Source organism: Tistrella sp., from assembly GCF_002684955.1.
GTDB lineage: Bacteria > Pseudomonadota > Alphaproteobacteria > Tistrellales > Tistrellaceae > Tistrella > Tistrella mobilis.
Window position 1 is genome coordinate 226,365 of record NZ_NYWI01000086.1, and the last position, 55,441, is coordinate 281,805.

52 protein-coding genes, 1 tRNA gene and 1 pseudogene (2 of these 54 only partly in view) are annotated in these 55,441 nt (G+C 69.7%); 24 read left to right on the plus strand and 30 right to left on the minus strand.

From position 1 onward, the window contains the following. From CMO28_RS29175 to petA, 4 genes are all read right to left on the minus strand, one after another. Window positions 1-449, minus strand: partial view of an S-methyl-5'-thioadenosine phosphorylase gene (locus CMO28_RS29175; protein WP_014747750.1) — the start only. Its footprint begins 472 nt before the window's first position; the window shows 449 of its 921 coding nt (coding positions 1-449); it begins with the start codon at window positions 447-449; its stop codon lies beyond the left edge, outside the window. A gap of 339 nt (window positions 450-788) precedes the next feature. After that, entirely contained in the window at window positions 789-1,553 is a 765-nt protein-coding gene (locus tag CMO28_RS29180) for a cytochrome c1 (protein WP_296720925.1), read from the minus strand. Beyond that, complete coding sequence (locus CMO28_RS29185) at window positions 1,553-2,782, minus strand: cytochrome b (RefSeq protein WP_062764543.1); 1,230 nt, start codon at window positions 2,780-2,782, stop codon at window positions 1,553-1,555. The genes CMO28_RS29180 and CMO28_RS29185 overlap by 1 nt, the downstream gene beginning before the upstream one ends. A 27-nt stretch (window positions 2,783-2,809) precedes the next feature. After that, window positions 2,810-3,355, minus strand: a complete 546-nt coding sequence (petA, locus tag CMO28_RS29190; RefSeq protein WP_062764546.1) for a ubiquinol-cytochrome c reductase iron-sulfur subunit — start codon at window positions 3,353-3,355, stop codon at window positions 2,810-2,812. Between the two features lie 471 nt (window positions 3,356-3,826). Here petA and CMO28_RS29195 point away from each other — a divergent pair, with 471 nt between their 5' ends. Beyond that, window positions 3,827-4,342 carry a tRNA (cytidine(34)-2'-O)-methyltransferase gene (locus CMO28_RS29195; RefSeq protein WP_296720932.1) on the plus strand — a complete coding sequence of 172 codons (516 nt, stop codon included), beginning with the start codon at window positions 3,827-3,829 and terminating at the stop codon, window positions 4,340-4,342. After that, on the plus strand, window positions 4,339-5,280 hold the full coding sequence (hemF, locus tag CMO28_RS29200) for an oxygen-dependent coproporphyrinogen oxidase (RefSeq protein WP_014747755.1): 942 nt from the start codon (window positions 4,339-4,341) through the stop codon (window positions 5,278-5,280). Before CMO28_RS29195 ends, hemF begins: the two co-directional genes overlap by 4 nt. Window positions 5,281-5,297: 17 nt before the next feature. Here the strand turns inward: hemF and CMO28_RS29205 are convergent, their stop codons facing one another. Beyond that, window positions 5,298-6,521, minus strand: coding sequence for an MFS transporter (locus CMO28_RS29205; RefSeq protein ID WP_296720935.1), 1,224 nt, complete (start codon window positions 6,519-6,521; stop codon window positions 5,298-5,300). 160 nt (window positions 6,522-6,681) lie between these two features. Here CMO28_RS29205 and CMO28_RS29210 point away from each other — a divergent pair, with 160 nt between their 5' ends. After that, window positions 6,682-7,629 carry a hypothetical protein gene (locus CMO28_RS29210; protein WP_296720937.1) on the plus strand — a complete coding sequence of 316 codons (948 nt, stop codon included), beginning with the start codon at window positions 6,682-6,684 and terminating at the stop codon, window positions 7,627-7,629. Between the two features lie 22 nt (window positions 7,630-7,651). Here CMO28_RS29210 and CMO28_RS29215 read toward each other — a convergent pair whose 3' ends face one another. The 7 genes from CMO28_RS29215 to CMO28_RS29245 all read right to left on the minus strand — a co-directional run bounded on the left by CMO28_RS29215 (window position 7,652) and on the right by CMO28_RS29245 (window position 13,902). Beyond that, window positions 7,652-9,019, minus strand: a complete 1,368-nt coding sequence (locus tag CMO28_RS29215; RefSeq protein ID WP_296720941.1) for a CCA tRNA nucleotidyltransferase — start codon at window positions 9,017-9,019, stop codon at window positions 7,652-7,654. A gap of 55 nt (window positions 9,020-9,074) precedes the next feature. After that, on the minus strand, window positions 9,075-9,344 hold the full coding sequence (locus CMO28_RS29220; protein WP_014747760.1) for a DUF6111 family protein: 270 nt from the start codon (window positions 9,342-9,344) through the stop codon (window positions 9,075-9,077). A gap of 8 nt (window positions 9,345-9,352) precedes the next feature. Then, window positions 9,353-10,063 carry a CoA pyrophosphatase gene (locus tag CMO28_RS29225; protein ID WP_062764558.1) on the minus strand — a complete coding sequence of 237 codons (711 nt, stop codon included), beginning with the start codon at window positions 10,061-10,063 and terminating at the stop codon, window positions 9,353-9,355. Continuing rightward, a complete protein-coding gene (locus CMO28_RS29230; RefSeq protein WP_296720946.1) occupies window positions 10,060-10,695 on the minus strand; it encodes a DUF1285 domain-containing protein in 636 nt (211 codons plus the stop codon). Before CMO28_RS29230 ends, CMO28_RS29225 begins: the two co-directional genes overlap by 4 nt. After that, entirely contained in the window at window positions 10,692-11,387 is a 696-nt protein-coding gene (locus CMO28_RS29235) for an NUDIX domain-containing protein (protein ID WP_082828561.1), read from the minus strand. Before CMO28_RS29235 ends, CMO28_RS29230 begins: the two co-directional genes overlap by 4 nt. Before the next feature lie 92 nt (window positions 11,388-11,479). Beyond that, window positions 11,480-13,162, minus strand: coding sequence for an isovaleryl-CoA dehydrogenase (locus CMO28_RS29240; protein ID WP_296720952.1), 1,683 nt, complete (start codon window positions 13,160-13,162; stop codon window positions 11,480-11,482). Between the two features lie 47 nt (window positions 13,163-13,209). Continuing rightward, window positions 13,210-13,902 (minus strand): TetR/AcrR family transcriptional regulator, encoded by a 693-nt coding sequence (locus CMO28_RS29245; protein WP_296720956.1) that lies wholly within the window; start codon window positions 13,900-13,902, stop codon window positions 13,210-13,212. A gap of 338 nt (window positions 13,903-14,240) precedes the next feature. Here CMO28_RS29245 and CMO28_RS29250 point away from each other — a divergent pair, with 338 nt between their 5' ends. From CMO28_RS29250 to CMO28_RS29275, 6 genes are all read left to right on the plus strand, one after another. Next, the gene (locus tag CMO28_RS29250) at window positions 14,241-14,558 is read left to right on the plus strand and encodes a hypothetical protein (RefSeq protein ID WP_062764570.1); all 318 of its coding nucleotides are present in this window, start codon (window positions 14,241-14,243) and stop codon (window positions 14,556-14,558) included. 75 nt (window positions 14,559-14,633) lie between these two features. After that, on the plus strand, window positions 14,634-15,722 hold the full coding sequence (locus tag CMO28_RS29255) for a TOMM precursor leader peptide-binding protein (protein WP_296720960.1): 1,089 nt from the start codon (window positions 14,634-14,636) through the stop codon (window positions 15,720-15,722). Between the two features lie 88 nt (window positions 15,723-15,810). Further along, window positions 15,811-17,157 (plus strand): YcaO-like family protein, encoded by a 1,347-nt coding sequence (locus CMO28_RS29260; RefSeq protein WP_296720962.1) that lies wholly within the window; start codon window positions 15,811-15,813, stop codon window positions 17,155-17,157. Between the two features lie 33 nt (window positions 17,158-17,190). Next, window positions 17,191-18,000: a SagB family peptide dehydrogenase gene (locus CMO28_RS29265; protein WP_296720964.1), complete on the plus strand. Its 810-nt coding sequence runs from the start codon at window positions 17,191-17,193 to the stop codon at window positions 17,998-18,000. Between the two features lies 1 nt (window position 18,001). Then, window positions 18,002-20,245 carry a tetratricopeptide repeat protein gene (locus CMO28_RS29270; RefSeq protein ID WP_296720967.1) on the plus strand — a complete coding sequence of 748 codons (2,244 nt, stop codon included), beginning with the start codon at window positions 18,002-18,004 and terminating at the stop codon, window positions 20,243-20,245. Further along, the gene (locus CMO28_RS29275) at window positions 20,245-20,712 is read left to right on the plus strand and encodes a papain-like cysteine protease family protein (RefSeq protein WP_296720970.1); all 468 of its coding nucleotides are present in this window, start codon (window positions 20,245-20,247) and stop codon (window positions 20,710-20,712) included. Before CMO28_RS29270 ends, CMO28_RS29275 begins: the two co-directional genes overlap by 1 nt. Window positions 20,713-20,800: 88 nt before the next feature. Here CMO28_RS29275 and CMO28_RS29280 read toward each other — a convergent pair whose 3' ends face one another. Together CMO28_RS29280 and CMO28_RS29285 are read right to left on the minus strand one after the other, a co-directional pair. Then, complete coding sequence (locus CMO28_RS29280) at window positions 20,801-22,180, minus strand: VWA domain-containing protein (RefSeq protein ID WP_322111431.1); 1,380 nt, start codon at window positions 22,178-22,180, stop codon at window positions 20,801-20,803. Window positions 22,181-22,344: 164 nt separating this feature from the next. Next, window positions 22,345-23,976, minus strand: a complete 1,632-nt coding sequence (locus tag CMO28_RS29285) for an alpha/beta fold hydrolase (protein WP_296720978.1) — start codon at window positions 23,974-23,976, stop codon at window positions 22,345-22,347. 162 nt (window positions 23,977-24,138) lie between these two features. On the opposite strand from CMO28_RS29285, the gene CMO28_RS29290 reads away from it, so the two are divergent. Continuing rightward, entirely contained in the window at window positions 24,139-24,288 is a 150-nt protein-coding gene (locus CMO28_RS29290) for an AbrB family transcriptional regulator (RefSeq protein ID WP_296720985.1), read from the plus strand. Between the two features lie 150 nt (window positions 24,289-24,438). On the opposite strand, the gene CMO28_RS29295 is transcribed toward CMO28_RS29290, so the two are convergent. From CMO28_RS29295 to CMO28_RS29305, 3 genes are all read right to left on the minus strand, one after another. Continuing rightward, a tRNA-Gln gene (locus tag CMO28_RS29295) sits at window positions 24,439-24,512 on the minus strand. Between the two features lie 38 nt (window positions 24,513-24,550). Continuing rightward, entirely contained in the window at window positions 24,551-25,507 is a 957-nt protein-coding gene (locus tag CMO28_RS29300) for a 4-(cytidine 5'-diphospho)-2-C-methyl-D-erythritol kinase (protein ID WP_296720988.1), read from the minus strand. After that, window positions 25,504-27,243 carry a tetratricopeptide repeat protein gene (locus CMO28_RS29305; protein ID WP_296720992.1) on the minus strand — a complete coding sequence of 580 codons (1,740 nt, stop codon included), beginning with the start codon at window positions 27,241-27,243 and terminating at the stop codon, window positions 25,504-25,506. Before CMO28_RS29305 ends, CMO28_RS29300 begins: the two co-directional genes overlap by 4 nt. Window positions 27,244-27,781: 538 nt before the next feature. On the opposite strand from CMO28_RS29305, the gene CMO28_RS29310 reads away from it, so the two are divergent. Beyond that, complete coding sequence (locus CMO28_RS29310) at window positions 27,782-27,973, plus strand: hypothetical protein (RefSeq protein ID WP_014747779.1); 192 nt, start codon at window positions 27,782-27,784, stop codon at window positions 27,971-27,973. Window positions 27,974-28,135: 162 nt separating this feature from the next. Here CMO28_RS29310 and CMO28_RS29315 read toward each other — a convergent pair whose 3' ends face one another. After that, the gene (locus CMO28_RS29315) at window positions 28,136-29,887 is read right to left on the minus strand and encodes a hypothetical protein (RefSeq protein ID WP_296720997.1); all 1,752 of its coding nucleotides are present in this window, start codon (window positions 29,885-29,887) and stop codon (window positions 28,136-28,138) included. 257 nt (window positions 29,888-30,144) lie between these two features. Here CMO28_RS29315 and CMO28_RS29320 point away from each other — a divergent pair, with 257 nt between their 5' ends. Beyond that, window positions 30,145-30,348 (plus strand): DUF4169 family protein, encoded by a 204-nt coding sequence (locus CMO28_RS29320; protein WP_296720998.1) that lies wholly within the window; start codon window positions 30,145-30,147, stop codon window positions 30,346-30,348. Between the two features lie 94 nt (window positions 30,349-30,442). Here CMO28_RS29320 and CMO28_RS29325 read toward each other — a convergent pair whose 3' ends face one another. The 4 genes from CMO28_RS29325 to CMO28_RS29340 form a co-directional block, all read right to left on the minus strand. Beyond that, window positions 30,443-32,506 (minus strand): aminopeptidase P family protein, encoded by a 2,064-nt coding sequence (locus tag CMO28_RS29325; protein WP_296721000.1) that lies wholly within the window; start codon window positions 32,504-32,506, stop codon window positions 30,443-30,445. A 32-nt stretch (window positions 32,507-32,538) separates the two neighbouring features. Further along, window positions 32,539-33,480: a 50S ribosomal protein L11 methyltransferase gene (locus tag CMO28_RS29330; protein ID WP_296721002.1), complete on the minus strand. Its 942-nt coding sequence runs from the start codon at window positions 33,478-33,480 to the stop codon at window positions 32,539-32,541. Next, window positions 33,464-35,857 carry an ATP-dependent helicase gene (locus CMO28_RS29335; RefSeq protein WP_296721005.1) on the minus strand — a complete coding sequence of 798 codons (2,394 nt, stop codon included), beginning with the start codon at window positions 35,855-35,857 and terminating at the stop codon, window positions 33,464-33,466. The genes CMO28_RS29330 and CMO28_RS29335 overlap by 17 nt, the downstream gene beginning before the upstream one ends. Window positions 35,858-35,953: 96 nt before the next feature. After that, a complete protein-coding gene (locus tag CMO28_RS29340; RefSeq protein ID WP_296721009.1) occupies window positions 35,954-36,799 on the minus strand; it encodes an AraC family transcriptional regulator in 846 nt (281 codons plus the stop codon). Window positions 36,800-36,892: 93 nt separating this feature from the next. Here CMO28_RS29340 and CMO28_RS29345 point away from each other — a divergent pair, with 93 nt between their 5' ends. Both CMO28_RS29345 and CMO28_RS29350 read left to right on the plus strand, forming a co-directional pair. Beyond that, a complete protein-coding gene (locus CMO28_RS29345; protein ID WP_062767589.1) occupies window positions 36,893-37,504 on the plus strand; it encodes an MSMEG_1061 family FMN-dependent PPOX-type flavoprotein in 612 nt (203 codons plus the stop codon). A gap of 78 nt (window positions 37,505-37,582) precedes the next feature. Then, window positions 37,583-37,732 (plus strand): hypothetical protein, encoded by a 150-nt coding sequence (locus tag CMO28_RS29350; RefSeq protein WP_296721013.1) that lies wholly within the window; start codon window positions 37,583-37,585, stop codon window positions 37,730-37,732. Window positions 37,733-37,797: 65 nt separating this feature from the next. Here CMO28_RS29350 and CMO28_RS29355 read toward each other — a convergent pair whose 3' ends face one another. Together CMO28_RS29355 and CMO28_RS29360 are read right to left on the minus strand one after the other, a co-directional pair. After that, entirely contained in the window at window positions 37,798-39,330 is a 1,533-nt protein-coding gene (locus tag CMO28_RS29355; protein WP_296721016.1) for a bifunctional metallophosphatase/5'-nucleotidase, read from the minus strand. Then, window positions 39,321-39,857: a pentapeptide repeat-containing protein gene (locus tag CMO28_RS29360; RefSeq protein ID WP_296721019.1), complete on the minus strand. Its 537-nt coding sequence runs from the start codon at window positions 39,855-39,857 to the stop codon at window positions 39,321-39,323. Before CMO28_RS29360 ends, CMO28_RS29355 begins: the two co-directional genes overlap by 10 nt. Window positions 39,858-40,083: 226 nt before the next feature. On the opposite strand from CMO28_RS29360, the gene CMO28_RS29365 reads away from it, so the two are divergent. The 5 genes from CMO28_RS29365 (at window position 40,084) to CMO28_RS29385 (ending at window position 45,452) form a co-directional block, all read left to right on the plus strand. Then, complete coding sequence (locus tag CMO28_RS29365; RefSeq protein WP_062767613.1) at window positions 40,084-41,505, plus strand: FAD-binding oxidoreductase; 1,422 nt, start codon at window positions 40,084-40,086, stop codon at window positions 41,503-41,505. Window positions 41,506-41,709: 204 nt separating this feature from the next. Then, window positions 41,710-42,792, plus strand: a complete 1,083-nt coding sequence (locus tag CMO28_RS29370; protein ID WP_296721023.1) for an ABC transporter substrate-binding protein — start codon at window positions 41,710-41,712, stop codon at window positions 42,790-42,792. 10 nt (window positions 42,793-42,802) lie between these two features. After that, window positions 42,803-43,570, plus strand: a complete 768-nt coding sequence (locus CMO28_RS29375; RefSeq protein WP_296721026.1) for an ABC transporter ATP-binding protein — start codon at window positions 42,803-42,805, stop codon at window positions 43,568-43,570. Then, window positions 43,563-44,384 (plus strand): ABC transporter permease, encoded by an 822-nt coding sequence (locus tag CMO28_RS29380; protein ID WP_296721028.1) that lies wholly within the window; start codon window positions 43,563-43,565, stop codon window positions 44,382-44,384. The genes CMO28_RS29375 and CMO28_RS29380 overlap by 8 nt, the downstream gene beginning before the upstream one ends. Before the next feature lie 27 nt (window positions 44,385-44,411). Then, entirely contained in the window at window positions 44,412-45,452 is a 1,041-nt protein-coding gene (locus CMO28_RS29385; RefSeq protein WP_296721031.1) for a zinc transporter ZntB, read from the plus strand. 12 nt (window positions 45,453-45,464) lie between these two features. On the opposite strand, the gene CMO28_RS29390 is transcribed toward CMO28_RS29385, so the two are convergent. The 3 genes from CMO28_RS29390 to CMO28_RS29400 all read right to left on the minus strand — a co-directional run bounded on the left by CMO28_RS29390 (window position 45,465) and on the right by CMO28_RS29400 (window position 47,598). Then, window positions 45,465-45,782, minus strand: coding sequence for an Atu4866 domain-containing protein (locus CMO28_RS29390; protein WP_062767573.1), 318 nt, complete (start codon window positions 45,780-45,782; stop codon window positions 45,465-45,467). 32 nt (window positions 45,783-45,814) lie between these two features. Further along, on the minus strand, window positions 45,815-46,573 hold the full coding sequence (locus CMO28_RS29395; RefSeq protein ID WP_296721034.1) for an SDR family oxidoreductase: 759 nt from the start codon (window positions 46,571-46,573) through the stop codon (window positions 45,815-45,817). A 110-nt stretch (window positions 46,574-46,683) separates the two neighbouring features. Next, the gene (locus CMO28_RS29400; RefSeq protein WP_296721037.1) at window positions 46,684-47,598 is read right to left on the minus strand and encodes a LysR family transcriptional regulator; all 915 of its coding nucleotides are present in this window, start codon (window positions 47,596-47,598) and stop codon (window positions 46,684-46,686) included. A 95-nt stretch (window positions 47,599-47,693) separates the two neighbouring features. Between CMO28_RS29400 and CMO28_RS29405 the strand changes: the two genes are divergently transcribed. After that, window positions 47,694-48,440: an enoyl-CoA hydratase-related protein gene (locus tag CMO28_RS29405; protein WP_296721040.1), complete on the plus strand. Its 747-nt coding sequence runs from the start codon at window positions 47,694-47,696 to the stop codon at window positions 48,438-48,440. Here the strand turns inward: CMO28_RS29405 and CMO28_RS29685 are convergent. The 3 genes and pseudogenes from CMO28_RS29685 to CMO28_RS29425 all read right to left on the minus strand — a co-directional run bounded on the left by CMO28_RS29685 (window position 48,437) and on the right by CMO28_RS29425 (window position 51,031). Continuing rightward, window positions 48,437-49,333: pseudogene (locus CMO28_RS29685) on the minus strand (DUF6920 family protein). The gene CMO28_RS29405 and the pseudogene CMO28_RS29685 overlap by 4 nt on opposite strands. Before the next feature lie 20 nt (window positions 49,334-49,353). Then, on the minus strand, window positions 49,354-49,977 hold the full coding sequence (locus CMO28_RS29420) for a TetR/AcrR family transcriptional regulator (RefSeq protein WP_296721050.1): 624 nt from the start codon (window positions 49,975-49,977) through the stop codon (window positions 49,354-49,356). 76 nt (window positions 49,978-50,053) lie between these two features. After that, entirely contained in the window at window positions 50,054-51,031 is a 978-nt protein-coding gene (locus CMO28_RS29425; RefSeq protein ID WP_296721053.1) for a LysR family transcriptional regulator, read from the minus strand. Window positions 51,032-51,255: 224 nt separating this feature from the next. Here CMO28_RS29425 and chvE point away from each other — a divergent pair, with 224 nt between their 5' ends. From chvE to araD1, 4 genes are all read left to right on the plus strand, one after another. Further along, window positions 51,256-52,326 (plus strand): multiple monosaccharide ABC transporter substrate-binding protein, encoded by a 1,071-nt coding sequence (chvE, locus tag CMO28_RS29430; protein WP_296721058.1) that lies wholly within the window; start codon window positions 51,256-51,258, stop codon window positions 52,324-52,326. A 62-nt stretch (window positions 52,327-52,388) separates the two neighbouring features. Beyond that, a complete protein-coding gene (mmsA, locus tag CMO28_RS29435) occupies window positions 52,389-53,951 on the plus strand; it encodes a multiple monosaccharide ABC transporter ATP-binding protein (protein WP_296721063.1) in 1,563 nt (520 codons plus the stop codon). Then, window positions 53,923-55,128: a multiple monosaccharide ABC transporter permease gene (gene mmsB, locus CMO28_RS29440; RefSeq protein ID WP_296721066.1), complete on the plus strand. Its 1,206-nt coding sequence runs from the start codon at window positions 53,923-53,925 to the stop codon at window positions 55,126-55,128. The genes mmsA and mmsB overlap by 29 nt, the downstream gene beginning before the upstream one ends. A gap of 4 nt (window positions 55,129-55,132) precedes the next feature. Further along, window positions 55,133-55,441, plus strand: the 5' end (the start) of a protein-coding gene (gene araD1 / locus CMO28_RS29445; protein ID WP_296721069.1) for an AraD1 family protein. The gene runs 693 nt beyond the window's last position; only the first 309 of its 1,002 coding nucleotides appear in the window; its start codon is at window positions 55,133-55,135; its stop codon lies off the right edge, out of view.

The following is a 55,441-nucleotide window of genomic DNA, read 5'->3' on the forward strand; positions in this document are numbered from 1 at the left end:
CGGCAGACCGGATGGGCCATGGAGACATGGGCGACGCAGCCTTTGGTGAAGAAGCTCTTCTCACGCGCAAAGGTGCGGTCGATGAAATCGTCGACGATGACGAAAGTGCCGGGCGGCAGATCCTCTTTCAGCGAGCCGACCGCCGAGACCGACAGGATCTCGGTCACGCCCGCCCGCTTCATCGCATCGACATTCGCACGGTAGTTGAGGTCGGACGGCGCATGGACATGGCCGCGGCCATGGCGCGGCAGGAAGACCAGCTGCACATCGCCCAGGCGGCCGAACATCAACTCGTCCGAGGGGGCCCCGAAGGGCGAGGAGATCCGCCGCCAGCCGATATCGGTCAGGCCCGGAATGTCGTAGACGCCGCTGCCGCCGATGATGCCGATCACCGGGCGGCCGTCGCTGCCCAATCCGATGCCTGCGCCCGCTGCACTGGTCGATGCCATGCCCGTCACCCCTCGTCTGGTTCGTCTCGTCATCCGGCCCCGGATCCATCCGCGGGCCCTGCTCTTCCCGGCTGCTCGCATTCTGCGTGGTTCGGCAGGAATTTTCTACCCTGCGTTAAGCACCCGCCACCAGGTTCCCGCGACACGGCGCCCTTTCCTGCACATCCGGAGCGGCACACCCTGGCCGAGCCGTGGCCTGAATGCAACAATCCGAAAAGCGACAGGGGCCCGAAACGCAACGGGGGCCCGAAACGCAACGGGGGCCTGAAACGCAACGGGGGCCGCCCCTCCGCAAAAGGGCGACCCCCGTTTCGATCCGGTCGGATCAGTCAGGCTGCATCAATGGATGCGGGCCCAGATCCGCCGCTTGGCAACGTAGAACACGATGGTCAGCGCAATCAGGAACAGGATCACCTTGATACCGGTCTGCTTGCGCTCTTCCATCTTCGGCTCGGCAAGCCAGGTCAGGAACACCGTCACGTCGTGGGTCATCTGCTCCACGGTCGCCGGCGTGCCGTCGCCATAGGGCACCATGTCGGCTGCCAGCGGCGGCGGCATGCCGATCTGATGGCCCGGGAAGTAGGCGTTGTAATACATGCCGGGCCGCACTTCCATGCCCGCCGGCGGCTCGGTATAGCCGGTCAGCAGCGCATAGATGTAGTGCTCGCCACCCAGACGGGCCTTCGCCATCAGCGACAGGTCCGGCGGATAGGCACCGCCATTGGAGGCGCGGGCCTGCTTCTCGTTGGCATAGGGGCTGGGCCAGCGATCCGAGGCGACGGCCGGGCGCATGAACATGTCGCCATTGTCGTCCGGGCCGTCCTGGACCTGCTTCTTCGCCGCAATCGCCTTGATCTCGTCCTCGTTGTAGCCGAGGTCGGCAAGGTTGCGGAATGCCAGATACTTGGCCGAGTGGCAGGCCGAGCAGACCTGTTCGAAGACCTGGAAGCCGCGCTGCGCCGCCGCACGGTCATAGGTGCCGAACGGGCCCTCGTGGCTGAACGAGACCTCGGGCAGTTCGACCGCTTCGGCAGCGATCGCGGTGGCCTGGACGCCCATCAGGGCGCCGAGGCCGGCGAGGGTGCTGATCAGGAGCTTACGCATCACGCCTTCTCCATCGCGCGGTCACCGAGCACGGCAGAGGCGATGCTCTCGGGCAGCGGCCGAGGCCGTTCGAACCAGCCGAGCAGCGGCAGCAGCACCAGGAAGTGCAGGAAGTACCAGGCCGTGGCGATCTGGCCGATGACCACCGCCACACCTTCCGCCGGCTGACCACCCGCCCAGCCGAGCGCCAGGATGTCGACCACCAGCAGCAGGTAGAAGACCTTGAACACCGGGCGGAACTTCGCACTGCGAACCCGCGAGGTGTCCAGCCAGGGCAGCAGGAACAGCACGAAGATCGCGGCGAACATCAGCAGCACGCCGCCGAGCTTGCTCGGGACCGAGCGCAGGATCGCGTAGAACGGCAGGAAGTACCATTCGGGCACGATATGCGCCGGCGTGACCAGCGGGTTGGCCGGGATGTAGTTATCCGGCTCGCCGAAGAAGTTCGGTGCGAAGAACAGGAAGACGGCAAAGAAGGTCAGGAACACGCCCAGCCCGAACAGATCCTTGATCGTGTAATACGGGTGGAAGGGAATGACGTCCTTCTTGGTCTTCTTGTCGATGCCCAGCGGGTTGTTGGAGCCGTGCGTGTGCAGCGCCGCCAGATGCAGAACCACCACGCCGACGATCACGAAGGGCAGCAGGTAATGCAGGCTGAAGAAGCGGTTCAGCGTGGGGTTGTCGACCGAGAAGCCGCCCCAGAGCCAGGTCACGATGCTCTCACCCACCAATGGTATGGCCGAGAACAGGTTGGTGATCACGGTGGCGCCCCAGAAGCTCATCTGACCCCAGGGGAGCACATAGCCCATGAAAGCGGTCGCCATCATGAGCAGCAGGATGATCACGCCCAGCCACCACAGGATCTCACGCGGGGCCTTGTACGAGCCGTAATACAGACCGCGGAAGATGTGGATGTAGACGATGATGAAGAACATCGACGCGCCGTTGGCATGCGCATAGCGCAGCAGCCAGCCGAAATTCACGTCGCGCATGATGCGCTCGACGCTGTCGAAGGCGAGTGACGTGTGCGCGGTATAGGCCATGGCCAGCACGATGCCGGTCACGATCTGCAGGACCAGCGCGATGCCCGCCAGCGAACCGAAGTTCCACCAGTAATTCAGATTCCGCGGCGCCGGGTACTCGATCAAGTGTTCCCGCGCGAAGGAGATGATCGGCAAACGGTGGTCGATCCAGTTCGACACACGGCTGCCGGTCGAGGGACTGCTCATCGCCTAACCCCAACCCTGTTCTTGGTTTTACCCGATGCGGATGGTGTTGTCGTCCAGGAACGCATATTCCGGGACGGCGAGGTTCGCGGGTGCCGGACCCTTGCGGATGCGGCCCGACGTGTCGTAATGCGAACCATGGCACGGGCAGAACCAGCCGTCGTAATCGCCCTGGTAGCCCAGCGGGACGCAGCCCAGATGGGTGCAGACGCCGACGACCACCAGCCATTCCGGCTTTTCGACGCGATCCGCATCGGGCTGCGGATCGGGCAGGTCGGCCACATTGACCGCCCGGGCCTCCTCGATCTCCTTCTCGGTCCGGTGACGGATGAACACCGGCTTGCCGCGCCAGGTGATGGTCACCGACTGACCGGCCTCGATCTGGGAGATGTTCACTTCAGTGGACGACAACGCCAGAACGTCCGCCGCCGGATTCATGCTGTCGATCAGCGGCCATGCCAGAGCCGCGGCACCCACCGCAGCGCCGCCGCCCGCCAGCAGCATCAGGAAGTCGCGGCGCGTGGCATCGTCACCATGGTCGTGGTGGCCGTCGCCGGATGGCACCGTGTTCGCCATTTCGCAAACCTTTCGTCGCTCTCACACCTTATCGGGCGTAAAGCCTCGGTCTCGCCTGCGGTCGCACGGGATCCGGCCGAACACCGCTCACTCCGTCCCCGCCGTTTCCCCGTTCCCGGGGATCCGCCGATATACACGGATACTGTCCGCGGCACCCGGACTGGTGGATGCGTCAGGTTGTCGCACCACCATAGGGTGGCCTTGCGAAGCCCCGACGTCGTTCCTTTTCCTCCCGTCGATCACGGCCACTCGTCCAACGCCCGAAGCGAGGCACCACCTCTTGCCCGAACGGGTCGGATTACTGCCGTGTCGCAAAGGGGTATACCGAAAAAACGCCCTCTTTGCAAAGGATGCCCCCCTGGGCATGTTACAGACGCCTACGCGATCCGTCGCCCGTCATCGGTGTCCCGCCCCGATATTTTTCCGCCGACCGCGGCAAGAGAGACACGTCTCCTTCACCCGGAGCCCGCCATGCGCCTCGCCCTGTACGAACCGGACATCCCCGGAAATGCCGGAACCTGCATAAGGCTGTGCGCGTGCCTGGGCATCGGCATCGACATCATCGAGCCCTGCGGTTTCATTCTGTCGGATGCCCGCATGAAGCGGGCGGGCATGGATTATGCCCAGCGTGCGACGATCCGTCGCCATGCCGACTGGGCCGGTTTCGTCGCGGCACGCAGCGCCGAGGCCCCGGAAGGCCGCCTGGTGCTGGCCACCACCCGCGGCGCGGTGCCGCATACCGATTTCGCCTTCCGGCCCGGCGACGTGCTGCTGATGGGCAGCGAAACCGCCGGCGTGCCCGATGCCGTGCACGACGCGGTCGATGCCCGGGTGCGGATCGCGATGGTGCCCGGCATGCGATCGCTGAATGTCGCCGTGGCCGCATCCATGATATTGGGAGAGGCACTGCGCCAGACCGGTGGATTTCCGGCAGAGCCGGTCGCCTGCCCGCCCCAGCCAGTCCTCCCCGAGGAGACCAGCCGATGAGTTTCGACGCCCGCGCCGTGCTCGACGCCCGCGCCCGCACCAGCCCGCCCGAGGATCCGGAGGTCGCGGCCGAACGCCGCCAGGCCGCATCGGGCTGGTTCCGCGAGCTGCGCGACCGGCTCTGCGCGGCGTTCGAGGCGATCGAGGATGATTATGCCGGGCCGATGAACCCGGATCTCGCCCCCGGCCGGTTCGAGCGCACGGCGTGGGAACGGCCGGGCGGCGGCGGCGGCGAGATGTCCGTCATGCGTGGCCGGGTGTTCGAAAAGGTCGGCGTGAACATCTCGGTCGTCCATGGCGGCTTCTCGCCCGAATTCGCGAAGCAGATCCCCGGCGCCGACCGCGACCCGGCCCCCGGCGGTGCCGATGGCGCCGGCGCGCAGTTCTGGGCTGCGGGGGTGTCGCTGGTGGCGCATATGTGGTCGCCGCATGTGCCGGCCGCCCATATGAACACCCGCCATATCCGCACCACGCTCGGCTGGTTCGGCGGCGGCGGCGACCTGACCCCGATCACCCCGCACGCCCCCGATACCGCGCGCTTCCACGGGGCGTTCAAGGCCGCCTGCGACGCCCATGACGCCGATTACTATCCGCGCTTCAAGGCCTGGTGCGACGACTATTTCTTCCTGCCCCATCGCGGCGAGACCCGCGGCGTGGGCGGCATTTTCTACGACTATCTGGACAGCGGCGACTGGGCGCGCGACTTCGCCTTCACCCGCGATGTCGGGCTCGCCTTCCTGGATGCCTATCCTGCGATCATCCGGGCCCATATGAACCGGTCCTGGACCGAGGCCGAGCGCGACTATCAGTTGATCCGCCGCGGCCGCTATGCCGAATTCAACCTGCTCTACGACCGGGGCACCCAGTTCGGCCTGAAGACCGGCGGCAACACCGAGGCGATCCTGATGTCCATGCCACCGCATGCGAAGTGGCCCTGAGCCGCGGGGCCGTCTGCTCAGCTTTCAGCCCCGCGCCTGACCGCCCAGACCGCCAGCACGACCAGTGCGGCGGCGCCCGCCACCATGGGCAGGCCGTGCATCGACAGCATTTCGGTGGCGAGGCCGGCGGCGGCCGGGCCGGCGAAACCGCCCAGCGTGTAGCAGAAGGCGATCGCGGTCATGGCCGCACTCATCCGCATCTCGTCGACCCGGGCGCCCGCCTCGATCACCGCCAGCGTGTTCAGCCCGCCGACCGCGCCCCCCCACAGGAAGGCGATCAGCCAGGGCAGGATCGCGTCGTCGGCCAGCGGCAGCAGGATCGCCCCCAGGATGACGGCGGTCGCCGCCAGCGCCTGGGCCCGGTCGAAGCCCAGCCGGTCGGCGATGGCGCCGAGCGGGATCTGCAGGATCGTGCCGCCGGCGCCGAAGGCGGTGGCGAAGAGCGGGGCCGCCACCGCCCCCATGCCGGCCGCCGCGGCGTAAAGCGGCAGGAAGGCGATGGAGGCGGTCTCGGCCACGCCGCAGGCGAAGGCTGCGGTCAGCGCCACCGGCAGCAGCCGCACCAGCCCCCAGCCCGATCGCCGGCCGGCGCCGTCGCGGACGGGCGCGACGCCCGGCCGGCCGTCGAAGCCCAGCCGTTTCAGCACCACCAGCGGCGGGATCGCCGCCGCCATCACCGCGGCCGCCGCCAGGAAAGGCAGGCTGCCCTGATGGCCCGTCAGCGCCACCAGCCCGGGGCCGAGCGCGATGCCCAGCCCCATCAGGGTTTCGTGGGTGCCGATGGCACGACCGCGGATCGCCTCTGGCGCGATGCGCACGATCCAGGTGTCGCAGGCGATCCAGCGCAGGATCAGCCCGATGCCGGCAAGCGCGTTCAACCCCGCCAGGGCGAACGGATCTTCCACCACCGCCATGCCGCCGAGCGCCGCGATCCCCACGATCAGCGCCAGGGCCACCGTTCCCGCCAGCCCCAGCCGGGCGATGATCGCCGGCACGAAGCGCGAAACCAGCAGGATCATCGCCCAGGGGGCTGCCGCCACCAGGCCGATGGTGCCGGCATCGACGCCGCGCCCGTCGAGCATCAGCGCCAGCAACGGCGCAGTCGCCCCGATCTGGACGATCTGGGCAAGCCCTGACAGCAGGTTGACCGCCACAAGCCCGACCATGACCCGGGGCTGCTTGCGATCGTCGTCGCGGGACACGGCCGCCGGCCGGTCGGAATTGGTCGAGGAGGCGGTCATCGGGGGGAGACCTCGGAGGGCGCGGTTCGGGAGGAAACGATCCTGCAGCTGAAACGATTATCACGGCATCGTCGTCAACTTATAATTATGATTCTCAGGTGCGTTCTATTATAGATAGATGAATTCGCACCCCGGATCCACGACCGAAATGGTTCGTCCCATGATCCCCTTATCCCCCGCCGACGACGCCGCCCCGGAAACATCCGCCGGGACGGATACGCGAGACGACGCCCTCGACACGCTGCGCGACTGGATGGTCAGCGGCCTCGGCTGTGTCGCCGGCCGCCGCGAGTTCCTCCGCAACCGCTATTACATCGCCCCGGTCGCGACCCCCGACGACGTGCGCCGCGCCTTCACGGGTTTCGTGGAAGCCCTGGAGGCGCGCCGCACGGTCGCCGGGCTGTTCGTGGCCACCCGCCCCGATGGCGGCATGCTGCCGCCGGAACCGGTCGCCACCGCCATCCGGCGCATGGCCGATCTGATGTCGGTGCTGACCACCCGCCCGCCCGAGGTCCTGGTCGATGGCGGCCAGCTGAACCGCGCGATCGAGCTGACCTGCCCGGTCACCAACCGGCGGCTGCTCTTCGACGATTTCGATGCCGTCGCCTTCTGCCCGGCGGCAGCCGATCCGGGCGATCCGCTCTACGACCCGATGATGGCGGCGCCCGTGATCTGCGCCAACCTCAATTCCGACGTCTATGCCTTTTCGATGTTCACCCGCGATCTCTGCCTGCAGGCGCATGACTGCGAAGTGTTCGAGATTGCGGATCACCGCACCCGCCGGGCCCTGTTCGCCCGGGCCTCGGAGCTGTGGCAGCGCTTTGCCGAGCGCACGGTGCGGAACTATGTCTCGATCACCGATACCGGCCTCTGCCCCACCTATCTGGATACCGATCGTCACCACTGGTATGCCAGCCATCAGGATCCCGCCTTCGCCGAGATGCGCAAGGAGCTGTACCGCCACGACATGCCGGTGCTGTATACCGGCCGCATCCTGCGGCGCTGGATCGCCTGGTTCGAGGGGGGCGATGCGGCAGAGGAGGCACATTTCGAACCCTCGGCCCTCACCCCCGCCGGCTGCCCGGTGCATGGCGTCGGCCGCAGCTGAACGGCCTGGCTGACGCTTTCGCCTAGCGGCCGCCCCCGCCCGTGCTGCTGCCCCCGCCCGCACTGGTACCGATGGGCACGAAGCGGCGCCGCGCCTCGGCAAGGCAGGCGCCGCGGTCGGGGACGAAGCCCTCGTCCAGCCACCAGGCCTCGATCTCGGACAGCGCCTGCCCCAGACCGGGGCCGGGCTTCAGGCCAAGCGCGATCAGATCGGCGCCGCCCAGCGGCAGATGCGGCTGGCTCCAGCCCGACAGCGCCCCGATCGCCGACCGGAACCCGGCCTCGTCGTCGGCCGCCAGCGTGCCGCGGGCCTGTGCCCGGGCCCAGCCGGCGAACAGCCGGTCGCGGATGGTGGTGATCCCCTCGCGATAGGCGGCCACCCGCACCGTCATCGGGCTCGGCGGTCTGGCCGGCAGGCGGGCCGTCGCCTCGGCCACCGCCCCCACCCGGGCCGCCAGCTGGTTCGACGGTTTCAGCCGCTCGATCCGCCGGCGCCAGTGGTCGACGGCCCCGAAGGCCGGGCCGCAGGTGGCCGTCAGCACCGCCAGCCGGCGTGCGGCATCGGCCATGTCCAGCGCCTCTTCGATCGCGATCAGCGCGTCCAGGGGCCCCGTGTCGACGATCCCGCCCAGCACCTGGTCGAGCACGCCCAGATCGGCCATCAGCAGCAGAATGCCGTCGCCGCCGGCCACGCGCGGTCCGCCCAGAATCCGCAGGAATTCCTCGCGGATCCGCTCGCCAGACAGCGCCTGGATGCGCTCGGCGAATTCCCGGCAGGCATCGACGGCCGCCCGGTCGGGCTCGCCGCGGCCCAGCCGCGCCTGGAAGCGGAAGAAGCGCAGAATGCGCAGGATGTCTTCCAGGATCCGCCGCCGGGCATCGCCGATGAACCGCACCCGCCCCGCCGCCAGATCCGACAGCCCGTCGAAGGGATCGTAGAGCCGGCCGGCAAGGTCCAGCGACATGGCATTCACGGTGAAGTCGCGCCGCCGGGCATCCTCGGCCCAGTCGCGGCTGAAGGCCACCACCGCCCGCCGCCCGTCGGTGGCGACGTCGCGGCGCAGCGTCGTCACCTCCACCGGAAACCGGTCGGCGATCAGCGTAACGGTCCCGTGCTCGATGCCGGTCGGCACCGCCTTGATCCCGGCGGCGGCGGCCGCCGCCATCACCGCCGGCGGCTCCAGGGTCGTGGCGACGTCGATATCGCCGATGGGGTCGCCCGAGATCAGGTCGCGGACGGCACCACCCACGAAGCGCGCCTCGCCGCCCGCGGCCGCCAGCGCCGCGAAGACCCGGCGCACGGGCGCCGCCGCCATCTCGGGCGGCAGCACGACATCGGTTCGGACGGGATCGGTGCGCGCGGGCAGAAGGGGTTCGGGGGCGTCGGCCATGATGCGGGGGTCACGCTGGAGCGGGGGACGGACGGTAAGGCGAAGATGGGCGCGGTCAGTCCTGCCCGTAATGGCCCGGGACGATCCGGCCGTCCTCCACCCTGGGTGGAACATAGACGCCCGGGTCGGGCCGGGGACCGACCGCATGGCCCACCAGGAACAATGCCGCCGCCAGCACCACCACCGCAAGCCCGGTGACCCAGACCGGCGGCGCATCGGGCCGGCTGCCCCGCTGCCGCTCCACCCGTCCGGCCCAGGCCATCCAGGCGGCATAGGCAAGGAAGGGGGCAAGGAAGGGCAGGATATAGGTCAGCAGGATCCGCATCGCCCGGCCTAGCCCGCCCCGGCCGTCATGGTGCCGGCGGCGGCGAAATCGGCGACCCTGGGGCCGGGCATGCGGCCTTCGCCATCGGTGTCCTTCAGCGACAGCCCGGCATCCAGCACCCGGGTCAGATTGACCAGCATGCCCGCGGTCGCCCCCCAGATGTAGTAGCGCCCGAAGGGAAAGGCATACCAGTGGCGCACCACCCCGCCGCGTTCCAGCGAATGGCGCTTGCGGTTGCGCGGGTCCATGAAGAAGGCGAGCGGCACCTCGAAGACGTCGGCGACCTCGAAGGGATCGGGGATCACCTCGAAGGGCGGCGTCACCAGGCCCACGATCGGCACCACATGGAAGCCGGTGATGGTTTCGTAGGTGTCCAGCCGGCCGATGATCCGGATATGGTCGCGGGTGACGCCGATCTCTTCCCGGGTCTCGCGAAGGGCCGTGTCCACCGCATCGATATCGCCCTCGTCCACCCGGCCGCCGGGAAAGGCGACCTGGCCCGCATGGGCATGCAGATGCTGGGTGCGCTGGGTCAGCAGCACGGTCAGCCCCCCGGACCGTTCCACCAGCGGCACCAGCACGGCCGCCGGCCGCTTGGCGCCGCCATGGCGGGAGCCGGGGTTGAGCACATAGTCGCCGTTCACCGCCGGCATCGCCGGGTCGATGCCGGCGGCATTGGGCTCGTTGAACAGGGCGGCGATATCGGCACCGGTGGTCATGCGCGGCCTCCGGCGCGGCGCGGCTGCTCGGCGAGTTCGATATCGGGGGAGCCCAGATAATGGGTCAGACCGGCACTTTTCACCGCCAGCAATTCCTCTCCGGTTTCGGGCGAAATAGCCAGATCGGCTATATTGACCAGTTCATAATAGACGGAACGGCTAAGCAGCGCCTCCAGCCCGCGGCCGACCGCCAGATAGGGGGCGGGGTCACCGCTTTCGGGGCGCGGGCGCAGCACCAGCGGGGGGTCGGCGTCAAGCGGCACCTCGGTATCGACATTGGTGCCGAAGATGATCCGGGCGTCGTCTCCCTCGCCCTCGATGCGCATGGCGGTCACGATATAGGCGGCGTCCTCGACCTGGATGCGGCATTTTTCGACCGGGGTCTCCAGCCAGTAGTCGCCATCCTGGTCGCGGTGGAGCACGGTCGAGAACAGCTTGACCAGCGGCATCCGGCCGATCGGCGTGCCCTGGTAGAACCAGGTGCCGTCGCGGGCGATGCGCATGTCGATATCGCCGCAGAAGAACGGCCCCCGGCGCTGTTCCGCCGGCCGGGCCCCCGGGGCGGAATTGCCCAGCCCCAGCCGTCCGGCCAGGTCGGCCCCATCCTTGTCGGTTCTGTCCGCGCTGGTCATGCCTCCTCCTCCCTGGTCTTGCGATCGCTCAGCCACCGCGCTCTCAGCGCCGCGCCGTGGCGGGCCAGCCAGCCCAGCGCCACGATGGTGGTCGCATTGTCCAGCCGGTCGCCATCCAGCAGGGCCACCGCCGCCTCGCGCGGCAGGGCGAAGATGCGGATGTCCTCGTGCTCTTCCACAAGGCCGCCGGTCGAACCGCGGTGCTCGGCCCGCACCTCGCCGACATAGAGATGCAACCATTCGTCGCAGGCGCCGGGCGAGGGCTGATAAGTCGATATGGCTTCGATCCGGCCAAGCTCAAGCCCGGCCTCTTCCACCGCCTCGCGCCGGGCAACCGCCTCGGGCGTCTCGCCGGGCTCGATGATGCCGGCCACGATCTCCACCATCCAGGGGCTGGCATCGGCAGGGCCGTAGAGCCCGCCGGGGCGGAACTGTTCGATCAGCACCACCTCGTCGCGCACCGGATCGTAAGGCAGCACCGCGGCCGCGGTGCCCCGCTCGAAGATCTCGCGGGTGAAGGGCGCGCTCCAGCCGCCGGCCAGAAGACGGTGGCGGAGCGTCAGCCGCACCATGCGGAAATAGCCCTGATGGACCACCTCGCGCGCCAGGATCTCGACATCCTCGCGGCCGTAAGAGGCGGCGGCGGGATCGGGGTCGGGGACACCGCGGACGGCGGGTCGGTCGGCAGGCATGGCGCTCTCCGGTCGGGACGGCGGGGGTGTATGACGTGTCGATGACGCCATTCTGGCCCCGGCCGCCCCGCCGGTCGAGTGGGCTTCGTGTGTCAGGCCGCCACGGCTGCACGCTCGACGATGCCGGCGGCATCGACGCCCGGCGCCAGCGTGCCGTAGAGCCCGCCATGATCGCCGGCAAGCCGGCTGGCGAACCAGGCCTCGGCCAGGCTCTGGGGCGTGCGCTCCATCAGCTCGGCCCCGGCCAGCGCCACCGCCAGATCGCCGACCAGACGGCGGGCCCGGAACTCCATCTCGTCATTGGAGCCGAGCGCGCGCAGCGTGGCGTCCAGATGGGCATCGTAGCGGCTGTCCTGGCCGCGCGCGCGGGTCAGATGCGCCACCAGCGCCTCGCGCGCCGCCGGCTCCCGCCCGAGGGCACGCAGCACGTCCAGCGCGATGACATTGCCCGAGCCTTCCCAGATCGCGTTGACCGGCACCTCGCGATAAAGCCGGGGCAGGCCGCTGTCTTCGACATAGCCGTTGCCGCCCAGGCATTCCATTGCCTCGTAGACGAAGCCCGGCGCGCGCTTGCACACCCAGTATTTCACGATCGCGGTGGCGATGCGGGCGAAGGCCGCCTCCTGCGGCTCGCTCGACCGCGCCTCGAAGGCCTGGGACAGACGCATCACCATGCGCATGGCGGCTTCCTGCTCCAGCGCCAGATCGGCCAGCACATTCATCATCGCCGGCTGATCGACCAGTCGCTTGCCGAAGGCCTGGCGGTGGCGGGCATGGTGGATGGCCTGGGTCAGCGCCTGACGCATCAGCCCGGCGGAGCCCAGCGCACAGTCCAGCCGGGTGTGGTGAACCATCTCGATGATCGTGCGCACGCCACGGCCCTCGGGCCCGACCCTGACCGCCCAGGCACCCCGGGTCTCGATCTCGGAAGACGCGTTGGAGCGGTTGCCGAGCTTGTCCTTGAGCCGCTGGAGATGGACGGCATTGCGACTGCCGTCGGGGCGCCGGCGCGGCAGCAGGAAACAGGTCAGCCCGGCCTCGGTCTGGGCCAGCGTCAGGAAGGCATCGGACATCGGCGCCGAGCAGAACCATTTATGGCCGGTGATCTCGTAGACCTCCTGGCCGTCCTCGTGGCCGACGCGGACCGCGCGGCTGGTATTGGCACGAACATCCGACCCGCCCTGCTTCTCGGTCATCGCCATGCCCAGCGTCAGGCCACGCTTTTCGGCCGCCGGCAGGGGCCGAGGGTCGTAGTCGCGCGACAGCACCCCCGGCAGCCAGTTACGGGCGACCGCCGGCTCGGCCTCGAGCGCCGGAGCGACGGCGAAGGTCATGGTCAGCGGGCACATGGTGCCGGCCTCGGCCTGGCAGTGCAGATAGACCAGCGCCGAGCGCGCCACCATGGCGCCGGGCCGGCGCTCGTTCCAGGCGAAGGCATGCACCCCCGCCCCGATCCCCTCGGCCATGATCGCATGATAGGAGGGGTGGAAACGCACCTCGTCGATCCGGTTGCCGTAACGGTCGTGGGTGACCAGCTCGGGCGTGTACCGGTTGGCATCGAAGCCCAGCGCCATCAGCGGCCCGCCGGTCTTCGCGCCATAGTCGGACAGATGTTCGAAGGCCCAGCCGCCGCCGAAACCGTCCACCGCCTCGACCAGCGCATGATCGCCGGTGAAGAGGTTGGCCTCCAGCGGCGGGGTCTGGTTGAAGACGGCATGGGTGGCACCGGGAAGCGGCTGGGGCGAACCGGCGGCCTTCAGGCTCTGATCGGTCATGGGGGGATCCTCCGGGGAAGGTGATGACGATGACAGAGGGCGTGGCGTCAGCCGCGGCCCACGGCCTCGGCCGCGCGGCGGGCGATGCGCAGCGTATCGATGGTGACGTCGGGTCGGCCGGTCAGGCCGCGGCGGCAGAAGCCGACGATCTCGGCGATGATCATCACATCGGCCTCGGTCAGCACGCCATGGCCGGGATCGACGATGCGGGCCCGCGCCAGCGGCCCGACCAAGGCCTCGCTGACCACGCCGACCATGGCCGCGGCCGCGAGTTCCGGCGGCTGAGGGGCAAGGTCGCCCTCGGCCAACCCGGTCGCCACCGCCTCGGCATAGAGCGCGGTATAGCGCCGGCGCGCCGCCAGCCGCTCGGTATCGACCAACGGATCGACCGGCTCGGCCAGAAGCGCATAGGCAAGCGCCCGGCCGGCCAGCGCACGGGCGGCGAAGGTCGCCATCGCATTGGCGATCCGCCGGTCGGCCGGCCCCTGGCCGCGGATCGCATCCGCCACCGCCTTCAGTTCATGCGTGGAAGCGCGGCGGAACAGCTCGGCACAGAGTTCGGCCTTGGAGGTGAAATGGCGATAGACCGTGCCCACCGCCACCTCGGCATCCTCGGCGACCGCGCTGACCGACAGGCCGGAAAAGCCGGCACGGCGCAGAATCGCAAAGCCGGCGCTGCACAGCTTTTCCCGCGTTCCGGTGATCGGGACCACGCCGGCCGCCGCCGTCGACCTCGCCATGTCTGCCTCCTGCGGGCCGTGCCGATGCGGCCGCTTACGATGTGAATCCGGATTCACATCGAGCCACAGCCCGGCAGAGGATGCAAGCGGCATCGCCAGGGGGCCGGGCGGTCCGCATCGGGACGCACCGCTTCGTGACATGATACGCACAGCACACCTGTCCAGGACAGGCCGCGGCGACCAACGCCATCTGCCGGCACAACCCTCTCAAGAGATGACAAGCGTCATTGCGGCGTTTTGAGTCGATTTGAATCTTTCTTCGTGGGTATGTTGATGACGAACTGTATCTACGGTTTAATATCCGGTGCGGCCTCGCATGCGACAAAAGGAGAGCACTCATGACGAACTTCGCCAAGGATTATGCCGATTTCGGCACGCCCATCACCTCGCTCGGCGGCGATAACGGCAAGCTGACCAGCGCTGCCTCGCAGCTGCTGGAAGGCGATCTGGTCGCGCTCGCCTGGGGCAACCACACCACCCGCACCGAAGCGCTGGCGGTGCGCGACGTGCAGTCGATCGAAGAGGCCTTCCGCGCCCACCCCTTCCACGGCAGCCATGACACGGCAACCGTGGGTGCCGGCTGCTGCTGCACCTGCACCCCCGCCTGCTGCTGCACCGCCGGCGCGGTGGTCGACACGGTCGCCGACGCCGCCTGACCGACCGGCAACACCACCGGTCCAGCATACCAACACACGACCCCGCCCCCGCACGCCGACCCCGAGGGGACATCGATGAATGACGGCAACCTGCTGATCCGGCTTCTACCGTTCCAACTGGCCGAGACCGCAGCCGGCACGCTTATCCGCAGGGGTGCCCTTCGCCTGATGCTCGACGGCGACGGTATCGCGGAGATCGTGGCCCGGCTGCAGGAGGTCGCGTCGGATGCATTCTGCAGCCGGCACGACCTCCTCGCCCTTTTCCCGCCGATCGACCGGCCGCGGGTCGATGCGCTGCTGCGCGAACTGGCGATCCGCCGCCTGGCGGAGCTGCGCGGCCCGGGCGCCCCCACCGACGCAGCCCCGCGCCACGAGGACAGCGAGGATGTGTTCTTCTGGCAGTTGGGCATGACCCGCGACCAGATCCGCAGCGCGACCGGCGGCCGGATCGCGCTGGTGGGGGTGAATGCCCTCAGCCTGGCGCTGATCGACCATCTCGGCCGCTATGGCACCTGGCAGGCGGTGCTGATCGACGACGTGCCGCTGCGCAACCATGCGCTTTACGAGCGCGGCCTGCCCGCGGGGCTGACCATCGTGGATACCGCAGAGGCAGACGAGGCGGTGCGCGCCGCCAACATCGTGGTCGCCTGCGCCGAATTCGGCGGGCTGGGCCTGCTGAAGCCCTGGAATGCCCTGGCCGCCGCCGAAAACCGCCCCTTCCTGCCGGTGATCGTCGAGGATCTGACCGCGCGCCTCGGCCCCCTGTCGATCCCCGACGAGACCGCCTGCCTGGAATGCCTGGACGCCCGGCAGAATTCCCATCTGAAGGGCCGTCCGTCGGACCGCCGCCTGATGGAAGAGATCCTGGCCCGGGGACAGGACGTGTCCGGCACCCATCCGGCGCTGATCGCCATGGCGGCGCCGCTCGCCGCCTTCGAACTGCTGCGCTTCGCCGCCGACCTGCTGCCCCGCCGGGTGGGCAAGCTGATCGAACTCAACCTGATGGGATCGAGCATGGTGGCGAGCCGGGTGCTGAAGGCCCCGCGCTGCCCGGTCTGCAGCCCGATGAAACACGCCGGCAAGCTGGCGCTTGAAAAGGTGGTGCTGAACCCGGAGCGCTGGGCCGAGGTGGAAGCGATGGGAGGTCCCGATGGCCCGCGTTGAGAACCTGGACCGCGTTGAGGGCCCGGATCGCGTTGAGGGCCCGGATCGCGTCAGGCCCCAGGGCCACGTGGAAACGAGGGTGGAGGCCATGCCCCTGCGCCGCGGCATCCGCACCCGCCGGCCGCTGGGTGCCCTGCCCGATATCGTGCCCCTGCTCTACGACCCCAAGGTCGGCATTCTGGGCGAGATCCGCGAGCATGACCGCGAGGCCGGCTCGCCCGAATATTTCCGCTACGTCACCACGGCCGGCGACACCACCGCCTTTTCCGGCCATCAGAATTTCTCGATCGGCGGCGGCGGCTCCACCTCGCGCGGGATCGCGCTGGCCAAGGCGATCGGCGAGGCCATCGAACGCTATGCCGCCGCGGTCTATGACCGCCGCGACTACCCGATGGTGCCCTATGACGCGGCACCGTTCGACTGCGTCGCGCCCCAGGATTTCGCCCTGTTCGACGCAGCCCAGTTCGACGATCCGGACTTCACCTACCAGCCCTTCAACGGCCGGTCGGATGTGCGCTGGATGCCGGCGAAAAGCCTGGTCTCGGGCCGGATCCGCCATGTGCCGGCCTGTTTCGTGCACCTGCCCTATCTGTTTCCGCGCAACGGCGACGAATGGCCGCTGGCCCAGTCCATCTCGACCGGCCTCGCCTGCCATGGCAGCTTCGCCCAGGCGGCGCTGGGCGGGATCTGCGAGGTGGTGGAGCGGGACTGTTTCTCCATCACCTGGCAGGCCATGGTCTCACGCGAGAGGATCCGCCCGGAAAGCCTGGCCCCGGCCCATCGCGACGCCATCCGGCGCTTCGTGGCGGTGGGCTACGACGTCCATATGATGAATATCAGCCACGACAATCGCATCCCCACGATCATGACCGTGCTCCGCGGCCGGCGTGCGGGCAATGCGCCGCTGGCCGTCGCCGCCGCGACCGACCTGTCGCCCCTGGTCGCCGCCACCAAATCGCTGGAAGAACTGGCCCATACCGAACGCTATGTCCGCCAGCTGATGGGAGAGCTGGGCCGGATCGAGATCGAGCCCGGTCATCGCAACGTCTACAGCCAGGTCAGCCATGTGAATTTCTGGATCAGCCCGGAACGGGCGCGGCATGCGGATTTCCTCCATGCCTCGCCGCGGGAGATCGATCTGGCCGACCTGCCGGACCGCACCACCGGCGATCCGGCCGGCGACCTGGATGCCGTGGTCACGGCCATCGCCGGCACCGGCCATGACGTGCTGATCGCCGATCTGGCCACCCCCGATGTCGCGGCGCTGGGCTTCCACGTGGTGCGCGCGCTCGTGCCCGGCTACCACCCGCTTTACATGGGCTATCGCCTGCGGGCGCTGGGCGGGCGGCGGTTGTGGACCGTGCCCCAGGCGCTGGGCCATCCGGGCATCGACCGGTCGACCGGCGACAACCCCATGCCCCATCCCTTCCCCTGACGGCCACCCGGCCCCCGATCGCGGAGCACCCCCATGAAAGCTGATGGCCCGAGCTGGGACGACCTCGTCTGGGGCGAGGCGGAAACCGACCTGCTGTGGGAGACCTTTCACGAGAACAGCAAATCCTCGGGCTATGACGACGCCCTGCCCAACCAGGTGGTCGTGGACTGGATGACCCGGCTGAAAAACGCGCTGGTCTATGACAGTGCCGATGCCGTGCCCCTGCCCGGGCCGGAGCGGTTTCCGCCCTTCCCCCGCGGCCTGGGCGAGGCGATCGCCCGCCGCCACACCCCGCGCGGCCTGGTGCCGACCCCCATGGCGCTGGAGACGCTGGCCTCGCTGCTGCACCACGCCTATGGCATCAACCGCTGGAACGAGGGCACCCATTTCCCGCGGCCGTTCCGCAATGTGCCGTCGGGCGGCGGGCTGTTCCCGCTGGAGCTGTATGTCCACGACCGCGGCCTGGTCGACGGCCTGCAGCCCGGGCTGCACCATTACGATCCGGAAACGAACTGCCTGCGCCGGATCATGGATGGCGACATGACCGAGGCCTTCGCCCCCTGCCTGTATCAGCCCGAGATCATCCGCGGTGCCACGGTCACCATCTTCCAGACCGCCCTGTTCCGGCGCAGCACCTTCAAATATCGCGACCGCGGCTATCGCTTCACCCTGATCGAGGCGGGTCATGTGGCCCAGAACCTCAATCTGGTCGCGACCGCGCTGGAGCTGGGGGTGTGGAATATCGGCGGCTTCCAGGACCGCAGGATCGATCGCCTGCTGGGCATCGACGGCGTCAACCACGCCACGGTCTATATGCATGCGATCGGGCGGGAGGCCGTCTGAGGTGGACAGCCATCGCATCCCTACCCCCGCATCACATCCGGCCTTCGCGGTGGTCTGCGAGAGCGACATGGACCTCTGCCGCCTGGCCGGCCGGCTGGCGGTGTCGGGCCCGCTGCTGGTGGCGGACCTCACGCTCGGCAGCTGGCGGGGGCATTGGCTGGCCCGCGAGCTGGGGCGACAATTGGGGCTGGATCTTCCGGGCGATCAGGGCCCCGTGCCCGGAGAGGCTGCCGGGGCCCCGCCGGCCGACCGGGTGGTGGCCGCACTGATCGATCGCGAGACCATGGGCGACGCCACCGTGCTCGCCGCCCATCATGCCGCGGTGGCGATCGCCGACGCCGCCCGCCGTCAGGGGGTGGGGGCGATCCTGATCGCCGGGCCGGCGGCGGATCACGGCTGGATGGCCGAAGATCTGTGGCTGCTGCGGCTGCTGAACCGGTTGAGCGAACTGCCCGTGGCGGTGGCGGTGCCGCCGGATGCACCCGCCCCGGCGGAGCTGCCGATCGCGGCGATCGCCGCCGACGGGCCGGCGGGCCCGACCGTGGCCTACCGGGCCGATCCCGACCGCCCCGGTCTCGCCTGGCCCGAAGATGCGGGTGCAGAAGAGGAAGGGCCGCATCAGATCCTGCCTGCGATCGCGGGCCTTGGCGGCGCGGCGCTGATCCTGCCCGGTGCGCGGGCAGCGGCGGCAGCCGGATGCACCGAGGTGCCGGCGAACCCGCCGCTCTGGCAGCGCGCCCGCGCCGAGGCCCTGAAGCCGGTTGCGGACCGGCGGCCCGAGATCCTGTCGGCCGGCGCCGCGGCAGCCTTTGCCGAGGGCGGCTGGCGCCAGTCGCTGCGGCTGATCGAGGCGGCCCTGCCCGCAACGGCGGATGCCGAAACCCGGGGCGCGCTGGAAGCGCAGGCCCAGGCCATGCGGATCGCGGTGATGGATTTCACCGGCGCCGCCGACCGGCCCGATCCCGAGCCGGGCCTGTCGGCGCCGCTTCGCCGCGAGCTTGCCACCGCCAAGGCCTGGGGGCTGGTGATGACCGGCCGGCCGGCCGAGGCCGACCGGTTGTTCGGCGAGGCCCGCGCCCTGGCCACGCCGGCCGACCGCGACCCGATGTGGCTGTATCTGCTGAACATTTCGGCCCTGGCGAAGCTGCGCACCGGCCGGATCGACGATGCCTTCGCCTTCGAGCACCAGATCGAGACCCGGCTGCGCGGCTTCGACCCGCCGGACTGGCATCTCGGCTATATCAACGCCATCAACCTGGCCCGTCTGCACCGTCAGGCCGGCCAGATCCCCGAGGCGCGGGCCTGTTACGAGCGCGCCTTCGCGATCACGCTGGGCCTGCGTTCGGAAAGCGACCAGCTTTATCTGGCGGTCTGTCAGGCCGGGCTGGAACAGGCCGAGGGGCGGATTGCCGAAGCCCTGATCACCACCCTGCGCGCAGCCCTGCACTGGCTGTCCATGACCGTGCCCGAAGCCCTGGCCCCGCGGGTGGCCCGCGCCATGGGGGCGGTTCCGGGCGGCGAGCTGGTCGCCCGGGTCGACGATCATCTGCTGGGCCGGTTGACCGCGCTGCTGGAGAGGATCGGCCCGCCCTTCGACGACCTGGCCCGCGACCCGGCGGAGGACGGCCCGAGATGGCGGCGGGCGGAGGGGAACACCTCCGGGTGCATCGCCTGGGGCGGCCCCGGCTGGGGGGTGCTGATGCGCCCGCGCCCTATGGGCGAGGACCAGCCCGGGCGGGCAGAGGCGGGGCGCGACGGCGGCCGGCTGGGGGCGCTTACCGCGCGGATCCTGGCCCGGCTGAGCCCGGCGCCGATGGCGCCGGCCGATGCCTGCATCCTGGTCGATGGCGGCTTCGGCACCGATATGCCAATGCGGCTGCCCGAGCTGATCGGCCTGGCCCTGCGCCACGGCTGCACCCGGCTGCGCTTCCGCGACCGGGATCTGGTGCTGACGGCGGCGCAGGCGGCGGATCTGCTCGACCGCTGCCGGATCGGGCCGGGGCCGGGGATCGATGCCATCGACCGCGCGGCCGATGGCCGGCTGGCGGTGCGGTTCCGGCGGGTACGGCCGCAGCTGGTGGTGGCGGCGGACGACCCGGCCGCCATGGCCCTGACCGCGGCCGGCGGGCTGGTCTTCGCCGATCTGCAGGCGCGGACCGGGCTGGACCGGTCGGTGCTGCTGGCGGCGGTGCGCCGGCTGGAGGCCTGCGGCGCGCTGGCGGTTGCGGTGCCGGACGGGATCTGATGGCCCCGCCCCGGAGCTGCCATCTGGCCTTCCGGCTGGAACCGCAGATCGCGCCCTGCCTGTGCTGGGCGGCGCTGGGCAGTGCCTTTGCCGCCCATTACGGCCTGGAGGATGCGCCGGGGCAGCGGGATCTGGTGATCCGGATCTTCGGCCGGTTCGATCCGAAACCGGCCCCGGCCGAGGCGGTGCTTCAGGCGCTGGGCCTGCTGACGGCGCGGATCGACCGGCCGCTGACGGCAGAGGAAATCCGGGCCGAGATCACCGCCGGCCGGGTGATCGCGGCCGAGATCGCGCTGGGGTTCGGCGGCGCCCATCTGGTGGCGATTTCCGGCATCGCCGCCGATGACCGGGTGCAGGTGGACGACCCCCGCAGCGGCCGGAGCCTGATGCCGCTGGCCGAGCTGGTGGCCGACCCCGGCGGCTGGTGGTCGTGGCGGCGCAGCTTCCTGACCGGTCCGCCGGGTTGATCGCGGCCCCGGCCGGGCGCGGTTCAGGCCTGAGAGGCGATGCAGATCAGCAGCACCCAGAAGAACACGAACCATTGCAGCAGGCCCATCATCGCGGAGCCTCCCCGCCCGCCGGGGCGGCTGCGTCCTCGCCCATCCCGTCGGTTTCGAGCGTCGGCCCCCGGAATTGCGGCAGATCGAAGACCTGGGCGGTGCCGGCCTCGGTGGCCGCGACATCGATGCGCCCCGTGAAGCGGGCACCGGTCGGGGCCTCCCCCTCTACCTGCCAGGCGCCGGGTTCGGGCGTGGTCTGCCAGTCGCCGATAATCGCCTCGGGCATTGCCCCCGCCTCGGCCGCCTGGCCGTCCAGCGGCACGGCCGACCAGCCGACCGGCAGGCCGGCATGGACCTCACCGATCCGGATCACCACAGGGACCGCTTCGGAGACAGCCTCCTCCGCCGGCTTGTATGGCCGGACCAGCAGCTCGGCATCGGGCTTCATGCCCGAGGCCCAGCCTTCGGAGGGATCATAGTCCCGCATGTCCATCTCGGCATCGTAGGCGAAGCGGAAGCAGCGGGCATGCTGGACGAAATAGCTGCCCTTGGGCTCGTAGCGCCAGGCGGCGCAAAGCCTGTCACCCTCGCAGCTCGCCGCACACCAGGCGATGGTGCCTTCGGGCGGGAACGGCAGATCGGCCGGCGCCTCTGCATCCGGGCCGAAAGTCTGGCCGGTCGGCTCCAGCGCGATATCCGGCATCATCACGGCGCCGGGGAAGTGGGTTTTGGGAGCCGGGGTTTCGGGGGCAGGTGCGGCGGCGACCGTCTCGGCCAGAGCGGTCGCGAGCGTCGCGGCGTCGGACGCTTCGAGATAACGACCGCCGGTGGCGTCGGCGAGGCAGGCGACGCTCGCCCCTTCTTCCTTCGTCAGGCCGAAGCCGATGACATGGGTGGTGAAATCGACACCCGCCGCTTCCAGCTCGGCGCCCAGGGCGCAGGGGTCGGCGGCGCAGGTTTCAAGCCCGTCGGTGACCAGCACCACCGTGGCGGCGTCCTCGGTATAGCGCAGCGCCTCGGCCGCCTGGCGGACGGCGGCGGAGAGCGGCGTCTTGCCCAGGAAACGCACCCCGTCCACGGCCTGGCGGATGGCACCGGCGGCGCCGGGGGCCGGGGGCACCAGCAGTTCGATGTCGGCGCAATCGCCCTTGCGGCGATGGCCATAGGCGATCAGGCCCAGGCTGCGCGCGGGATCGACGCCTTCCAGCACCGCGGCCACCGTCTCGCGGGCGATCTCGAGCTTCGGCCGCCCGTCGATCTGCCCCCACATCGAGCCCGAGCCGTCCATCACCACGATCGTGGCCGGGCCCTGGGGTGCTGTATCCGCCGCCCCCGCCGGGTCGACTGGTGCGATCGTACACATCCCGATCGCCATCGCATGCATGAGGCCAAGTGCGGCCGCATGCATGCCGCGTGTTCGTGCGGCAGGCTTCATGCGCATCTGCTCCCGATCTGCCCGTTGTGCCGGTCCGGCCGGCTTGCTGCGGCCGTTGACGGAAAATTAACGATGATCGGGGAAAGGGCACACTACCACATGGTAGGGGGATGGCAGATGGCAGGGGGATGGCAGATGGCAGGGGGTGGCGGTTTGGGGGAGAATCACAACCGTTCGGAGAGGCCCGCCCGGCCGGCGAGCAGCAGCGCCTGGCGGAACACCATGTCGCCATGGCTGAGCGGCAGGGTGTGGCCGGCATCGCCGACCGGCTGGAAGCGGCCGGCGGGCAGCAGGCCGGCCAGATCGCTCACGGCCTGGCGCGACACGGTCTGGCTGCGCTCGCCATGCAGCAGCAGCACCTCGCAGGGGACGCGTGGCGCCAGATCGCTCCAGTCTTCATTGGTCAGCCGCATGTCGTGGCGAAAGCCCAGCCCCTTCTGGCCCGACACCAGGGCGAAGCTCTCCTGCAGCGAGGGCGCGAAGCGCGGATCGGACCAGAGGTCGCGGTCGAAATCGCAGTCGCTGAACACCAGGCCGGGGATCAGATCCACGCCCTTGCGCGCAACCTGGGTGATGCCGAGCCCGACGATCTTGTCCATCAGCGCCGGCATTTTCTGCGAGGCCCAGGCATTGACCCGGTGGCGCAGCGGCATGTCGGAGGTCTGGGCCCAGCCGCGCATCGGCGGGGTGGCCGGGGCGGCCACGATCCCCGCCACCCGGTCGGGGCGACGCAGGGCAAAATCGATCGCGAAACGGGTACCGATATCGTGGGCCACCACCACGGCGCGCGTGATGCCCTGGCGATCCAGGATAGCGTCGATCCGTGCTGCGGAAAGCTTCAGGGGATCGGCCCCCGGGGCCAGCGGCGCCGCGCCATAGCCGGGGCGGACCGGCGCGATCACATCCAGCCCCAGGGTGTGGGCGGCATGGCGGATGTCGGGCTGGGCGGCGATGCCGAACAGCGCGCCGTGCAGCAGCAGCACCGGAAACCCGCCCGGCCGGCCGAAACGGTGCACGGGCACGGGGCCATCGGCGGTCGGCTCCAGCAGGGACGCGGCCGAGGGGGCGTGGAGGCGCGGGCCGCTGTCGCTCAACCGTTCGGCCGTCAGCATCAGCGAATAGGCGAGCGCCACCGCCTGGGTCTGGCTGTGCACGCCCATCTTGGCCAGCACCGCCTTGACCAGCTGGCGGATGGTCGCCGGCTTGCGGCCGGTCTCGGCGGCGATCGCCTCGATATCGCGGCCGTCCATCAGCGCGAACAGCACCCGCAGCTCGGACGGGATCAGCCCGAAAACCGCGGTCAGCCGCGCCTCCAGCGCGGTGTCCTGGCCACGCCGGCATTCGACCAGCAGAATGTCGCCGCCGCGTTCCGGTGCCATGCCGGCCAGCAGCAGGGTACGCTCGCGCATGTCGGCCACGAACAGCGCCCCGGCCTCACCCGTGCGGCGCACGGTTTCAAGAAAGGTGGCATGGCTGCCGGGCGTCAGCACCACCGCACCCAGCTCGTCGCCCACCTCCAGCGCCAGACGCCGCGCGGCGGCGGCATTGCGGCTGAGCACCCGCCCGGCGGGATCCAGCACCAGCATCACGCCTTCATCGGCGAAACCGGCCGCGCCCATCGCCTCGAAGATCGCCGGCACGTCGCCCATCATCATCGACAGCCGGTCGAGCCCGCCGCGGCCTTCCAGCACATCGGAAATCAGATCCACCAGCCGCCGATAGGCGGCCTCGGTGCTCTGAATGGGGGGAGCCTGAATGGGTGTGTTCCGTGCCGGTCCGGCCGCATCCGCGGTCATGCGCCGCCCTGCCCCGCAGATGGTGGAGATCGGCTCAGTCTATATCAGGGCGGGGGTGGATGACATGGCCGGGATTGGGGGGGGCCCAGGTCGGCGGTCCCGCTGGAAATCGGCATATACCAGGCATAAGTTATCCTGTGTCGTGACCCCGGAGACCCGTTCATGCCACGCACCGTGCGGCCGGACTGGCTGTCATTTGCCGAGGAACCGGAGGGAGACCAGGATCTCCTGCGTGAGCGTCCGGATCTGATCGAAGATGGACGCTTTTCTCTCGACGACGATCTGCCGGACGACAAGACCGGGACGCGCTGATGCCTGCGGTCTATATGCCCGACACCAATATCTGTTCCGACATCACGCGGGAATTCGCGCGCGTGGCGGGGCTGCGCGTCGAGGATTGGGTGGCGGAGGATCAAGCGGGGTGGCCGGCGCCAGCAGGCGGCCAGGATCCGATACCGGATATGGCTGGGGCGCCAGGATTCGAACCTGGGATCACGGGACCAAAACCCGTTGCCTTACCGCTTGGCCACGCCCCATCGCGCGGGCTGCAACATAGTACGGACCCGGACGGCTTTCAACCGGATCGGGCGGGGGTTTCACGGATTTCGGGCAGGCCGGCGAGCAGCGGGCCGGTGGCCGTCCACCAGCCGGGGTGGGCTGTCGAGATCAGGCTCTGGGCGGCTTCCGCGGCAGCGGCTTCGGTGAAGAGCGCAAAGCAGGTGGCGCCCGATCCGGACATGCGCGTGAAACATGCCCCCGCCAGCCGGCCAAGTGCCGCCTCTGCCTCGGGAATTTCGGGAACCAGGCTGCGGGCGGCGTCCGAAAGGTCGTTGCCGGCCGCCCCGAGTGCCGCGAGCCATGCGCCGATATCGGCGGTATCGGGGGCCGGCAGCCGGGCCGCGGGCGTGAAGCCGGCGCCGGCGGCGGCGCGGGCGCGGAACACCGCCGGCGTCGACAGCGGCACCAGCGGGTTGACCAGCAGGATGTGCAGGCCTGCGAAGGCGGCCGCGGCCGGCGCGTCGAGCGGTGCGACCACCTCGCCCACCCCGGTCACGCGGCAGGGTGTGGCGGTGACACACATCGGTACGTCTGCCCCCAGGCCTTCGGCCACGGCCTGAAGGTCGTCCGCCCCGGCGCCCCAGGCATGGCCCAGCAGGCGCAGCACGGCTGCGGCATCGCTGGAGCCGCCGCCGATGCCGCTTGCGATCGGCAGATGCTTGTCGAGCCGGATCCGGGCCGGCAGCGGCCGGCCGAGCCGGGCGGCGAGCCCCGTGGCGGCGCGCATGGCGAGATTGTCGGCCGGCGCCGTGTCGCCGAGTGCCGCGGCGAAGGGGCCTTCGAGGTCGAAACCGGTGGGCGTTCCCGCAGGCGCCGGACGCGGATCGACCGCCACCCTGTCTCCCGCCCCGGCGAAGACCACCAGGCTGTCGAGCAGGTGATAGCCGTCATCCCGCCGGCCGGTGACGTGCAGGTGCAGGTTGATCTTGGCAGGCGCCAGGGTGGAGAGCATCAGTTGGGGAGGGGCGGTCACTTGGGGGCGGGAGCCGCGACGGGGATCACGCTGCCCGCAGGCGCCGGCGGCAGGCCACGGGCCAGCTTGTCGCGGATGATCTCGGCCTGTTTCGGCTCGGGGTCGAAGACCAGGGCATGGCTCCACTGGAAGCGGGCCTCGCGCTCGCGCCCGACCCGCCAATAGGCATCGCCCAGATGATCGTTGATCGTGGGGTCGTTGGGCTGCAGCAACACCGCCTGCTCCAGCCGGGCGACGGCACCTGCGTAATCGCCCATCTGGAACAGCGCCCAGCCCAGGCTGTCGACGATGAAACCGTCGCGCGGACGCAGCGTCACCGCCTTTTCCAGCATCGCCCGGGCCCGGTCCAGGTGCATGCCCTTCTCGACCCAGGAATAGCCCAGATAATTCAGCACCAGCGGCTGATCGGGCGACAGCTGCAGCGCCTTCAGGAAATCGGACTCGGCCTCGGGCCAGCGGCCGGCGCGCTCAAAGGCGACGCCGCGGGCATAGAACAGATCCCAGTGTTCGGGGCCGGGATCGACCAGGGCGGCGAGCGCGCTGCTATAGGCGCGGGCGGCATCGTCCCAGCGTTCCTGCCGGCGATAGAGTTCGGCCAGGCTGATCGCCGCATCCTTCTGGCCGGCGGCGACCCGCTCTTCCAGCAGCGCCTCGGCCCCGTCGATATCGCCCGAGGCTGCGAGATTGTCGGCGATGCGGATCGCCGCCGCCTCGGCCACGGCACCGCCATCGTCGATCTTGCGGAAGGCATCGAGCGCCGAGCGGTGATCGCCGGCCCGCTCGTAAACCTCGCCCACCAGATAGCGGGCATCGGCGAAATCGGGGCGCATGAACAAAGCGAGCCGGCCGTAGAACAGGGCGGCCCCCAGCACCTGATCGCGCAGCAGCAGGCCGGCGACGCCATAAAGCGCCTCGGCGATGCCGGCCTTGTAGTCGGGCACCAGCCGCGGCAGTTCCTCGCCCGCCTCGATCCGCGCCAGCGCCTGGCGCAGCGTCGTGCTCTCGGGCGCATCGCGCAGAAGCTGGCGATAGAGATCGGCCGCCTGGTCGCGGTTGCCGGTGCGGACGAGATACGAGGCATAGGACTGGATCAGCCGCACGGGCGTCGGCCCGCCGCTAGACAGCGCCACCTCGTAATTGGCCCGCGCGCCTGCATCCTGGCCGGCCAGATCGTGGATCAGTGCAGCATAGTAATAGCGGTAGGTGGCGAAAGCCGGCGTGCCGGCCAGCCGGTCGAGTGCGGTGACCGCCTCTCCCGAACGGCCGCGGCCGAAACGCACCCAGGCATCGACCACGGGGGCGAGCAGCGCGTTGACGCCGCCGCGATCCATGCGGTCGGCCATGCGCTCGGCCTCGATCAGCTCTCCCGCCTGGATGCGGTCCAGGATCAGCAGCAGATCGGCGAACGGGGCGGCCGGCTCCAGCGCGCGCACGCGCTTTGCATAATCCAGCGCCTGGGGGATGTTGCCCTCGCCCGCCGTCAGCAGCATGGCGCGGCGCAGCAATTCCGGGTCCTGCGGCGCCTGATCGAGCGCTGCACGATAGAAGGCGGCCGCGGCGGTGAAATCGTCACGGGTCTGGGCATAGCGCCCGGCCAGATAGTTGCCGGTGAAGGTACGGCCGACCTGGACATCCGGGGCCGGCCCGGTGCCCGGGCTGGCGCAGGCCGCCAGCAACAGCGTCGCCATGGCCGCGAAAACCACCGCTCCCGCCCGTCTGCTGCCTGCCCGTGTCATGCGAAGGTCCATCCCGTCGATCGGCCCCTGCCGGCCCGGACCACGGTCCGACCCTCCGGCTTTTCTGGATGCGCCCCGGCTCCCCGGGCCGCCATTCGTCGCACCATCCGTGGCCCGCGGCAAGGGGGCCGGCGGTTTGGCTGGCGACTGCGACATTTTCGTCTCGCACCGCGTTGCGGCAATGCCACCATTGGACACTCTGGCCATGCCCCTGTCCAGCGCTGACGGCCGGCGCCGGCCGGAGCCATCGCATGGCTGAAGATCAACGGCGCGACCCATGCAGACAATGCCGGGCTCGACACTTGACCTTCGGCCCGGTTTGACGCACAAATCGCGGGTTACAGCAGGGCCGCGCCGTCAGCAGGCGGCGGGAGCCCGTATCCCGACCGGTTCCGGTCCGTTCTCGCCTGCCGCCCTCTTCCCCGCCGGGAAGGGGTCGCCGCGGGCGTGGCCGTGTCCCGGGCATACGGTCAGAGCGGGCACGGCCCGCGTGGCGAACGCCGCAAGGCGGGCGCCCGTACCTTGAGGAAATGGTGCCATGGGCAGCAAGAACAACCCGAAGAACCGCGGCGCTGCTGCGGTTGAGAAGACCTTCGACGGCAAGAAGGTGAAGCCGGTCCTGTATGTCGGCTCGAATGTCGGCCATGGCCGCTACATCGCCGCCCAGGACGAGGGTGGCAAGCTGGTGAACGACGCCGGCGGCCGCCCGGTCGCGTGGCGCGATATCTGAGGTGGCGTTTTTGGCCTCTCCCCCCGGTGTCGTTTCAGCGGCACCCGGCCGCCATTGAGGCGGCGGCCAAGGCCACGAGTGGCCGCTTAGGCCGAGGGGCTGAAATACCAGCGAAACGGCCGCAGTCGGGAAACCGGCTGCGGCCGTTTTGTCTGTCGGGGCTCAGGAGGCGCCGCGGGGCAGGAAGGGTGTGGTGGCGGCGGCGCGGTCGGCGTGGCGGACCACGCCTTCAGCCATGCGATCGTCGAAGGTGACGTCGACGCGGACATCGCGCACGGCATCGCCGCGCCACACCGCCTCGCCCGCTTCCAGGCGCAGCCGGCCGCCGCCATGGGCCGGCAGGCCGCGGAGCGCGATGCGGTCGGCCTCTGCCACCGCGTCGCGGCCGGTCAGATAGGCATCGAGGTTGAGCCGGTCGAAGGCGACCCGGCCGCCCAGGCGCCAGGCCTGATCGGGCCCGCCCCAGGCCGCCGACAGCCCGCCCGATACCTCGGCGCCGTCGAAGGTGCCCGAAAGATCGGTGAGGCCCAGCCCGCCGGGGGCCAGTGCCGCCGTGGCCCTGAGCGCGAGCCGGCCCAGCCGGCCCGGGGCCACGGCCGGCTGCTCGCCGCCGTTGAAGGCCGCGATCAGGCCCGAGACCGAGCGGGCTTCGAGCGTCATGATACCGTCGAAGCCGAGCCCGCCGGCCCGCTGGCCCACGCGCCCCTCGGCATCCAGCCGGGTGGCGCCGGCCGGGCTTTCGACAGAGAAGGCCGGCATCAGCACATCGCCGCCGGTGCGCGGATCACGCTTCAGCGTGACGGCGAGATCGGAGAGCGCCGGCATGGCCGCCATCCCGGTTGCGACAGAGGCAGCCGAAAGGTCCAGGCTGGCCGGCAGCGCGCCGAGCAGGGCCGCCGCGGCCCCGGGGGCCGAGGCGGCCTCGATCCAGGGGCCGGCATCGAAGCGGCCCAGATCGATGCGGGCGGTGACGCCGCCGGCCATGCCGTCGGGCGCCCAGGCAAGCTCTCCCTCGGCCCGGCTGTCGCCCAGGCTCATCTCCGCGCGGGTCAGCCGGGCGCCGGCCTGATCGACCTTGAGCGCGCCGGTCAGACGCAGCGGCAGGCCGAAGGGCACCGGCGGCGGGGTGGTGGCACCCGACACGTCGGAAACCAGCCCGGCCAGCACGCCGGCATCCCCGGCCCTGAGATCGATGCTGCCATCGAAACCGCCGGGGAGGATCCGGCCGTCATAGGTGACCGCGGCACCGCCGGCGGTGAGCGTGGCGCGGCCGGCGACGGCGCGCACGCCCTCGCGATCGGCCGCACCCAGACGCATCTCCAGCAGGATGGGCACGCCGCCCGCCGACATCCGCCCGGCGAGTTCCCGCCCGCCCCCGGTGAGCGCCTGGCTTTCCGCCTCCACCCCGTCGAGCAGCACCCGCCGCCCGCCGCCGAGGCCGAGATCCAGAATGCCGTTGCGAATGGTGAGGTCGGGCGCGCCCGCAATCAGAAAGGCAGCGGCGGACGCCGCCGCCGTCGTCGGTTTTGCCCCCGCTTCGGGCCCTTCTTCGAGGGCGAGGCGCGGCCCGTCGAGCACCACCCGTCGGGGGCTGAGCCCGCCGCCCAGAAGATCGCCGAAGCCCAGCCCCATCGAGAGATGATCGGTGGCAAAGGCGGTTTGCGGATCGTCGCCGATCAGCACCTCGTCGAGGCCCAGTTCCGGCATGGGGAAAAGCCGGAGCGTGATCGGCCCGGCCACCGATACCCGGGCGCCGGTGGCATCGGCCAGCCGGCCGACGACGCTCTGGGCCGTGGCCGGCGAGACCTCGCGCAGATCCCGGCCCGGCAGCCAGACGGCACCGGCAACCCCCGCCGCGGCCAATCCGGCCACGACGATCACACCGGTCGTGATCGCGATACGGGCGAACGACATCGCCTCTCCGTTCCCTCTGGCGTTCCGGCCGGCCTTTCCGGCGGTCCGGTCGGGCCTGCGGCCGCATTCCTGCCGGACATCCCCCTCAGAATGCCCCTCGCAGGATGGCGGTCCGCGCCCTAGATTCTCTTCCCGCCGGCCCCTGCCGGCAGCGCCGCCCTTGCGGCGTCATTGACCCTAGCCGGGGCCGCGCCCATGGGCAACTCTGCCCGTGACCGGCGATGTCCGCGGCAGACCTGCCGGAGGAGACGTCGGCCATGGGTGACGTCATCAACCTCAATGCCGTGCGCAAGCAGCGCGAGCGCGCGGCCAAGGAAGCCCGGGCGGCCGAGAACCGCGCCCGTTTCGGGCAGAGCCGCCCTCAGCGCGATCTGCGCGATGCGGAGCGGAGCCGTGCCGAGCGCGAGCTGGACCGCAAGCGGCTGTCCTTCGACGACCCGGACAAGACGCCAAAGCGTTGATCGGGGCCGGGCGTTGATCGGGGCCGGGCGTTGATCAGGGCCGGGCGTTGATCAGGGCCGGGCGCTGATCCGGGACCAGCCGACCGCCGCCGGATCAGCCGGCGGCGAGCGGCCGGGTCACCCGGGCAAGCCAGCCCCTGACGCCGTCGTCGACCAGGGGCGAGACCTCGGCCAGCACCCGCGCGTGATAGGCATCGACCCAGGCGATTTCATCGGCGGTCAGCATGTCCACCCGGATCAGGCTGCGGTCGATGGGGGCCAGCGTCAGGGTCTCGAAGCCCAGGAAGCGCCGGCCGGCGAAGCCGGTGCCCTCGTCCCGCACCACCAGCAGGTTTTCGATCCGGATGCCGTAGCGGCCGGGCTCGTAATAGCCGGGCTCGTCGGACAGGATCATCCCCGGCTCCAGCGGCTGGGTCGACAGTTTGGAAATCCGCTGCGGGCCTTCATGCACCGACAGATAACTGCCGACGCCATGGCCGGTGCCGTGATCGAAATCCAGCCCCGCCGCCCAGAGATCGCGCCGGGCCAGCACGTCGAGCTGGGCACCGGTGGTGCCGGCCGGGAAACGCGCCACCGCCACCGCGATATGGCCCTTCAGCACCCTGGTGAAGGCCTCCGCCACCTCTGCCGGCAGATCGCCCACCGCCACGGTGCGGGTGACGTCGGTGGTGCCGTCCAGATACTGGCCGCCGCTGTCGACCAGATAGATCTGCCCCGGCTCCAGCCGCCGGTTGCTGCGCTCATTCACCCGGTAATGGGCCATGGCGGCATGGGGCCCCGAGGCCGAAATGGTCTCGAAACTCATGCCCCGGTAGTGATCGAGCCCGGCGCGCAACCGGCCGAGTTCGGCCGCGGCGTCAAGCTCGGTCAGATGGCCCTTGGGCGCCTCGGCCGCGATCCAGGCCAGGAAAGTGACCAGCGCGCCGGCATCGCGCAGATGCGCCGCCCGCGTGCCCGCCAGCTCTACCGCATTCTTGCGCGCCTTGGGCAGCGAGACCGGCGAGTTGCCCTCCACCACCGTGGCCCCCGCCTGCTTCAGCCGGTGATCGGCCCAGACATTGGCGGTGGTGGGGTCGATCAGCACCCGGCGACCGGCGCAGTCGTCGAGCGCCGCCCCCAGCGCCTCGACGCCGGCCACCCGCGCCTCGCCCGCCAGATGGTCGATCACCTCGGGCGTCAGCTTGCGGCGGTCGATGAAGATCTGCGCCTCGCCGTCGCTGGCGATCAAGCCGAAGCCCAGCGGCAGCGGCGTGCACGGCACGTCGGCGCCGCGGATGTTGAGCAGCCAGGTCAGTTCCTCGGGCATGGTGATCAGATAGGCATCGGCGCCGGCGGCGGCGATCGCCTCGCCGATGCGCCTGCGCTTGGCGGCCACGCTCTCGCCCGCAAAGGCCTCGTCATGGGGCACCACGGGGGCGAGCGGCATGGCGGCGCGGCCGTTCCAGATGGCATCCAGCGGGTTGCCTTCCAGCGCCGCAAGCTCGACGCCCGCACGCGCCAGCACGCGCTGCCAGCGCGAAATCTCGGCCGGGGTGTGCAGGCGCGGATCATAGCCGATCCGCGCACCGCGCCCGGCGGTCTCGGCGATCCAGGCGATCGGCGTGCGCTCCACCACATGGCAGCGCTCGAACACCTGCCCGTCGACCTCCTGTTCGGCCTGGATGGTGTAGCGGCCGTCGACGAAGATGGCGGCCCGGTCCTTCAGGATGACCGCGGTCCCGGCCGAGCCGTGGAAACCGGTGATCCAGGCCAGCCGCTCGGCCGCGCGCGGCACGTATTCGCCCTGATGCTCGTCGGCGCGCGGCACGATGAAGCCGTCGACCCCCGCCGCTTCCAGCCGCAGCCGCAGCCGCGCCACCCGGCCGGCCGTGTCCGGCGCCTCGTCCCAGAGCCCGTCTTCCAGCCGGGCCGCAACCTCGGCCCGGCGGGCGACCAGCGCCGCGACCAGGTCCGGATCATGCGGGCCGCGGCCCAGAACCAGATCCACCCAGCGCAGGTCGCCGGCGGGCGATGCCGCGGCATCGATGCCGGCCAGCAGGGCATCGAGCCCGGCCGCCTCCACCCGTGCGCCCCGGGCGGCAAGCCGCCGGGCAAGCGCGTCGCCGTCCTGCGACGCAGAGATCGGGGCAGCGGTTCCGTCCGGGGTGGAAGCGGTCATCGGGTCAGGCCTCATCAGGAGGTAAGGGCGGTTCAGTCCTGACGGCGGGGCGCCCGCCGCATCATCAGCGTGGTCCAGCCGTCGAGCACCAGGCGCTTGTCCAGCACCAGGCCGCGACGGCGATAGGCGTTCAGCACCCAGCTGTCCTGGCGGGGGGTCAACCCCGACAGCACCAGCCGGCCGCCCGGCGCCAGATGCCGCACCACCACCGGCGCCATCCGCGCCAGCGGCCGGGCCAGGATATTGGCGAGGATCAGGTCGTAGGGGCCGTGGGCCATGACCTCGGGCCGGCGGAAGCCTTCCGAGATCAGCGGGATCACCCGGTCGCGAACATGGTTGATGTGGATGTTCTCGGCCGTCACCGCAACCGAGCGCGGATCATTGTCGACCGCCAGCACCCGGCGGCGCAGCCGGCGCGGGTTGAAGCGCTGCGCCGCGGCGATGGCGAGCACGCCCGTGCCGCAGCCCATGTCCAGAACCCGGCCGACCGGCTTGCCGCGCCGGGCCAGGTGATCGATCATGGTCAGGCAGCCGCGGGTGGTGCCGTGCTCGCCCGAACCGAAGGCCTGGCCGGCATCGACCACGATGCCGATCGCCCCCGGGCGAACCACCTCGGCCGCGTCCAGATGGCTGCCATGAACCACGAACCGCCCGGCATGGATGGGCACGAAGCTTTTCAGCACGTCGCTCGCCCAGTCGCGATCCTCGATCTGGTCGAGCACGGGCGTTTCGAGCGCGATGCCTTCGGCGGCCGCGGTCAACGAGATGCGGGTGCCGATTTCGGCCATGTCGGGCCGGGGGCCGCGGGCATAGCCGGTGACACGCCACCACAAACCGTCCTCGATCACCTCGAAACTGGTGAGGCTTTCGACGAAGGGCTCCAGCGCGGTCTCGACCGCGGACACATGCTCCAGACCCGGAACCTCCAGGGTCAGCCGCCAGACCAGGCGGGCGGGATCAGACGGGCTCGACAAAGCGATCGATCACTTTCTTCCGGCCGACCCCGTCGAACACCACCTGCAGCTTGTCGCCTTCGATGCGTTCGATGAAGCCGGTGCCATATTTGGCATGCGACACCCGCATGCCGATCTTGAAGGACGAGGTATCGGCGGCCCTGGCCGCCGCGGCCGCCTGTCCCGGGGTGCGGCCGCTGGCGGGACCGGGGCGCCGGGGCGCCACCGACATGCCGCCCCGTTCCACCCTGACCGCCGTGCCGTCGATGGTCCGGGTGGTGACGTCGTCGGCCAGCCGGGTCGCGCGGTCATAGACTTCGGTCTGGGCATAGGGGCTGGTCTGGGCGTAAGGGTCGGCACGCCGCCCGGCCGGCTGCCAGCCGGCGGCGCGGTTGCCGCCATAGACCCCGGTCTGGCCCGAGAGTTCGACATGCTCCGCCGGCAACTCTTCCACGAAGCGTGACGGCACGGCCGACAGCCATTGGTTGTAGACCCGGCGGTTGGCCGCGAAGCTGATCACCGCCCGGCGGCGGGCGCGGGTGATGCCCACATAGGCCAGCCGGCGTTCCTCTTCCAGCCCGTCGCGGCCGCTTTCCTCCAGCGCGCGTTCATGGGGGAAGACGCCCTCCTCCCAGCCCGGCAGAAAGACGGTGTCGAATTCCAGGCCCTTGGCGCCGTGCAGGGTCATGATGCTGACCATGTCCTCGCCGGCGCGGGTATCGGTGTCCATCACCAGCGAGACATGTTCCAGGAAGGCCGGCAGGCTGTCGAATTCCTCGACCGTGCGCACCAGCTCCTTCAGGTTGTCGAGCCGGCCCTGGGCCTCGGGCGTCTTCTCGGTCTGCCACATGCCGGTCAGGCCGCTTTCATCCAGCATCTGCCGGACCACCTCGCCATGGGGCTCGTGCGACAGCGCCTCGCGCCAGCCGGCGATCATGCGGGTGAAATCGGCCAGTGCCGCGCGCGCCTTGGGCCGCAGCCCGCCCACCACCACCGGATCGGCCGCCGCCACCAGCATCGGCAGCCCGGCCGCCCGTGCCGCCACCGCCACGGCCTGAACCGAGGTATCGCCCAGCCCGCGCTTCGGCACGTTCACCACCCGCTCAAACGCCAGATCGTCGGCAGGCGTGATGGTCAGGCGCATATAGGCGAGCGCGTCGCGCACCTCCGCCCGCTCGAAGAAGCGCAGGCCCCCCACCACCCGATAGGGCAGGCCGATGGTCACGAAGCGGTCTTCGAAAGCGCGGGTCTGATGGCCGGCGCGGACCAGCACCGCCATGTCGGAAAGCGACATGCCCTGGGCACGCAGATGCTCGATCACGTCCGAGACGAAGCGGGCTTCCTCGTCGCCATCCCAGCAGCCCTGCACCCGGACCTTCTCGCCCTCACCATCATCGGTCCAGAGCGTCTTGCCCAGCCGCTCTTCATTGTTGGCGATCACGGCGCCGGCGGCGGCCAGGATATGGCCGGTGGAGCGGTAATTGCGCTCCAGCCGGATCACCGTCGCCTCGGGGAAATCCTTTTCGAAGCGCAGGATGTTGCCGACCTCGGCACCGCGCCAGGAATAGATCGACTGGTCGTCATCACCCACGCAGCAGATGTTGTGATGGGCCTGGGCCAGCAGGCGCAGCCACAGATACTGGGCGACGTTGGTGTCCTGATACTCGTCGACCAGGATGTAGCGAAAGCGGCGCTGCCAGTCGGCCAGCACGTCGGGATGTTCGCGGAACAGCCGGATGCATTCCATCAGCAGATCGCCGAAATCGGCGGCGTTCAGCTCTTTCAGCCGTTTCTGATAGGCGGCGTAGAGATCGGCGCCGCGGCCGCGGGCCAGTTCGTGCGCCTCGGCCCCCGGCACCTGGCCCGGCTGCCAGCCCTTGTCCTTCCAGCGCTGGATGGCGCCGACCAGCACCTTGGGCGGCCAGCGCTTCTCGTCGACGCCGGCCGCCTGGATCACCTGCTTCGCCAGCCGCACCTGATCATCGGTGTCCAGAATGGTGAAGGTGGAGGTAAGCCCGACCAGCTCGGCATGCCGGCGCAGAATGCGGGCACACAGCGAATGGAAGGTGCCGAACCAGAGCCCGCTTTCTTCCGCGCCGATCAGCCGCCCCACCCGCTCGCGCATTTCGCGCGCGGCCTTGTTGGTGAAGGTGACCGCCAGAATCTGCCAGGGCCGGGCGCGGCCGGTATCCACCAGATGCGCCAGCCTTGTGGTCAGCACCCGGGTCTTGCCGGTGCCGGCGCCGGCCAGCACCAGAACCGGCCCGTCCAGCGCCTCCACCGCGGCCCGCTGCTCGGCATTCAGCCCGTCGAGATAGGCATGGGCATGGGACGCACCGGCACCGCGCGCAGGATGCTGCGGCACCGAGGCTTCCGGCAGGCTGAACGGATCGGACATCGGAGGGGCCGGCTCTCTTGGTCTGGACGCGGGGTTCCGGGTTCACTGGAACATAACCGAAACGCGGCCGCGACGACAGCCATCGGCACGCCTGCCTTACCTATACCCTCGGCGGTGCGTCTGCAAGGCGTGCGCCTGGGGGTTGTCGGCTGAGGCGGTACCGATTGCGGCCATGGCCACAATCGGATGCGCCGCCGGCGTCACGCCGAAGCTCTGGCGGAACCGGGCGATGAAGCCGCTGACGCTGGCATAGCCGAGGTCGAAGGCAATGGCGGTGACCGAGGCGCCCTCGGCGAGCATTTCCAGCGCGCGCATCATCCGGGCGCGATGGCGCCAGTCGGTGAAGCTGAGGCCGGTTTCGCGCGGAAACCGGCGGCTGAGCGTGCGCGGGGTGAGGCCCGCCCAGCCGGCCCAGCCCTCAAGGCTGCGGCCGTCGGCCGGATCTTCCAGGATCGCCTGTGCGATCCGCTGAAGGCGCGGCTCCACCGGCATGGGCAGGCCGAAATCTTCGGCGGGAAGCCCCCTGATCTCGTCCAGGATCAGCCCGGTGATCCGCGCGCGCGCCGCATCCATCCGACCGTCCTGCCAGGTTGCAGCCCGCAGGATCGCCTCGCGCAGCAGGGCCGGCACGCGCACCGTGCGGGGGGTGGACGGAAGCTCCGCGCAGCGATCGGGGCGGATATAGGCGGTCCACCCGGCGCCCGGCCCGAAGCTTCGCCCGCCATGCAACTGCCAGGGCGGCAGCCAGATGCCGTGGCCGGCCGGCACCAGCCAGGCGCCCTGATCGGTCAGCACGGTGACGACCCCGCGGCTGCAGCCGATCATCTGGCCGCGGGGGTGACGATGGGCCTCTGTGTCGAATTCACGCTTCAGCTCAACCGTGAAGGCTGCGACCTCCGGGCCGTCGAGGGCATGGCCGATCGTCTCTGGTGCATGGGACATGGCGCCATCCTGCTATCGATTGGCGCCGATAGATTAGCAGCGCCAGGCCGTATGGCGTAGAACGGATCCATCCGAATGCGGGAGGCAAACCCCATGTCCGACATCACCCCGACCGATCTCGACCAGCTCTATGATCCGCCGTCGGAAGCGATCCAGAAGGGCGTGATGCCCCATCTGATCCCCTTCCATCAGGACTATCTTGCCCGGGCGACGTTCTTCTGCCTGGCCAGCGGGCGCGCGCAGGGCCTCGACGCCTCACCCCGCGGCGGCCCTGAGGGTTTCGTGAAGGTGATCGACCCGCAGCATGTTGCTTTCGCCGACTGGCCCGGCAACAACCGGATCGAGACCCTGCGCAACCTGGTCGAGGACGACCGCCTGGCCATGCTGTTCCTGTTTCCGGGGCTGGAGGTCTTCCTGCGCATCAACGGCCGCGGCCGGATCTCTCGCGAGGCCACGCTTCTGGCACAGCTGACGGAAGGGGCGAAAACCCCCAAAACCGCGATCGTGGTCGCGATCGACGAGGTGCTGTTCCACTGCGGCAAGGCCATCAACCGCGCCCGCCTCTGGCAGCCCGACGCCCGCATCGACCGCGGCACCCTGCCCTCGGTCGGCCGGATGAAAGCCGCCATGACCGGCGGCTCAGACGCCGATGCCGGGCGGGTGGATGCGGAGTATGAGCGGGCGGTGAGGAATGATCTGTATTGATCGGCTTGCGGGGTCAGGATGCCGGCCTTACCCTCTCAAGGGTAGAAGGAGCGCCTGACCATGCACTCTCAGACACCCATGCCCGACAGCAGTGCCGACGAAGAGCGCCGCATTGATCTTTCGGTGCGTGACAGTGAAGCCTTTGTTCGGGCGCTCACCGACCCGCAGCCGCTCGAGGATCGCCTGTCGGACACTATCCGTCGATACCGCCGGCGGACCGGCGTCTGACACATACAACCGACGTTTCGGTCAGATCGCAGGCGACGACATCTTGCCGGTCACCATCTTGTCGGTCACTCCCCTGCATCTGCCCGAGGAACCTGCTCCGCCACGAACCGGATTCGCCCCTCCACCGCCGGCGCGGCCTCGCCGCTGCGGGCCAGGTGGTCGATCACCTGATTGGCGGTGAGCTGGGAATCCGACAGGCCGATCACGGTACGGGCGGTGGCGAAGGCGCCATAGCCGTCGCCACCGCCGGCGACGTAATCGGTGGTGGCCAGCTGGTAGAGCCGGTCGGGGTCGAGCTGCTCACCGCCGATCATCACCTCCTGAAGCCGGGCGCCGGGCGGCTGGGCGGGATCGACGGTCAGGGTCATGCCCGATACCTGCGGGAAGCGGCCGGCCAGCTCGTCCAGGCCCGAGAGGCCGTTTTCCAGCGCCTTGTGCAGCTCGGCGCCGGTCACTTCCAGCTTGAGCGTCCGGTTGCCGAAGGGCAGTTCCGACAGCATGTCGCGGCGGGTGATGCGGGTGCCGGGCGCGTAGATCCGGTCGGCGCGGATGCCGCCGCCATTGATCATCGCCACCTCGGCCCCCACCGCCGCACGCATCGCATCGGTGATCAGATTGCCGATCGCCGCCTCCCGCCCGCGCACGGTGGCCCGGCGGCTGTCGAGGGCTGTGGCCAGCGTCGCCACCGGCTCGTCCAGCGCGGCCCCCAGGCTCTGCCCGTATCGGGCGACCAGGGCGGCGATGTCGGGATCGGGCGCCACCTCGCCCGTGTCGACGATCTCGAATCGCGGGCGCCAGCTCAGGCGGTCGGCGGTCTTTTCGATGTCGATGCGGGTGACGACCACATGATCGCCTTCCGATCCGCTTTCGGCGAGGGCGACGCGGCCATCATGGAAGACCAGCAGATGCTCGTCATGGCCCGAGAGGATCAGATCGGTGCCGCCGTCGCGCACCAGACGCATGTCGATGTCGAGGGGCGTATGGGCCACGGCGACCACGAAATCGGCGCCGGCCTCGCGCAGCTGCCGGGCGGCGGCACGGCCGGCATCCAGGCTGGCGCCGAAGGTGATGGCGCTGCGCCTGGCCACGACCCGGGTCGATTCGGTGGTGAGCCCGTAGAAGCCGATGCGGATGCCGTCCTGCTCGACGATTTTGGCGGGCAGCGTATGGGCCGGCTGGCTGCCGTCGGGCTCGTGGATGTTGGAGGCGACGACGTCGAAGCGGGCCTCGGCCATGCGGGCGCGGAAGACCTCGGCGCCGAAATCGAACTCGTGATTGCCCGGCACCATCACATCGGGGGGCATGTGGTTCAGGATGTCGATGATATGCCGCCCCTGATCGAGGCCGGAGAGCAGCGAGGGCGAGATGGTGTCGCCGGCATGGATGAAGAAGGCCGGGCCTTCCTGCCGCACCCGGTCGAGCACCGCCTTGACCCGGGCAAAGCCGCCGCGGCCGTCCTTCTCGTCCATCCGGTCGATATCGTTGGTCTGGACGAAGCGGAGGGTAACGGTTCCGGCCGCCGCCGGCACAGCGGTGGCGGCAAGCAGAATGGCGGCCGCGACGGCGGCCAGATGGTGGCGACGCAGCGTCAGCGGCATTGCCCGACACTCCCTTCGGCGCAGCGCGTGGTGCCGTCGACCCAGACGGCCCCTTCCAGATCGGCATCATAGAGATCGGCGCCGGTCAGATTGGCACCGGTGAAATCGGCGCCGCGCAGATCGGCGCGGTAGAAGCGGGCCCGGCGCAGATCGGCGCCGGTGAAATCCGCCCGGGCGGCCTTGGAGCGGGTGAAATCGGCGCTCTGCAGATCGGCCTCGGCGAAGATCGCCTCTTCGGCCTTGCCCGAGACGAATTTCGCGCCGCGCAGATCCGCGCCCGAGAAATCGGTGCCGGTGACGTCGGCGCGGGTGAATGAGGCATCGCGCAGCCGGCCGCCGGTCAGCGACATGCCCTGCATCGGCCGGCCGTCGAAGAAGCAGCCGACCCAGTTCACCCCTGGCCGGCCGGGATCGCTGCAACCGGCACGGGCGGGGCCGGTATCGGCGCCGACCACGGCGGCGAGGGCCAGCAGCGAGACGATCAGGCTGCGGCGGATAAGAGGGCAACGGTCGGTCTGGCGGGTCATCGGGAGCATTTGCCTCGTCTGGCCGATCCATAACACGGCATCCGCACCAACATATCGTGCCGCCCGGCCTGCGGACAGGCCGAAGCGCCGGCTGCGACGCCGCGACACCGCCGGGGCCGGCGCGAAAAGGGTTGGCGTTCGCGGCTGACGGGGACAATCTGTGCATCAAACACCGGATGCGGAGGCCCCGATACCGGTGATCGACATCTTTCCGGAGATCCGTGCCATGGCCCTCGCCGCCCCCGCCCCGTCCGCCCCTGCCCGGCCCGTCGCCACTGCCGTCGACGACGATTTCGTCGCGGCCCTCGTGCAGCTTCTCGGTGACCGCGTCTCCACCGCCCAGGCGGTGCGCGAACAGCATGGCCGCGACGAGAGCTATCACGATGTCGAGGCGCCCGATGTGGTGGTCTTCCCCGAGACCACCGAAGAGGTGGCCGAGGTGGTGAAGCTGTGCGCCGCCCATGCCGTGCCGATCATCCCCTTCGGCACCGGCACCTCGCTGGAAGGCGGCGTTGCCGCCACCCGCGGCGGGGTGTGCATCGATGTCAGCCGGATGAACCAGATCCTGCGGGTATCGACCGACGATCTGGACGTCACCGTCCAGGCCGGCGTCACCCGCAAGCAGCTGAACGAGCATCTGAAGACCACGGGGCTGTTCTTCCCGATCGACCCCGGCGCCGATGCGTCGCTGGGCGGCATGGCCGCGACCCGCGCCTCGGGCACCAATGCGGTGCGCTATGGCACGATGCGCGAGAACGTGCTGTCGCTGACCGTGGTCATGCCCGACGGGCGGATCGTCAAGACCGCGCGCCGCGCCCGCAAATCCTCGGCCGGCTATGATCTCACCCGGCTGTTCGTGGGCTCGGAAGGCACGCTTTGCGTGATCACCGAGGTCACGCTCCGGCTCTATGGCGTGCCCGAGGCGATCTCGGCGGCGGTCTGCCCGTTCGAGACCCTGGAAGGCGCCGTGCGCACGGTGATCCAGACCATCCAGATGGGCATTCCGGTCGCCCGCGTCGAACTGCTCGACGAGCTGTCGGTGAAGGCGGTCAACGCCTATTCCAAGCTCGACAACCCGGTGCAGCCGACCCTGTTCTTCGAATTCCACGGCACCGAAGCGGGTGTGGTCGAACAGGCCGAGATGGTCCAGGCGATCGCGGGCGAGCATGGCGGCGGCGATTTCCGCTTCGCGACGCTGGCCGAAGACCGCAACGCCCTCTGGCAGGCGCGGCACAATGCCTATTACGCCTCGCTCAGGCTGAAGCCCGGCTCCAAGGGCTGGCCGACCGATGTCTGCGTGCCGATCTCGCAGCTGGCCGATGCGATCCTGGAGACCCGCAAGGATCTGGAAAGCTCCACCCTGATGGCGCCGATGGTGGGCCATGTCGGCGACGGTAACTTCCATCTGGTCTTCCTGGTCGACCCCGAGAACCCCGACGATCTGAAAGAGGCCCAGCGCCTCAACGACCGGCTGGTGGAGCGCGCGCTCGCCTTTGGCGGCACCTGCACGGGTGAACATGGCGTGGGCCTGGGCAAGCGCGACTTCCTGATCGCCGAACATGGCGAGGCGATTTCGGTGATGCGCCAGCTGAAGCAGGCGCTGGATCCGCAGGGGATCATGAACCCGGGCAAGGTGCTGCGCCCCTGAGGATCTGAGCCCGGGGGAGGGCTCACCCGGAGGTTTCCCGGCGACCACCCTGCAACGATGCCCGCGCGCCCCGGCCGCGGGCATCGGCGTTTCCGGGGTGACGCGGGTGGTATACCGGGCCTAGACTGCCCGCCATGCCGGCACCAGACCGGTAGCTTCGACAAGACGATGACGTGTGAAGAAACCGTCGGGAGACGACCGAAGATGCTCAGCACCCGTTCCGGGGCGCGGCCTTCCCGCCGCAGCCTGCTCAAGACCATCGGCCTTTGCGGCGCGGCGCTCGCCGCCCTTGCCTCGGGCCTGCCCGGCGGCGCCGTCGCGGCGGAAAAAACCAAGGTGACGGTCGCGGCCCTCGCCTTCGTGTCGTCCTCGCCGCTGTTCATCGCCAAGGACCGCGGCTATTACGAGGCCGAAGGGCTGGATGTCGACATCCAGATCTTCCGCGCCGCCCAGCCGGTGGCGGTGGCGATTGCGTCGGGCGATGCCGATTTCGGTGTGACCGCCTTCACCGCCGGCTTCTACAACCTGGCGGGCAAGGGCGCGCTCAAGGTCATCGCCGGCCAGTCGGCCGAGATCGCCGGCCAGGACGGATCGGCGATCCTGGTCTCGAACAAGGCCTGGGACGAGGGCTTCCGCTCGGTCGACGACTTCCCCGGCCACAGCCTGGCGATGACCCAGACCGGATCCTCGTTCCACTACATGATCGGCCGGACCGCCGAGGCCCGCGGCTTCGACCTCTCGAAGGTCGACCTGAAGCCGCTGCAGGCGGTGCCGAACATGATCGCGGCGCTGAAATCCGGCCAGGTCGACGCGATGATCATCGTGCCGCATATCGCCAAGGGGCTGGTCGATTCCGGTGCCGCGAAGATGATCGGCCGGGTGGCCGATATCGCCCCCTATCAGCTGGGCGGGCTGTTCACCTCCACCCGCAACGTCACCGAACATCGCGACATGGTGGAGCGGTTCGTGCGCGCCTATGTGAAGGCGGCGGCCGACTACAACGCCACCCTCAACCAGAACGACGCCAAGGGCGAACGGGTCTATGGGCCCGACACCCAGCCGGTGGTCGACATCATCAACAAATATGTCTATCCCGAAAAGCCGAACGACGCCGGCGTGAAGGCGGGTGCGATGTATATCGAACCCGCGGGCCGTTTCGATGCCGCCGACATCGCCGATCAGCTGCGCTGGTACAAGCAGCACGACCTGGTCGATGCCGATGTCGAGGCCGCAAGCTTCGTCGACACCAGCTTCGTGCCCGGCGGCTTCTCGGTTCAGGCGAAGTGACGACCCGACGATGCGCCTGATCCTGAAGGCCGTCTCTCATGCCTATGACGGCCTGCACGCCCTCGGCCCCGTCGACCTTGAGGTCGGCGCGGGCCGCATCGTCGCCGTGGTCGGCCCGTCGGGCTGCGGCAAATCCACCCTGCTCGGCATCGCCGGCGGGCTGATCCGGCCGACATCGGGCGAGGTGCTGTCGGCGGGCGCCGCCCCCGAGGGCTGCCTGAACCCGCTGACCTATGTCTTCCAGGATTTCGCCCTGCTGCCCTGGCGGACGGTGGCGAAAAACGTCGCCCTGCCGCTGGAAGGCCGCGGGCTCGGCGCAGCAGAGGTCCGCGCACGCGTGGCCGATGCCCTGGCGCGCACGGGGCTTGCCGATTTCGCCGGCGCCGTGCCGCGCCAGCTGTCGGGCGGCATGCGCCAGCGGGTCGGCATCGCCCGGGCACTGGCGGTCTCGCCCGCCGTACTGCTGATGGATGAACCCCTTTCGGCGCTGGATGCCCAGACCCGCGAACTGCTGATCGAGGATCTGGTGGCCCTGCACGGCCGGGCGCCGTTCAGCGCGCTTTACGTCACCCACAACCTGACCGAGGCGGTGCGCCTCGCCCACGAGGTGGTGGTGCTCTCCCGCCGGCCCGGGCGGATCCGCGAGGTGGTGCGGATCGACACGCCGCTCGACGACCGCGCGGCCGACGGCGCCGGCATGGCCGCCCTGGCCGACCGGCTCTGGCGGTCGATCCGCGACGAGGCCGCCACCGCCGATCGCGAGGTGCAGCATGGCTGACCGGCCCCGTCCGACCCCGCCTGCCGACGACACGCCCCGCCCGGTGCCCTATCGCGGCGGCGGCTTCGCGCCGCGGCGGATGCCGCTGGTCACCGGCCTGTTCTTCGCCCTGCTCTTCGGCCTTTGGGCGCTGGGATCGGCCCGGGGCTGGATCGGGGCGCTGACCCTGCCGCCGCCGGGCGAGGTGCTGGCCGCCCTTGCCCGGCTGATCGAGACCGGCGATCTCTGGCGCCATCTTTCGGCCTCGCTGATGCGTCTCGGCCTGGGCTGGGCGCTGGGGGCCGCCTTGGGCGTGGCGGTCGGGCTGATGGTCGGGCTGTTCTCGCTGGCCCGCGCCACCGGCCTGCCGCTGGTGACGGCGCTGTTCCCCATCCCCAAGATCGCGCTGCTGCCGCTGTTCATCATCTGGTTCGGCATCGGCGAGCCGTCGAAGGTTGCGACCATCGCCTTCGGCGTGTTCTTCCCGACCGTGATCAACACCGCCGGCGGCGTGGCCGGCGTGCCGCGCAGCCTGATCTCCATGGGCCAGAGCTTCGGCCTGTCGCCCTGGCGGATCGCCACCCGCATCGTGCTGCCGGGCGCCCTGCCCGCCATCCTGACCGGCTTCCGGGTCTCGGCCTCGATCGGCATCATCCTGCTGGTGGCGGCCGAGATGATCGGCGCCGAATACGGGCTGGGCGCGCTGGTGCTGAATGCCGGCAATCTGATGCGGCTGGACCTGCTGATCGCAGGCGTGGTGGTGCTGTCGGCCCTGGGCCTGGTGGTGGCCTTCCTGCTCGGCCTGGTCGAGAAACGCCTGCTGCGCTGGCGCTGAGCCGGCTTTCATGCTGGGATCGGCGCCATGAGCACGACCGATAGCGACGTTCCGACCCGCGGCCTGGTCCACGCCTTTGCCCTGGATGGCAGGGGCGGCGGCCGGCCGCTCTCCCCCGCCCAGACCGCGGCGGCGCTGCGCGACCGCAGCGCCGGCCAGACGGTCGATGCCCCCGATCTCTGGCTGCATGTCGACCGGATGGATCCGGGCGTGCAGGACTGGCTCAATCTGGCCGGCGTGCCGCCGCATGCGGCCGAAGCCCTGCTCGCCGAAGAGACCCGGCCCCGGGCCGATCGGTTCGCCGACGGGCTGGTGGTCAATCTGCGCGGGCTGAACGTCAATCCGGGCATGGAGGCGTCGGATCTGATTTCGGTCCGCGCCTGGACGGTGGCGGGGATGACCATCACCACCCGCCGCTACCCGCTGCGCTCGACCCGCGAAATGGCCGAGGCGCTGACCGCCGGCAGCGGGGGCCCGCGGGATTCGGGCGGGGTGATCGCCGATCTGGCCGACCGGCTGGTCGGCCGGCTCCGGCCCGAGGTCGACCGGCTGGAAGATCTGATCGACGATCTGGAAGACGAGGCGCTGGCCGGTGCCGCCGACGCCCGCCCGCGCGAGGGCATCCGCAAGGCGCGCGCCGCGCTTGCCGAACTCAGGCGCGAGACCATCGCCTTCCGCCGCTATATGGCGCCCCAGCGCGAAGCGCTGATGCGGCTGGCCGGGCTCGACCCGTCCCCCTTCGGCCATGTCGACCGGCTGGAACTGCGCGAGACCGCCGACCAGCTGACCCGGATGGTCGAGGATCTGGACGCCATCCGCGAACGCACCCTGCTCGCCCAGGGCGAATGGGAAGCGCGCATCGCCGAACGCACCGACCGCACGGTCTATCTGCTGACCATCCTGTCGTCGGTGATGCTGCCTTTGGGTTTCATCACCGGGCTTCTGGGGGTCAATGTCGCCGGCATCCCCGGCGCCGACGACCCGGCCGCCTTCCTGCTGCTGTGCCTGGCGCTGGGCCTGCTGGTGGCGGTGCAGTTCGTCCTGTACCGGAGATTGCGGTGGATCTGAGATGCCACCCCGTCACGGCCGACGGTAGAGGATCATGCCGGCGTGGTAGAGCACGCCGTCGATGAAATCGCCATCGGCCGTGAAGCCGGTATCGTCGACATAGTCGATATGGTCGCCGGTGATCGTGTAGCGGCCCTGATAGGCCGCCTCGCGGCTGCCGCGCGCCTCGACATAGCGGCCGTCGGCGCGCAGTTCGTGACGGATGCGGCCGTCTTCGGTCACCCACATGCCGATGTAAGGGTGTGGATCCGTGGTGGTCATGGATGTCGTCTCCCCTGCAAGGGCGGTGGAGGTCAGCAGCAGCAGGCCGGCGGCGGCAAGGCGGCGCATCGGTCTTCTCCTGATCAATGCGGGCCGGCTCATCAATGCGGGCTGGCGGTCGGGCGGATGACGATCTCGCTGGTGTCGACGTCATCGGGCCGGGTGATGGCGAAGCGGATCGCGCGGGCGATCGCCTCGGGCGGGATCGCCACCGCCCGGAAGGCGGTCATGGCGTCGCGGGCGGTGGCATCGGTGATGGTCTCCGCCAGTTCCGAGGTCACCACGCCGGGCGAGATCACGGTCACCCGCAGCCGGTCGGTTTCCTGCCTGAGGCCGTCGGATATCGCCCGCACCGCATATTTGGTGGCGCAATAGACCGCAGCGGTCGGGCTGACCGCATGGCCGCCGATCGACGAGACGTTGATCACCTGGCCGAAGCCCTGCGCCGTCATCACCGGCAGCACGGCGGCGATGCCGTGGAGCACGCCGCGGATGTTCACGTCGATCATCCGGTCCCATTCGTCGAGCCGGAGCGACGCGAGCGGCGAAAGCGGCATCACGCCGGCATTGTTCACGATCACGTCGATCCGGCCGAATTCCTCGCGGGCGGCGGCGGCGAACCCCGCCATGTCGTCGCGGTCGGTGACGTCGAGCGCGCGGACGCGGATGGTGCCGCCCGCACCCGTCACCTGATCGGCCAGGCGCTGCAGACGGTCGAGCCGGCGGGCGCCGGCGACCACGATCGCGCCGGCTTCGGCCAGCAGCCGGGCGGTGGTCTCGCCGATGCCGCTGCTGGCGCCGGTAACCAGAACGACCTTGCCGGCGATGCCCTCGACAGGGGCGATGGGGGTGGTGGTCATGTCTGTCATCTCCCGAGGCTGGCCCCGAAGGCCGTTGGTCCTGGGAGAGAGATGACATGGCAGACGGTCGGATATAATCCGGCGCAAATGACCAGGACTTTTAAGCCCGGCTACACAATCACGCTGGCGGCGCGCAGGGCGTCGATGAAGGCGCGCATGGCCGGCGGCATGCGGCGCTGGCGCGGATAGCACAGGAAAAAGCCCGGATAGGGCGCGCACCAGGGCTCCAGCATCGCGACCAGCCGGCCATCGGCCAGGAAGGGCCCGGCCTCCTCGTCGGTCAGGAAGGCGATGCCGATGCCGGCGAGGCAGGCATCGAGCATCAGCCGCCGGTCGTCCAGGATCAGCGGTCCTTCGACCGAGACCGCGAACCAGCCGTCGGCGCGATGGAATTCCCAGTCATAAGGCAGGCTGCGCCCGCGCCACCGCCAGCGGATGCAGTCGAAATCCGTCAGCGCCTCGGGCGTTTCGGGCCGGCCATGGCGGGCGATGAAACCGGGCGTCGCCACCGGCATCTGGCGGTGTTCGCCGCCCAGCCTGACCGCGATCATGTCCTTCTCCACCACCTCGCCCGGGCGGATGGCGAGGTCGAAGCCGCCGGCGACCGGATCGACCACCGCATCATCGGCCGTCAGATCGATCACGACATCCGGATGTGCGGCATGGAAGGCCGGCAGCATCGGCAGGACCCGCCGTTCGGCCGCGACCCGCGCCGCATGCACCCGCACCGTGCCGGCAATGCGCCCGCCCGCCCTGGCGGCGCCCGAGACCGCGTCGCCGATCTCGGCCATGGCCGGGCGCAGGCGTTCCAGCAACGCCGCCCCTGCAGGGGTGGTGGCAACGCTGCGGGTGGTGCGGTTCAGAAGCTGCACGCCCAGCCGCTCTTCCAGCGCGCGGATCGTCTGGCTGAGCGCCGAGGGGGTCACGCCCAGCGCCTCGGCGGCACGGCTGAAGCCCGCCTGTTCTGCCACCGCGACGAAGGCGACGAGCTGGGCGTATTCCGCCCCATGGACGGTAGGGGTCATGGCGCTGCACTCCGGACGGGATTGCCGGCAGGGCGCGGATGCTCTCCAATGACCGGTCATCAACTGCGCGACAGACGCACCCGGAGGAACGCCCGATGACCGACACCATCCGCCTGACCCGCGACGGCCCGATCGCCACCATCACCCTCGACCGGCCGCCGGTCAATGCGCTGGGTGCAGGGGAACTCGACCGGCTGATCGGGCTGGTCGCCGAGGTCGATGCCGATCCGGACATCCGGGCGGTGGTGCTGACCGGCGCCGAGCGCTGCTTCTCGGCCGGGCTCGATCTCGGCCAGGAGCTGGATGCGATCGAGGCGGAGCGCCCCGGCCCGTCGTCGCGGGGCGTGGCGCTCTACCAGGCGCTGACCGGCCGGCGCACGCCCTGGATCGCCGCGATCAACGGCCCGGCGCTGGGCGCGGGGCTCGGCATCGCGATCTGCGCGGATGTGATCCTGGCGTCGGAAACCGCAACCATCGGCCTGCCCGAAATCGATGTCGGCATGCTGGGTGGCGCCCGTCACGCCATGCGCCTGCTGGGCCATGCGACCGTCGCCCGGCTGCTGCTGACCGGCCGGCCGATGCCGGCCGCAGAGCTGGCGCGGCGCGGCGCGATCGAGCCGGTGCTGGCACCCGATGCGCTGCTGCCGGCGGCCCGGACACTCGCCGCCGAGATCGCCACCAAGGACCCGGTGGCAGTCGCCCATGCCCTCGCCTGCCTGTCGGAGGTGGAGGATCTGCCGCTGGTCGAGGGCTATGCCGCCGAGATGCGCCATGTGGCGGAACTGGCCCGCACCGAGGCGGCCCGGGCGGCGATGCGGCGGTTCCTGAAGCGCGGGATCTAGTCCCGGAAGGCGATCTGCGTCACCCGGCCGCGCCAGAAGGGCAGGATGCGGCCGCCCGCGGCGCGCGAGATGGTGAAGGCCATCGGCAGCATGACCTCCCCGACCCGCCGATAGCCTTCGCGGGTCACATGCTCGCCCGAGCCGTGATAGGGGGTGGTGAGGTCGCCATCCTCTTCGGCCGCGAAGCTGGCGAGGCTGCCATCGGGCCGGAAGGTGGCGACGAGCGCGGCCGTCAGGCCGCCATGGATGACCACCGCCCGGGCGTGGCTGTCGTCGATCGGCTGCCAGACGACCGGCCCGCCGGGCAGCAGGGCCATGGGTTAGAGCGGGCTTTCCAGCAGCCAGCGCCTGAGCGAGATCCGGTCGAGTTCGGGGGAGCCGGTCTCGTCGACCACGGTGACGAGGCCCAGGATCCGGGCCTTCATCTCCATCCGGCCGTCGGCGAAAGCATCCCAGGCGCGGGCGTGAATGCCGGGCAGGATCGGCGTGCGGGCGGCGAAGGCGAGCGCCGGCACCCATACCGCCACGGTCTGGCTGGCGGTGGTGGGGGCAAAGCCTTCGGTACGCGGCCGGCGGAAATCGCCCGCCATCTCCATCTCCACCAGCCGCATGCCGGCGGGCGGGCCGTCGGGGAAGGTGAAGCGGAAATAGGCCCGGACGGGGGCCGGCAGGGCCGCAAGCGCCGCGGCATCGGGATCCGGCGGCATGGCGGCCCGGGCCGCCACCCGCACCCGGTCGACATGGGCGGCAATCTCCGCCCCGGTCCGCCAGCTGCCGATCAGCACCGCGATCAGCACGGCCGCCACCACGCCGCCGGCCACCAGGGCCGCGGTTCGCCAGAGTCTGCGCATAAAGCCCCCTTCCCCGCCGTCATCGGCCGGCGGGTGATGCATGGATGGGTTGGAAAGATTGATCAGCCGTCGGGATGACCGTTCCCCAGGATCAACCCCATAATGGTGTCGACGACGCCCCGGCAGAGCGCCGCCGGGGTCTCGCCCCGGGCCGGTGCACGGCCGGCGGCGATGAGGGAGGCGGCGCCATGCACCGCCGACCAGAGGGTGAAGGCGACCAGCCCGGGATCGCGCCCGGGCAGCAGCCCCTGGGCCTGCACCGCCTCTACCGCCCCCCTGAGCAGGGTGAGCGAGGTCATGCCCGGATCGGTCGCGAAGGGATCGCCGGCAAGATCCGGCAGCGGCGGGGGCGCGAACATCAGGCGGTAGAGCGCCGGATGTTCCGCGGCGAAGGCGAGATAGGCAAGCCCGCCCTCGCGCAGCCGCGCCACAGCATCGCCGGCCGTGCGGGCGGCGACGGCGAGCTTGGTGTCGTAGAGCCGCCGGAAGCCTTCGTCATGGACCGCCCGGAGCAGGGCATCGCGGTTGCGGAAATGGTTGTAGAGCGCAGGCGCACTGCAGCCGATGGCGGCCGCGACCTCGGCCATGGTCAGCGCCATGGGCTCGCGGTCCTCCAGCAGGCGGATGGTCTCTGCCACCGCCCGGCCGGGAATGTCGATCGCCTGATCCTTGCGCGGGCGTGCCATGGGCGGCCTCCATTACTGAACGAGATTAAATTAATCTGATTCAGTAACCGGGTCAAGCCGCGCCGCACCGGATCTGTCAGACCAGCGGAACCAGGCTGTCGATGCGTTCGTGGATCATGCCGAGCAGGGTCTGCGCCGCGGGCGTCGGGCTGACATCGCGCGACCGGATCAGGGCATAGGGCGTCACCCGCATATCCTCGGCCACCGGCAGGGTCTCGATGCCCATGCCCATGCCTTCGTGATCGGCATAGAACCGCGCCACGGTGCGCGCCAGCGTGCCGATGCCGTTGGAACTGGCGATCAGGGCCAGCGTCAGCAGGATCGACGACGTCCCCAGCACCCGGTCCGGCAGGGTACATCCGCGGCTGAGCACATAGGCTTCGACCGTGGTCCGCATCAGCCCGCCCTGGGGCTGCAGGATCCAGTCATAGGCGACGCAGTCTTCCAGCGTCGGGGCGGGTTTGCGGGTCAGCGGATGGCCCTTGCGGACCACCAGGCTCAACGGTTCCTCGCCGATGGTGCGGATCACGAAGCTGCGCGGATCCCGGTCGGCCGGCAGGCGGCCGATGTAGAAATCCACCGCCCCCGCCAGAAGCTCGCCGGCCAGCTTGTCCGACAGGTCGACCGACACGTTGACGCGGATGTCGGGATGGGTCACGCGCAGCTGGCGGATCACCGGCAGGATGATCTCCAGCGCCGGCCCGGTCACCGCGCCGATATTGACGGTGCCCCGGGTGCCGCGGCCCATATCCTCGATCTCGCGATCGGTCTGGTCCAGATCCCGCAGCAGGCGCCGGGCGCGGTCGGCCAGGGTCACCCCCATCACGGTCAGGCGGATGCCCCGCGGATGGCGTTCATACAACGGCACGCCGACGATGGTCTCCGCCTCGGCCAGCAGGCGCGAGGCGGTGGGCTGGGTCATGTTCAGCCGCGCCGCGGCCGCGCTGACCTGCGGGGTGTCCAGCAGCTCTGCCAGCACCCGCAGATGACGGAATTTGATACCGCGGCCGATCAGCCGGTCGCGCCGCCCCACCTCGTTCGGGCCGTTCTCCATGAAGGCCACCTCTCGTCCTGCCGATGCGTGTGATATGCCGTAAATGATATATCCAATACAATTATGCCGATTTGACCGGTATATCCAATCCTCTTACCAATAGACCCAGCGGCAATGACCGGGCGGACCGTCCGCCGATGAGTTGCGCCACAAAAGCAAGGGCCGTCCCGGCGGACTCCGCAGAAGCGGGGCTGAACCAGGGGGCGCCGCGAAGGGAGGAAAAGATGAGGGCATTGAAGACGGTCGCGCTTGCGGCCGGCCTGTCCGTGATCGCCCTGGGGGGCGCGGACCTGGCATCGGCCGGTGAGGGATATGTGGGCATCTCCATGCCCACCAAATCCTCCGCCCGCTGGATCTCCGACGGCAGCTCGATGGTCGAGCAGTTCAAGGCCGCCGGCTACGAGACCGATCTGCAATATGCCGAAGACGACATTCCCAACCAGCTGGCGCAGATCGAAAACATGGTGACCAAGGGCGTGAACGTCCTGGTCATCGCCGCGATCGACGGCACCACTTTGTCGAACGTGCTCGCCAATGCCGATGCCGCCGGCATCAAGGTGATCGCCTATGACCGGCTGATCCGCGACAGCGAGCATGTGAACTATTACGCCACCTTCGACAATTTCAAGGTGGGCGTGCAGCAGGCCACCACCCTGGTCGAGGGGCTGAAACAGCGCTTCCCCGATCAGAAGCCCTGGAACGTGGAACTCTTCGGCGGCTCGCCCGACGACAACAATGCCTATTTCTTCTACAACGGCGCGATGTCGGTGCTCGATCCGCTGATCAAGGACGGCTCGGTGGTGATCCCCTCGGGCCAGACAGGCATGGACAAGGTGGGCACGCTGCGCTGGGACGGCGCGGTCGCCCAGGCGCGCATGGACAACCTGCTCTCGGCCAATTACACCGGCAAGAAGGTCCATGGGGTGCTCTCCCCCTATGACGGCCTGTCGATCGGCATCATCTCGTCGCTCAAAGGGGTGGGCTACGGCTCGGGCGACATGGCCATGCCCATCGTCACCGGCCAGGATGCCGAAGTCCCTTCGGTCAAGGCCATCCTGCGCGGCGACCAGTATTCGACCATCTTCAAGGACACCCGCGAACTCGCCCGGGTGACGGTCGGCATGGTCGACGCCGTGATGGGCGGCGGCGAGCCCGAGATCAACGACACCACCACCTATGACAACGGCAAGAAGGTCGTTCCCTCCTACCTGCTGGAGCCGGTTCCGGTCACCGCGGCCAACTGGCGGCCGGTGCTGATCGACAGCGGCTATTACAAGGCGTCCGAGATCGAGTAACCGGCGGGATCCCTCGCCCGGGGCAAAGGACGGCTTCGGGCGAGACCCCTTGGGAGGAACGGATGGACGCCATCCTTGAGATGCGCGGGATCACCAAGGAATTTCCTGGGGTGAAGGCGCTGGACCGCGTCAATCTCGCCGTGCGGCGCGGGGAAATCCGGGCGCTGGTGGGCGAGAACGGGGCGGGAAAATCCACCCTGATGAAGGTGTTGAGCGGGGTCTACCCGGCCGGGTCGTATGAGGGCGAGATCCTGTATGAAGGCCAGCCCATGGCCTTCCGGGGGATCGCCGACAGCGAGGCCCGGGGCATCATCATCATCCATCAGGAACTGGCCCTGGTGCCCGAACTGTCGATCGCCGAGAACATCTTCCTCGGCAACGAGATCGCCCGATACGGGGTCATCGACTGGCCGGAGACCCGCCGCCGCACCGCATCGCTGCTCGCCAAGGTGGGGCTGCGGGAGAACCCGGACACCCGGGTCGAGGATCTGGGCCTCGGCAAGCAGCAGCTGGTGGAGATCGCCAAGGCGCTGTCGAAAAAGGTCCGGCTGCTGATCCTGGACGAGCCGACATCCTCGCTCAACGAACGCGACAGCGGGGCCCTGCTCGACCTGCTGGTGGAGCTGAAAACGCGCGAGGGCCTGACCGCCATCCTGATCTCTCACAAGCTGAACGAGGTCTCGCGGGTGGCCGACAGCCTGACGGTGCTGCGCGACGGCACCACCGTCGCCAGCCGCGACATGTCCGATACCTCTTACGGCGAGGGCGAAATCATCCGCGACATGGTGGGACGGTCGATGTCCGACCGCTATCCGCCACGCAGACCCCGCATCGGCGACACGGTGATGGAGGTTGCCGACTGGCGGGTTCACCACCCCACCCATCAGGGCCGGCTGGTGGTCAGGGGCGTGAATTTCCACCTGCGGCGGGGCGAGGTTCTGGGCATCGCCGGGCTGATGGGCGCCGGGCGCACGGAACTGGCGATGAGCCTGTTCGGCCGCAGCTATGGCCAGGGCATTTCCGGCACGGTCAGGATCCACGGCCGTCCCGCCGATCTTTCGACCATCCCCCGCGCCATCAGGGCGGGGCTCGCCTATGTCACCGAGGATCGCAAGGGGCTGGGGCTGGTGCTGGCCGACAGCATCCGCCGCAACGTGCCGCTGGCGAACCTGGATGCGGTGGCCAATGCCGGGGTGGTGGACGACGCCCGCGAAGCCGGTGTGGCCGAAGACTACCGGGCGCGGGTCAACATCAAATGCGCCTCGATCGAGCAGGAGACCGTGAACCTGTCGGGCGGCAACCAGCAGAAGGTGGTGCTGTCCAAATGGCTCTTCGCCGACCCCGACATCCTCATCCTCGACGAGCCGACCCGCGGCATCGATGTGGGCGCGAAGTTCGAAATCTATTCGATCATCGCCGCCCTCGCGGCCCAGGGGAAATCGATCATCGTGATTTCCTCGGAAATGCCCGAGCTGCTGGGCATCACCGACCGTCTCTACGTCATGAACGAGGGGCGGTTCGTGGGCGAGCTGCCGACGGCCGAGGCCACCCAGGAAAAAATCATGGCGATGATCGTCACTTCCGGAGAGCAGACCCATGGACCTGGCGAAACCATCCGAGCGTGAGACCGCCCCCGCGTCCGGGCTCACCATGGGCGCCTATCTGCGCAAGCACATGCGGGAATACGGCATCCTGCTGGCGCTGATCGTCATCATGGTGTTCTTCCAGGTCGCCACCGACGGCATCCTGCTGAAGCCGGTCAACCTGACCAATCTGATCCTGCAGAACAGCTATATCGTCATCATGGCGGTCGGCATGCTGCTGGTGATCGTCTCGGGCCATATCGACCTGTCGGTCGGGTCGGTGCTGGGCTTCGTGGGCGCGCTGGCCGCAGTGATGATCGTTCAGTGGGAGGTGCCCTATGTCCTGGCCGGGCTGATCTGCCTGGCCGTGGGCGCGCTGATCGGCATGGCCCAGGGCTTCTGGGTCGCCTTCTTCAAGATCCCGTCCTTCATCGTGACGCTGGCCGGCATGCTGGTCTTCAAGGGGCTGACGCTCTGGCTGCTGGCCGGCCAGTCGGTCGGGCCCTTTCCCGCCAATTTCCAGCTGATCGCCTCGGGCTTCGTGCCCGACATCTTCGGCAGCGGACGCTTCAACACCCTGTCGCTGGTGGCAGGCATCGTCGTGGCGGCCGGCATCCTGGTGATGGCGGTGCGCAGCCGCCGCAAACAGGCCGCGACCGGGCTTGTGGAAGAGCCCTTCGCCTTCTTCGCCGGCAAATACGCCCTGATCACCATCGCGCTTGTCTATATGAGCTATCTGATGGCGACCTTCCGGGGCCTGCCGAACGTGTTCATCGTGATGGCGCTGCTGATCGCGATCTATTCCTTCATCACCAACCGCACGGTCATCGGGCGGCGGATCTATGCCATCGGCGGCAACGAAAAGGCCGCCAAGCTGTCGGGCATTCCGGCCGAGAAGCTGGTGTTCCTGACCTTCGCCAATATGGGCATGCTGGCCGCCCTTGCCGGGCTGGTCTTCGCCGCCCGCCTGAACACCGCGACACCCAAGGCCGGCGTGTCGTTCGAGCTGGACGTGATCGCCGCGGTCTTCATCGGCGGCGCGTCCATGGCCGGCGGTGTCGGCACCGTGGTCGGTGCCGTGGTCGGCGCCTTCATCATGGGCGTGATGAACAACGGCATGTCCATTCTCGGCATCGGCATCGACTGGCAGCAGGTCATCAAGGGCCTGGTGCTGCTGGCCGCGGTGGTGTTCGACGTCTACAACAAGAAGAAAGGCTGAGGCCATGTTGCTTTCCCAGATCGTGCGGACAGACGGCACACGGGCGGTGGTGGTGCGCGACGGCACCGAGGCCCACGAGGTCACCGGCTTCGACACCACCTATGCCCTGGCCATGCATTGCCTGGACCGGGGGCGGACACTGGCCGAAGCGCTTGGCCAGATCACCCCCGGCCGGGCGGTGGATCTGGAGCAGGCCGGCCGCGAGGGGCGGATCCTGCCGCCGATCGATCATCCCGACCCGGCCCATCTTTACGTCACCGGCACCGGGCTCACCCATCTGGGTTCGGCCTCGACCCGCAACAGCATGCATGGC

Excerpts from the sequence above, each read along its gene's own strand:
- CMO28_RS29325 (WP_296721000.1), bottom strand. The coding sequence starts at position 32,506 with ATGACCGCTTCCACCCCGGACGGAACCGCTGCCCCGATCTCTGCGTCG.
- CMO28_RS29290 (WP_296720985.1), top strand. The coding sequence starts at position 24,139 with ATGCCACGCACCGTGCGGCCGGACTGGCTGTCATTTGCCGAGGAACCG.
- CMO28_RS29280 (WP_322111431.1), bottom strand. The coding sequence starts at position 22,180 with ATGAAGCCTGCCGCACGAACACGCGGCATGCATGCGGCCGCACTTGGC.
- CMO28_RS29340 (WP_296721009.1), bottom strand. The coding sequence starts at position 36,799 with ATGTCCCATGCACCAGAGACGATCGGCCATGCCCTCGACGGCCCGGAG.
- CMO28_RS29370 (WP_296721023.1), top strand. The coding sequence starts at position 41,710 with ATGCTCAGCACCCGTTCCGGGGCGCGGCCTTCCCGCCGCAGCCTGCTC.
- hemF (WP_014747755.1), top strand. The coding sequence starts at position 4,339 with ATGAGTTTCGACGCCCGCGCCGTGCTCGACGCCCGCGCCCGCACCAGC.
- CMO28_RS29215 (WP_296720941.1), bottom strand. The coding sequence starts at position 9,019 with ATGGCCGACGCCCCCGAACCCCTTCTGCCCGCGCGCACCGATCCCGTC.
- CMO28_RS29240 (WP_296720952.1), bottom strand. The coding sequence starts at position 13,162 with ATGACCGATCAGAGCCTGAAGGCCGCCGGTTCGCCCCAGCCGCTTCCC.
- CMO28_RS29310 (WP_014747779.1), top strand. The coding sequence starts at position 27,782 with ATGGGCAGCAAGAACAACCCGAAGAACCGCGGCGCTGCTGCGGTTGAG.
- CMO28_RS29320 (WP_296720998.1), top strand. The coding sequence starts at position 30,145 with ATGGGTGACGTCATCAACCTCAATGCCGTGCGCAAGCAGCGCGAGCGC.
- CMO28_RS29335 (WP_296721005.1), bottom strand. The coding sequence starts at position 35,857 with ATGTCCGATCCGTTCAGCCTGCCGGAAGCCTCGGTGCCGCAGCATCCT.
- CMO28_RS29405 (WP_296721040.1), top strand. The coding sequence starts at position 47,694 with ATGACCGACACCATCCGCCTGACCCGCGACGGCCCGATCGCCACCATC.
- CMO28_RS29355 (WP_296721016.1), bottom strand. The coding sequence starts at position 39,330 with ATGCCGCTGACGCTGCGTCGCCACCATCTGGCCGCCGTCGCGGCCGCC.
- CMO28_RS29390 (WP_062767573.1), bottom strand. The coding sequence starts at position 45,782 with ATGCGCCGCCTTGCCGCCGCCGGCCTGCTGCTGCTGACCTCCACCGCC.
- CMO28_RS29395 (WP_296721034.1), bottom strand. The coding sequence starts at position 46,573 with ATGACCACCACCCCCATCGCCCCTGTCGAGGGCATCGCCGGCAAGGTC.
- CMO28_RS29275 (WP_296720970.1), top strand. The coding sequence starts at position 20,245 with ATGGCCCCGCCCCGGAGCTGCCATCTGGCCTTCCGGCTGGAACCGCAG.
- chvE (WP_296721058.1), top strand. The coding sequence starts at position 51,256 with ATGAGGGCATTGAAGACGGTCGCGCTTGCGGCCGGCCTGTCCGTGATC.
- CMO28_RS29180 (WP_296720925.1), bottom strand. The coding sequence starts at position 1,553 with ATGCGTAAGCTCCTGATCAGCACCCTCGCCGGCCTCGGCGCCCTGATG.
- CMO28_RS29315 (WP_296720997.1), bottom strand. The coding sequence starts at position 29,887 with ATGTCGTTCGCCCGTATCGCGATCACGACCGGTGTGATCGTCGTGGCC.
- CMO28_RS29185 (WP_062764543.1), bottom strand. The coding sequence starts at position 2,782 with ATGAGCAGTCCCTCGACCGGCAGCCGTGTGTCGAACTGGATCGACCAC.
- CMO28_RS29305 (WP_296720992.1), bottom strand. The coding sequence starts at position 27,243 with ATGACACGGGCAGGCAGCAGACGGGCGGGAGCGGTGGTTTTCGCGGCC.
- CMO28_RS29230 (WP_296720946.1), bottom strand. The coding sequence starts at position 10,695 with ATGACCAGCGCGGACAGAACCGACAAGGATGGGGCCGACCTGGCCGGA.
- CMO28_RS29425 (WP_296721053.1), bottom strand. The coding sequence starts at position 51,031 with ATGGAGAACGGCCCGAACGAGGTGGGGCGGCGCGACCGGCTGATCGGC.
- CMO28_RS29195 (WP_296720932.1), top strand. The coding sequence starts at position 3,827 with ATGCGCCTCGCCCTGTACGAACCGGACATCCCCGGAAATGCCGGAACC.
- CMO28_RS29375 (WP_296721026.1), top strand. The coding sequence starts at position 42,803 with ATGCGCCTGATCCTGAAGGCCGTCTCTCATGCCTATGACGGCCTGCAC.
- CMO28_RS29380 (WP_296721028.1), top strand. The coding sequence starts at position 43,563 with ATGGCTGACCGGCCCCGTCCGACCCCGCCTGCCGACGACACGCCCCGC.
- CMO28_RS29360 (WP_296721019.1), bottom strand. The coding sequence starts at position 39,857 with ATGACCCGCCAGACCGACCGTTGCCCTCTTATCCGCCGCAGCCTGATC.
- CMO28_RS29260 (WP_296720962.1), top strand. The coding sequence starts at position 15,811 with ATGCCCCTGCGCCGCGGCATCCGCACCCGCCGGCCGCTGGGTGCCCTG.
- mmsB (WP_296721066.1), top strand. The coding sequence starts at position 53,923 with ATGGACCTGGCGAAACCATCCGAGCGTGAGACCGCCCCCGCGTCCGGG.
- petA (WP_062764546.1), bottom strand. The coding sequence starts at position 3,355 with ATGGCGAACACGGTGCCATCCGGCGACGGCCACCACGACCATGGTGAC.
- CMO28_RS29265 (WP_296720964.1), top strand. The coding sequence starts at position 17,191 with ATGAAAGCTGATGGCCCGAGCTGGGACGACCTCGTCTGGGGCGAGGCG.
- CMO28_RS29250 (WP_062764570.1), top strand. The coding sequence starts at position 14,241 with ATGACGAACTTCGCCAAGGATTATGCCGATTTCGGCACGCCCATCACC.
- CMO28_RS29210 (WP_296720937.1), top strand. The coding sequence starts at position 6,682 with ATGATCCCCTTATCCCCCGCCGACGACGCCGCCCCGGAAACATCCGCC.
- CMO28_RS29385 (WP_296721031.1), top strand. The coding sequence starts at position 44,412 with ATGAGCACGACCGATAGCGACGTTCCGACCCGCGGCCTGGTCCACGCC.
- CMO28_RS29205 (WP_296720935.1), bottom strand. The coding sequence starts at position 6,521 with ATGACCGCCTCCTCGACCAATTCCGACCGGCCGGCGGCCGTGTCCCGC.
- CMO28_RS29225 (WP_062764558.1), bottom strand. The coding sequence starts at position 10,063 with ATGACCACCGGTGCCGATATCGCCGCCCTGTTCAACGAGCCCAATGCC.
- CMO28_RS29365 (WP_062767613.1), top strand. The coding sequence starts at position 40,084 with ATGGCCCTCGCCGCCCCCGCCCCGTCCGCCCCTGCCCGGCCCGTCGCC.
- CMO28_RS29400 (WP_296721037.1), bottom strand. The coding sequence starts at position 47,598 with ATGACCCCTACCGTCCATGGGGCGGAATACGCCCAGCTCGTCGCCTTC.
- CMO28_RS29235 (WP_082828561.1), bottom strand. The coding sequence starts at position 11,387 with ATGCCTGCCGACCGACCCGCCGTCCGCGGTGTCCCCGACCCCGATCCC.
- CMO28_RS29285 (WP_296720978.1), bottom strand. The coding sequence starts at position 23,976 with ATGACCGCGGATGCGGCCGGACCGGCACGGAACACACCCATTCAGGCT.
- CMO28_RS29350 (WP_296721013.1), top strand. The coding sequence starts at position 37,583 with ATGCCCGACAGCAGTGCCGACGAAGAGCGCCGCATTGATCTTTCGGTG.
- CMO28_RS29420 (WP_296721050.1), bottom strand. The coding sequence starts at position 49,977 with ATGGCACGCCCGCGCAAGGATCAGGCGATCGACATTCCCGGCCGGGCG.
- CMO28_RS29220 (WP_014747760.1), bottom strand. The coding sequence starts at position 9,344 with ATGCGGATCCTGCTGACCTATATCCTGCCCTTCCTTGCCCCCTTCCTT.
- CMO28_RS29255 (WP_296720960.1), top strand. The coding sequence starts at position 14,634 with ATGAATGACGGCAACCTGCTGATCCGGCTTCTACCGTTCCAACTGGCC.
- CMO28_RS29245 (WP_296720956.1), bottom strand. The coding sequence starts at position 13,902 with ATGGCGAGGTCGACGGCGGCGGCCGGCGTGGTCCCGATCACCGGAACG.
- CMO28_RS29345 (WP_062767589.1), top strand. The coding sequence starts at position 36,893 with ATGTCCGACATCACCCCGACCGATCTCGACCAGCTCTATGATCCGCCG.
- mmsA (WP_296721063.1), top strand. The coding sequence starts at position 52,389 with ATGGACGCCATCCTTGAGATGCGCGGGATCACCAAGGAATTTCCTGGG.